This window comes from Streptococcus sp. A25 (genome assembly GCF_043674095.1).
In the GTDB taxonomy this organism is placed as follows: domain Bacteria; phylum Bacillota; class Bacilli; order Lactobacillales; family Streptococcaceae; genus Streptococcus; species Streptococcus suis_V.
This window is the reverse complement of sequence record NZ_JBIMJO010000009.1, coordinates 1-56,493: the sequence shown is the minus strand read 5'-3', so window position 1 is coordinate 56,493 and position 56,493 is coordinate 1. Positions and strand designations below refer to the sequence as shown.

General features: G+C 43.2%; 60 protein-coding genes and 2 pseudogenes (1 of these 62 only partly in view). 19 read left to right on the top strand and 43 right to left on the bottom strand.

Features of this window, described 5'->3' with window-relative positions:
* The 3 genes in view from ACHBID_RS05360 to ACHBID_RS05350 are tightly spaced (each overlapping or abutting the next) and all read right to left on the bottom strand, a layout consistent with a single transcriptional unit that may run on beyond the window.
* Window positions 1-602 carry the 5' portion of a DNA alkylation repair protein gene (locus ACHBID_RS05360; protein WP_172058900.1) on the bottom strand. The gene continues 52 nt to the left of window position 1, outside the view, so 602 of the gene's 654 nt are visible here — the first part of the coding sequence; its start codon is at window positions 600-602; the stop codon falls past the left edge of the window.
* Window positions 592-1,101 carry a GNAT family N-acetyltransferase gene (locus tag ACHBID_RS05355; RefSeq protein ID WP_394731764.1) on the bottom strand — a complete coding sequence of 170 codons (510 nt, stop codon included), beginning with the start codon at window positions 1,099-1,101 and terminating at the stop codon, window positions 592-594. Before ACHBID_RS05355 ends, ACHBID_RS05360 begins: the two co-directional genes overlap by 11 nt.
* Window positions 1,102-1,719, bottom strand: a complete 618-nt coding sequence (locus ACHBID_RS05350) for a DUF5052 family protein (protein ID WP_105108009.1) — start codon at window positions 1,717-1,719, stop codon at window positions 1,102-1,104. It abuts the gene before it with no gap.
* Between the two features lie 510 nt (window positions 1,720-2,229).
* Here ACHBID_RS05350 and ACHBID_RS05345 point away from each other — a divergent pair.
* The 6 genes from ACHBID_RS05345 (at window position 2,230) to ACHBID_RS05320 (ending at window position 5,855) form a co-directional block, all read left to right on the top strand.
* Window positions 2,230-3,006 carry a DUF6261 family protein gene (locus ACHBID_RS05345; protein ID WP_394731766.1) on the top strand — a complete coding sequence of 259 codons (777 nt, stop codon included), beginning with the start codon at window positions 2,230-2,232 and terminating at the stop codon, window positions 3,004-3,006.
* Between the two features lie 427 nt (window positions 3,007-3,433).
* Window positions 3,434-3,808 carry a helix-turn-helix transcriptional regulator gene (locus ACHBID_RS05340; protein WP_394731767.1) on the top strand — a complete coding sequence of 125 codons (375 nt, stop codon included), beginning with the start codon at window positions 3,434-3,436 and terminating at the stop codon, window positions 3,806-3,808.
* The gene (locus tag ACHBID_RS05335) at window positions 3,798-4,331 is read left to right on the top strand and encodes an ImmA/IrrE family metallo-endopeptidase (protein WP_394731768.1); all 534 of its coding nucleotides are present in this window, start codon (window positions 3,798-3,800) and stop codon (window positions 4,329-4,331) included. The genes ACHBID_RS05340 and ACHBID_RS05335 overlap by 11 nt, the downstream gene beginning before the upstream one ends.
* A 117-nt stretch (window positions 4,332-4,448) precedes the next feature.
* Window positions 4,449-5,111: a DUF4417 domain-containing protein gene (locus ACHBID_RS05330; protein WP_394731770.1), complete on the top strand. Its 663-nt coding sequence runs from the start codon at window positions 4,449-4,451 to the stop codon at window positions 5,109-5,111.
* A gap of 1 nt (window position 5,112) precedes the next feature.
* On the top strand, window positions 5,113-5,526 hold the full coding sequence (locus ACHBID_RS05325; protein ID WP_394731772.1) for a toxin: 414 nt from the start codon (window positions 5,113-5,115) through the stop codon (window positions 5,524-5,526).
* The gene (locus ACHBID_RS05320; protein WP_394731773.1) at window positions 5,523-5,855 is read left to right on the top strand and encodes an RNA helicase; all 333 of its coding nucleotides are present in this window, start codon (window positions 5,523-5,525) and stop codon (window positions 5,853-5,855) included. Before ACHBID_RS05325 ends, ACHBID_RS05320 begins: the two co-directional genes overlap by 4 nt.
* A gap of 126 nt (window positions 5,856-5,981) precedes the next feature.
* Here ACHBID_RS05320 and ACHBID_RS05315 read toward each other — a convergent pair whose 3' ends face one another.
* The 6 genes from ACHBID_RS05315 to ACHBID_RS05290 form a co-directional block, all read right to left on the bottom strand.
* Complete coding sequence (locus ACHBID_RS05315; RefSeq protein WP_394731775.1) at window positions 5,982-7,205, bottom strand: restriction endonuclease subunit S; 1,224 nt, start codon at window positions 7,203-7,205, stop codon at window positions 5,982-5,984.
* The gene (locus ACHBID_RS05310; RefSeq protein ID WP_394731777.1) at window positions 7,195-8,811 is read right to left on the bottom strand and encodes an N-6 DNA methylase; all 1,617 of its coding nucleotides are present in this window, start codon (window positions 8,809-8,811) and stop codon (window positions 7,195-7,197) included. Before ACHBID_RS05310 ends, ACHBID_RS05315 begins: the two co-directional genes overlap by 11 nt.
* A 4-nt stretch (window positions 8,812-8,815) precedes the next feature.
* Window positions 8,816-11,863 carry a type I restriction endonuclease gene (locus ACHBID_RS05305; protein ID WP_394731779.1) on the bottom strand — a complete coding sequence of 1,016 codons (3,048 nt, stop codon included), beginning with the start codon at window positions 11,861-11,863 and terminating at the stop codon, window positions 8,816-8,818.
* 193 nt (window positions 11,864-12,056) lie between these two features.
* Window positions 12,057-13,382, bottom strand: a complete 1,326-nt coding sequence (locus ACHBID_RS05300) for an FAD-containing oxidoreductase (protein ID WP_394731781.1) — start codon at window positions 13,380-13,382, stop codon at window positions 12,057-12,059.
* Between the two features lie 109 nt (window positions 13,383-13,491).
* Window positions 13,492-14,841 (bottom strand): ATP-binding protein, encoded by a 1,350-nt coding sequence (locus tag ACHBID_RS05295; RefSeq protein ID WP_394731783.1) that lies wholly within the window; start codon window positions 14,839-14,841, stop codon window positions 13,492-13,494.
* Between the two features lies 1 nt (window position 14,842).
* Window positions 14,843-15,490 (bottom strand): response regulator, encoded by a 648-nt coding sequence (locus ACHBID_RS05290; RefSeq protein WP_172029658.1) that lies wholly within the window; start codon window positions 15,488-15,490, stop codon window positions 14,843-14,845.
* Between the two features lie 165 nt (window positions 15,491-15,655).
* On the opposite strand from ACHBID_RS05290, the gene ACHBID_RS05285 reads away from it, so the two are divergent.
* The gene (locus ACHBID_RS05285; RefSeq protein WP_394731786.1) at window positions 15,656-16,354 is read left to right on the top strand and encodes a type II CAAX prenyl endopeptidase Rce1 family protein; all 699 of its coding nucleotides are present in this window, start codon (window positions 15,656-15,658) and stop codon (window positions 16,352-16,354) included.
* A gap of 18 nt (window positions 16,355-16,372) precedes the next feature.
* Entirely contained in the window at window positions 16,373-17,182 is an 810-nt protein-coding gene (locus tag ACHBID_RS05280) for a PrsW family glutamic-type intramembrane protease (protein ID WP_167785020.1), read from the top strand.
* Window positions 17,183-17,258: 76 nt separating this feature from the next.
* Here ACHBID_RS05280 and ACHBID_RS05275 read toward each other — a convergent pair.
* From ACHBID_RS05275 to ACHBID_RS05265, 3 genes and pseudogenes are all read right to left on the bottom strand, one after another.
* Window positions 17,259-17,735: pseudogene (locus tag ACHBID_RS05275) on the bottom strand (FAD-dependent oxidoreductase); the annotation flags it as partial.
* A 111-nt stretch (window positions 17,736-17,846) separates the two neighbouring features.
* On the bottom strand, window positions 17,847-19,130 hold the full coding sequence (locus ACHBID_RS05270; protein ID WP_167785019.1) for an O-acetylhomoserine aminocarboxypropyltransferase/cysteine synthase family protein: 1,284 nt from the start codon (window positions 19,128-19,130) through the stop codon (window positions 17,847-17,849).
* Between the two features lie 162 nt (window positions 19,131-19,292).
* Window positions 19,293-19,679 carry a hypothetical protein gene (locus ACHBID_RS05265; protein WP_125265615.1) on the bottom strand — a complete coding sequence of 129 codons (387 nt, stop codon included), beginning with the start codon at window positions 19,677-19,679 and terminating at the stop codon, window positions 19,293-19,295.
* A gap of 827 nt (window positions 19,680-20,506) precedes the next feature.
* Between ACHBID_RS05265 and ACHBID_RS05260 the strand changes: the two genes are divergently transcribed.
* A complete protein-coding gene (locus tag ACHBID_RS05260) occupies window positions 20,507-20,833 on the top strand; it encodes a hypothetical protein (protein WP_105110578.1) in 327 nt (108 codons plus the stop codon).
* Between the two features lie 53 nt (window positions 20,834-20,886).
* On the opposite strand, the gene ACHBID_RS05255 is transcribed toward ACHBID_RS05260, so the two are convergent.
* Both ACHBID_RS05255 and ACHBID_RS05250 read right to left on the bottom strand, forming a co-directional pair.
* Window positions 20,887-21,159, bottom strand: coding sequence for a hypothetical protein (locus tag ACHBID_RS05255; protein ID WP_105110579.1), 273 nt, complete (start codon window positions 21,157-21,159; stop codon window positions 20,887-20,889).
* 11 nt (window positions 21,160-21,170) lie between these two features.
* On the bottom strand, window positions 21,171-21,644 hold the full coding sequence (locus ACHBID_RS05250; protein WP_394731788.1) for a hypothetical protein: 474 nt from the start codon (window positions 21,642-21,644) through the stop codon (window positions 21,171-21,173).
* A 133-nt stretch (window positions 21,645-21,777) separates the two neighbouring features.
* On the opposite strand from ACHBID_RS05250, the gene ACHBID_RS05245 reads away from it, so the two are divergent.
* Window positions 21,778-22,575: a helix-turn-helix domain-containing protein gene (locus tag ACHBID_RS05245; RefSeq protein WP_394717921.1), complete on the top strand. Its 798-nt coding sequence runs from the start codon at window positions 21,778-21,780 to the stop codon at window positions 22,573-22,575.
* Window positions 22,576-22,708: 133 nt separating this feature from the next.
* Here ACHBID_RS05245 and topA read toward each other — a convergent pair whose 3' ends face one another.
* The 3 genes from topA to ACHBID_RS05230 all read right to left on the bottom strand — a co-directional run bounded on the left by topA (window position 22,709) and on the right by ACHBID_RS05230 (window position 26,139).
* A complete protein-coding gene (gene topA, locus ACHBID_RS05240) occupies window positions 22,709-24,802 on the bottom strand; it encodes a type I DNA topoisomerase (protein WP_394731789.1) in 2,094 nt (697 codons plus the stop codon).
* A gap of 91 nt (window positions 24,803-24,893) precedes the next feature.
* Window positions 24,894-25,736, bottom strand: coding sequence for a DNA-processing protein DprA (gene dprA, locus ACHBID_RS05235; RefSeq protein WP_172095214.1), 843 nt, complete (start codon window positions 25,734-25,736; stop codon window positions 24,894-24,896).
* A 142-nt stretch (window positions 25,737-25,878) separates the two neighbouring features.
* A complete protein-coding gene (locus ACHBID_RS05230; protein ID WP_105110583.1) occupies window positions 25,879-26,139 on the bottom strand; it encodes a metal-sensitive transcriptional regulator in 261 nt (86 codons plus the stop codon).
* 110 nt (window positions 26,140-26,249) lie between these two features.
* Between ACHBID_RS05230 and ACHBID_RS05225 the strand changes: the two genes are divergently transcribed.
* The 6 genes from ACHBID_RS05225 (at window position 26,250) to ACHBID_RS05200 (ending at window position 32,283) form a co-directional block, all read left to right on the top strand.
* Complete coding sequence (locus ACHBID_RS05225; protein WP_394731790.1) at window positions 26,250-26,582, top strand: rhodanese-like domain-containing protein; 333 nt, start codon at window positions 26,250-26,252, stop codon at window positions 26,580-26,582.
* Entirely contained in the window at window positions 26,583-28,232 is a 1,650-nt protein-coding gene (locus ACHBID_RS05220; protein WP_394731791.1) for an FAD-dependent oxidoreductase, read from the top strand.
* Window positions 28,233-28,315: 83 nt separating this feature from the next.
* Window positions 28,316-28,777, top strand: a complete 462-nt coding sequence (locus tag ACHBID_RS05215) for a DUF1836 domain-containing protein (protein WP_394731792.1) — start codon at window positions 28,316-28,318, stop codon at window positions 28,775-28,777.
* A 2-nt stretch (window positions 28,778-28,779) separates the two neighbouring features.
* Complete coding sequence (locus ACHBID_RS05210; protein ID WP_172058886.1) at window positions 28,780-29,433, top strand: hemolysin III family protein; 654 nt, start codon at window positions 28,780-28,782, stop codon at window positions 29,431-29,433.
* A gap of 148 nt (window positions 29,434-29,581) precedes the next feature.
* On the top strand, window positions 29,582-30,955 hold the full coding sequence (gene mnmE / locus ACHBID_RS05205; protein ID WP_394731793.1) for a tRNA uridine-5-carboxymethylaminomethyl(34) synthesis GTPase MnmE: 1,374 nt from the start codon (window positions 29,582-29,584) through the stop codon (window positions 30,953-30,955).
* 260 nt (window positions 30,956-31,215) lie between these two features.
* The gene (locus tag ACHBID_RS05200) at window positions 31,216-32,283 is read left to right on the top strand and encodes a hypothetical protein (protein WP_394731794.1); all 1,068 of its coding nucleotides are present in this window, start codon (window positions 31,216-31,218) and stop codon (window positions 32,281-32,283) included.
* A 33-nt stretch (window positions 32,284-32,316) separates the two neighbouring features.
* On the opposite strand, the gene ACHBID_RS05195 is transcribed toward ACHBID_RS05200, so the two are convergent.
* The 14 genes and pseudogenes from ACHBID_RS05195 to miaA all read right to left on the bottom strand — a co-directional run bounded on the left by ACHBID_RS05195 (window position 32,317) and on the right by miaA (window position 45,109).
* On the bottom strand, window positions 32,317-32,898 hold the full coding sequence (locus tag ACHBID_RS05195; RefSeq protein WP_105122781.1) for a LemA family protein: 582 nt from the start codon (window positions 32,896-32,898) through the stop codon (window positions 32,317-32,319).
* A 19-nt stretch (window positions 32,899-32,917) separates the two neighbouring features.
* Window positions 32,918-33,709, bottom strand: a complete 792-nt coding sequence (locus ACHBID_RS05190) for a TPM domain-containing protein (RefSeq protein WP_394731795.1) — start codon at window positions 33,707-33,709, stop codon at window positions 32,918-32,920.
* A 60-nt stretch (window positions 33,710-33,769) separates the two neighbouring features.
* Window positions 33,770-34,357 (bottom strand): uracil-DNA glycosylase family protein, encoded by a 588-nt coding sequence (locus ACHBID_RS05185; protein ID WP_105110596.1) that lies wholly within the window; start codon window positions 34,355-34,357, stop codon window positions 33,770-33,772.
* Between the two features lie 43 nt (window positions 34,358-34,400).
* Window positions 34,401-35,801: a dipeptidase PepV gene (gene pepV / locus ACHBID_RS05180; protein WP_394731796.1), complete on the bottom strand. Its 1,401-nt coding sequence runs from the start codon at window positions 35,799-35,801 to the stop codon at window positions 34,401-34,403.
* A 94-nt stretch (window positions 35,802-35,895) separates the two neighbouring features.
* Window positions 35,896-36,660 carry an ABC transporter permease gene (locus ACHBID_RS05175; protein ID WP_105161195.1) on the bottom strand — a complete coding sequence of 255 codons (765 nt, stop codon included), beginning with the start codon at window positions 36,658-36,660 and terminating at the stop codon, window positions 35,896-35,898.
* Window positions 36,657-37,295 (bottom strand): ATP-binding cassette domain-containing protein, encoded by a 639-nt coding sequence (locus ACHBID_RS05170; protein ID WP_105161194.1) that lies wholly within the window; start codon window positions 37,293-37,295, stop codon window positions 36,657-36,659. Before ACHBID_RS05170 ends, ACHBID_RS05175 begins: the two co-directional genes overlap by 4 nt.
* The gene (locus ACHBID_RS05165; RefSeq protein ID WP_394731797.1) at window positions 37,295-37,723 is read right to left on the bottom strand and encodes a cupin domain-containing protein; all 429 of its coding nucleotides are present in this window, start codon (window positions 37,721-37,723) and stop codon (window positions 37,295-37,297) included. Before ACHBID_RS05165 ends, ACHBID_RS05170 begins: the two co-directional genes overlap by 1 nt.
* A gap of 129 nt (window positions 37,724-37,852) precedes the next feature.
* Window positions 37,853-38,227 carry a DUF4825 domain-containing protein gene (locus tag ACHBID_RS05160; RefSeq protein WP_394731798.1) on the bottom strand — a complete coding sequence of 125 codons (375 nt, stop codon included), beginning with the start codon at window positions 38,225-38,227 and terminating at the stop codon, window positions 37,853-37,855.
* Window positions 38,228-38,333: 106 nt separating this feature from the next.
* Complete coding sequence (locus tag ACHBID_RS05155) at window positions 38,334-40,532, bottom strand: copper-translocating P-type ATPase (protein WP_394731800.1); 2,199 nt, start codon at window positions 40,530-40,532, stop codon at window positions 38,334-38,336.
* 144 nt (window positions 40,533-40,676) lie between these two features.
* Window positions 40,677-41,432, bottom strand: coding sequence for an SDR family oxidoreductase (locus ACHBID_RS05150; protein WP_105138108.1), 756 nt, complete (start codon window positions 41,430-41,432; stop codon window positions 40,677-40,679).
* Complete coding sequence (rnz, locus tag ACHBID_RS05145; protein ID WP_394731801.1) at window positions 41,429-42,358, bottom strand: ribonuclease Z; 930 nt, start codon at window positions 42,356-42,358, stop codon at window positions 41,429-41,431. The genes ACHBID_RS05150 and rnz overlap by 4 nt, the downstream gene beginning before the upstream one ends.
* Window positions 42,359-42,368: 10 nt before the next feature.
* Window positions 42,369-42,998 (bottom strand): cystathionine beta-lyase, encoded by a 630-nt coding sequence (locus tag ACHBID_RS05140; protein WP_394731802.1) that lies wholly within the window; start codon window positions 42,996-42,998, stop codon window positions 42,369-42,371.
* Between the two features lie 204 nt (window positions 42,999-43,202).
* Window positions 43,203-44,232 (bottom strand): annotated as a pseudogene (gene hflX / locus ACHBID_RS05135) (GTPase HflX); the annotation flags it as partial.
* Window positions 44,225-45,109 carry a tRNA (adenosine(37)-N6)-dimethylallyltransferase MiaA gene (miaA, locus tag ACHBID_RS05130; protein WP_394731803.1) on the bottom strand — a complete coding sequence of 295 codons (885 nt, stop codon included), beginning with the start codon at window positions 45,107-45,109 and terminating at the stop codon, window positions 44,225-44,227. The gene miaA and the pseudogene hflX, both read right to left, overlap by 8 nt.
* Before the next feature lie 68 nt (window positions 45,110-45,177).
* On the opposite strand from miaA, the gene ACHBID_RS05125 reads away from it, so the two are divergent.
* On the top strand, window positions 45,178-45,348 hold the full coding sequence (locus ACHBID_RS05125; RefSeq protein WP_105122767.1) for a DUF3042 family protein: 171 nt from the start codon (window positions 45,178-45,180) through the stop codon (window positions 45,346-45,348).
* An 85-nt stretch (window positions 45,349-45,433) separates the two neighbouring features.
* Here ACHBID_RS05125 and ACHBID_RS05120 read toward each other — a convergent pair whose 3' ends face one another.
* Entirely contained in the window at window positions 45,434-46,600 is a 1,167-nt protein-coding gene (locus ACHBID_RS05120; RefSeq protein WP_394731804.1) for an MFS transporter, read from the bottom strand.
* Between the two features lie 200 nt (window positions 46,601-46,800).
* Here ACHBID_RS05120 and ACHBID_RS05115 point away from each other — a divergent pair, with 200 nt between their 5' ends.
* Complete coding sequence (locus ACHBID_RS05115; RefSeq protein ID WP_105122765.1) at window positions 46,801-47,952, top strand: cobalamin-independent methionine synthase II family protein; 1,152 nt, start codon at window positions 46,801-46,803, stop codon at window positions 47,950-47,952.
* Between the two features lie 107 nt (window positions 47,953-48,059).
* On the opposite strand, the gene ACHBID_RS05110 is transcribed toward ACHBID_RS05115, so the two are convergent.
* From ACHBID_RS05110 to folE, 5 genes are read right to left on the bottom strand one after another with little or no spacing between them, the layout of a single operon-like run.
* A complete protein-coding gene (locus ACHBID_RS05110; protein ID WP_394731805.1) occupies window positions 48,060-49,370 on the bottom strand; it encodes a GntP family permease in 1,311 nt (436 codons plus the stop codon).
* A 42-nt stretch (window positions 49,371-49,412) separates the two neighbouring features.
* Window positions 49,413-49,901: a 2-amino-4-hydroxy-6-hydroxymethyldihydropteridine diphosphokinase gene (gene folK / locus ACHBID_RS05105; RefSeq protein WP_394731806.1), complete on the bottom strand. Its 489-nt coding sequence runs from the start codon at window positions 49,899-49,901 to the stop codon at window positions 49,413-49,415.
* Window positions 49,898-50,260, bottom strand: a complete 363-nt coding sequence (folB, locus tag ACHBID_RS05100; protein ID WP_105122762.1) for a dihydroneopterin aldolase — start codon at window positions 50,258-50,260, stop codon at window positions 49,898-49,900. The genes folK and folB overlap by 4 nt, the downstream gene beginning before the upstream one ends.
* Entirely contained in the window at window positions 50,253-51,065 is an 813-nt protein-coding gene (folP, locus tag ACHBID_RS05095; RefSeq protein ID WP_105110476.1) for a dihydropteroate synthase, read from the bottom strand. Before folP ends, folB begins: the two co-directional genes overlap by 8 nt.
* A gap of 8 nt (window positions 51,066-51,073) precedes the next feature.
* Window positions 51,074-51,634 carry a GTP cyclohydrolase I FolE gene (gene folE, locus ACHBID_RS05090; RefSeq protein WP_105110477.1) on the bottom strand — a complete coding sequence of 187 codons (561 nt, stop codon included), beginning with the start codon at window positions 51,632-51,634 and terminating at the stop codon, window positions 51,074-51,076.
* Between the two features lie 109 nt (window positions 51,635-51,743).
* On the opposite strand from folE, the gene ACHBID_RS05085 reads away from it, so the two are divergent.
* Complete coding sequence (locus tag ACHBID_RS05085) at window positions 51,744-52,223, top strand: 8-oxo-dGTP diphosphatase (protein ID WP_105110478.1); 480 nt, start codon at window positions 51,744-51,746, stop codon at window positions 52,221-52,223.
* Window positions 52,224-52,268: 45 nt separating this feature from the next.
* Here ACHBID_RS05085 and ACHBID_RS05080 read toward each other — a convergent pair whose 3' ends face one another.
* The 6 genes from ACHBID_RS05080 to ACHBID_RS05055 all read right to left on the bottom strand — a co-directional run.
* The gene (locus ACHBID_RS05080) at window positions 52,269-53,534 is read right to left on the bottom strand and encodes a toxic anion resistance protein (protein ID WP_394731807.1); all 1,266 of its coding nucleotides are present in this window, start codon (window positions 53,532-53,534) and stop codon (window positions 52,269-52,271) included.
* Window position 53,535: 1 nt separating this feature from the next.
* Window positions 53,536-54,357: a hypothetical protein gene (locus tag ACHBID_RS05075; RefSeq protein ID WP_394731808.1), complete on the bottom strand. Its 822-nt coding sequence runs from the start codon at window positions 54,355-54,357 to the stop codon at window positions 53,536-53,538.
* A gap of 92 nt (window positions 54,358-54,449) precedes the next feature.
* Entirely contained in the window at window positions 54,450-55,106 is a 657-nt protein-coding gene (locus tag ACHBID_RS05070; RefSeq protein ID WP_172023053.1) for a CBS domain-containing protein, read from the bottom strand.
* A gap of 231 nt (window positions 55,107-55,337) precedes the next feature.
* Window positions 55,338-55,706, bottom strand: a complete 369-nt coding sequence (locus ACHBID_RS05065) for a glyoxalase (RefSeq protein WP_105110482.1) — start codon at window positions 55,704-55,706, stop codon at window positions 55,338-55,340.
* Window positions 55,707-55,776: 70 nt separating this feature from the next.
* Window positions 55,777-56,076, bottom strand: a complete 300-nt coding sequence (locus ACHBID_RS05060; protein WP_105110483.1) for a lipopolysaccharide assembly LapA domain-containing protein — start codon at window positions 56,074-56,076, stop codon at window positions 55,777-55,779.
* Between the two features lie 218 nt (window positions 56,077-56,294).
* Window positions 56,295-56,493: hypothetical protein (locus ACHBID_RS05055; RefSeq protein ID WP_394731809.1), on the bottom strand; the 199-nt coding region annotated here is incomplete at its 5' end.

Here is a 56,493-nt window from a genome sequence, read left to right as displayed (position 1 = left end):
TACTTTTTTAGAAAAGCCCGTACCCAGTCAGGATTGGTCTTGGAATAATCTCGCAAACTCCAGCCAATCGCCTTGTTAATGAAAAATTCAATCTGATTGAGATTATTGATTAGGATTTGTTCCAACAACTCTGTATCTGTCTTTTCTTTCTGCAAGAGTTGGTGGTCAATGGCAATCCGTCTCAACCAGAAATCATCATCCAAACTCCATTCCAAGATTGTCTGCTTGGCCTCTGGATTGTCCAAAACAATCTTACCGACTAGTTTATCTAATCCATCAATACTATCCCACCAAGACTTACTTTGAGCCAGTTTTTTCAAACGGGGTAAATCAGCTAGAACCAAGTCTTTTTTCTTGGTAACCAGATAATCAATGGCGATATATTGAAATTCACGGTAGGGCTTAGACCAGCAAGCCTCAACAAATTCCCAGTCAATTCCCTGAGCCTTAGATTCTTTGAAAAATTGCCTAGCAACTTTTCGGCGGTCAGGAGTTCGCACACCCAGAAAGTCAAAATTGTTTTTCATATAAGCCTTCATAGGCTGGGCCTGACTGGCATCCGCCACAGCCAACAAACGTTTTTCTAATTCGTCAATCTTCATTTTGCTTACCTACAAGAGATTTTTGAAGCCAGACAATATCATGCCAGGTATCAAATTTATAACCAACATTTTTGAAATGTGCTACCTGTTCATACCCTCTCTTCTTATGAAGAGCAAGCGAGGCTGGATTAGGAAGAGCAATACAGGCTAAAAAGTTCTTAAAGCCACGCGCTTTCAAATCTTCTTCTATGGCATCATATAAAAGACTTCCGATTCCTTTTCCACGTGCCAAATTACTGACATAAACAGACAATTCAACTGTCCAATCGTAAGCAGCACGGGCATAGTAGGTCGATGCATACGCATATCCCACAATCCGCCCTTCTTCTTCTGCGACAAGATAGGGAAATTTCTCCAAGGTCTTTTTAATCCGACTAGCAAAGTCTGCCACAGTCGGCACTTCTGTCTCAAAAGTAATGGCTGTAGTTTCAACATAAGGAGCGTAGATAGCCACCAAATCTGCAGCATCCTCTATCTGAGCTGACCGAATGTTTATCATCTAGTTCTCCAACAATTCTCTGTCATAAATAGTATAGTCACAACGGTAGATAATCAAACGCTTACCATCAATCAAGAGCTCAGATGTTTTTGGCGCATCCGAAGCATAAAGGGATACCTTATCACCAACATAGGTCGCTAATGGTGTTCCATTTTGCGAACGAATCAAAACCACCTTTGCCTTACCTGTAAAATCATTTTTGAGACTAGATACCATACGGTTAACAAGCGGAATTGCACGATCGTAATTTGCAATATCTACTGTTGTCTGATACTTCGCATACAAGTCTTCCAAACCTTCTTCTGCTGCAATCAAAGATGAGCCTACGTGGTCAATTTCATAATTACCTAGTGTCACCTTCAAAACAGACGAATCCGCATTAGAAAAGCCTTCAGCATCCACTGAGTCGAATTCTTCATTCCGCGAAATCGATAAGGACTTACCAGACATTTCATCTATTAGCTGAGAATTCTCATCAAATGTCCGAACTGTCATTTCCAAGCCAATCCATTCTTCCTTGGTATTTTTCCACCAATTTGAAATCGACTGACAGGCTGATAAAGTAAACAAACTTGCGACTAAGACGGCACTGAGTGCTATTTTTTTATTCCATTTCATATAAAACCTCCAATGGTTGATACCTTATTGTACCATGAAAATCAGTAATGTAATATCTGAGAAACCTTTTCAAGCACAGCTTACTCTTTTTCGCTTAATAATTCGCTCACTCAAAATGAGCGAATTATCTTCTAATGTTTCTGATTAGTTCATTTCAAAGTAAGACTTCCAAATTATCTTTCCTTATCTTACCAGCAAATAGCTAAACCAAAAAAGTGCAAAACATTATCATTCACAACAAATTGAAATCATATCATTTCAATTTGAAAACATATCAAAACAATAATTTCATTGTAAAAACGATTTTTAAATAAGCAAAACAAACTGAATTGTTACTTTTAAACATTTATATCTTTACATTTCAATGTAATTTCTTAAAAATAAAATTTTATTATAGGTAACTGTGCTGTTTTGAGAAGTTTTAAAAACTTTTTTTGAAATAATTCTATTTTTTTCTACTTATTTACGAATAGATAAGATGACCGGAAAAAAAGATAGTGAGGTACACAAATGAAAATCCGAATTCCTTTATATGCACAACATCTGAATCAAGCAGAATTTACACAATTGATCACAAGTAGTGTTGATACCTTGAAACAATATAGTTCAGCCACCAATGACCCCATGGTAACGGACTTAATCAAACAGCTTGAAGAATCCTTGCCCTTACTGAAAAAAAGTCTCAAACAAAAACGTGGCTCAGACATGACTAATGACTTAAACAAGGCCATAAAGAATCGAAAGGCTGACTACTCTGCCTTCGTCAACGGACTCAAACTCTTTAAAAATACTCGGACACCAGAGAAATTGCAAGCCTATCACCGACTACAAGAACTCATCAAACTATACAAAAATACAAGGTCTACCAATATGCAAGAATCATCGGCTTTGATTGATTCTTTGCTAGCCCGACTGGCGAAGCCACCTTACTCAGAAGATATTAGCCTACTTATGTTAGATGAAGCTGTTGCCAATCTCCGTGAAAGCCATGAAAGTACTTATCGTCTCTATCTGAAAAGAAGTCAGGACACCAGCACTCGCGAAAAGATAAACAGCTTGGAAGTCCGTAAAACAGCCTTCAATCTGTACACCCTCCTGTATAGTCACTTGGTCAATAAAATAAGCTATGACCCAACGGCACCAGAGAAAGTTATCCTACAAGTCTTAAATGACATTCGTCAAGATTTTTCAGAACGGACACGACAGAAAAATCAAACAGGAACAAGTACTGCTTCCATAAACATTGTGACAAGTCTACCACAAGGAAAAGAAATGGAGACAAGATAGAAAAAATTCCCCCTAGTCGACATGATTAGGGGGTATTTTTATCAAAAATCTAATTATTAAAATATTTCAAACTTACTTATCAAATGATTGGATTATAAAATTTTAAAATAATACAAATGGGCACCTCTATAAACTCCCAAAATTGCGAATTTGGAGTTACGAAAGCCTTGTTAAATCAACATTTTAAATTTTAGAAAATTAGTTTTTAGAGATTCCCAAATGAAGTAATTACTAAAAATAAATAGCAATCTCTGAATACAATAAAATCAAAGAACAAATAGTATATTTAAATATATGAGTGATACTCCATAATTATAGATATCTTAGTAGAATTTTATTTTACAATCAATCGTTAACCAAAAAGGTTGATTTTTTCTTCGGATTGGTTTATAATTCATTTGTAACTAATGAATTAAGGAGAAATATTATGGTAACTGACTATGGAAAATTTCTAAGGAAATTGAGAATAGATAACGGAGAAATATTGAAAACAATGGCTCAAAAACTTGATGTTAGTTCTGCATTTTTATCTGCTGTCGAAAATGGTAAAAAGAAAATCCCAAGAGACTGGGATGAAAAAATCAATTCCATATACTTATTGGAGAATGATGACTTCGAAAAATTACTTCAATCACGACATCTGACAGAAAGTAGAATTGAAATAGAACTTGAATCTCTGACAGAAAATCAAAGAGAAACCGTTTTTGCATTTTCAAGATCTATAGAAAGATTTAATACACAAGATTTAACTACTTTAATGGCATTTTTTAATAAAGAAAGTGAGGATTTAGATGCTGAATAACTTTAAAGTTTCTCCATGCTCTAGAAAAGACTTAAGAAATTATGCACTTTTGATAAGGCAAAAAACAAAACTTGAATTTCAATTAGAATTTCCAATTGTTGAAGTACTGGAAATACTTGTAGCTGATGAAAAATTAAATCTTGAAATTTTACCAGATGAAGATATGCCAGATTCATATGGTGAAACATTATATACTACAAACGTTATCCGACTCAGAGAGTCTACATATAATGGTGCATGTGAAGGTAATCCATTTTGTAGATCAACTATTGCTCACGAACTCCTCCATTGCTTTAAACATAGATATGAAGAAATAAAATTCTGCAAAACAGTCGAAGAAATACAATCAATAAAGTCTTACGAGGATGCGGAATGGCAAGCAAATTGTTTTGCAGGAGAGCTATTAGTTCCCATGCACCTTGTTAAAGGACTGACCGTAGAGGAGGTAGTTGAAAAATGTAAGGTTTCTCATAGTATGGCGAGCTATCAATTGCAGCAATATGAAAAAGATGATTGGAAATAAAAAAAATGCCTTTGAGTGGGGACTCAAGGCTGGGGAGGTGGCTAGGTAAACCACTTATCTATACAATCCTAGTTTACCATAGTCACCTCGTAAAAACAAGATGTTCGAGGAGATAAAATGACAATAATTCAACAAAACAGAAAAAGTAACCAAGATGTTTATCACGCTAATATATTAAAAAATAATAATTATGCTGGTGAGGAAGAAATCCCTGTAATTCGTCCTTATACTGGAGAGCTTCCTAAGCAAATTATTCCTTTTTCAAAACGCAAATCATATCCTAAAGAAAGTTGGATTGGTTTTTATGAAGATGATATTAAGTTTCAAAGTATTTGGAATAAACCTAAAAAATACTTAAAAGAACTAAAAAAATATGGTGGTGTAATCACTCCGGATTTTTCTATTTTCCGTGATATGCCATTGACGCAACAAAAATGGAATATCTTTCGTAATAGAGCTATAGGAGCATGGCTTCAAAGAAATGGAATCAATGTTATTCCAAATATAAGATGGGGGGACGAAAGAACATTTGAAACAGCATGTTTAGGTATTTCAGAAGGTTCTACTATTTGCGTTGGATCGCATGGATTTATGCGTGACAAAGAAGAGAAAAAACATTTTACAAAAGGACTCGATGCAGTTATTGATAAGTTGGGTCCAAAAAAAGTCCTTGTTTACGGCACATTACCTGACGATGTTTTTAAACTACATCAACTATTTGGTATTGAGTTTCTTGCATATCCAAGTGAAATCAAACTCTATCATAAAGGAGGTATATGATATGGGGACTGGATTTTATGGTGGCTTTGGAAATACCAAAGGAAAATTAATTCCAGACCATCTACTGACAAAACTTGAACTAAGTGGAGTAAAATTCTCAAAAGAAAATATCGTAATGATTACTGAGACACAAGAGGGAGAACTGGTCTGGTTGGAAAAAGGCAATCGATTTGCTGGCCTAGAACATATAATCCTTCGCCATGAAACAGATATATTTCAAAAATTTGGAGTTACAAAAGATGAAATCCCTGCCTTTATAAAAGAAATCATCGAAAAAGGAGAATTAATTCATAGGCGACCAAACAAAAATGGAATCGAACGTATTTACCTTTACAATGGAAAACATTATATTTTAAATGGTGTAGGCAATAATGGCTTTATTGTTACAATCTATCCGATAGGAGATATAAAATGAAGAAAGTCAAAATTATGCTAGATTTTCTAGCTGGACCAATTTGGAAAGATAAATTAGATGAAGAAACATTTGAATCAATAACAGGTATTTATTGTATTGATAACGACAAAATTTTACAGGATATCAACACTGAAATACAAAATATGTACTCTTCTTACTACCATTTTAATGACAATATGCAATCATTTTGGTTTGATGAGGAACAAGAAAAAAAAGACAAGGAAAAAATTCTTCAACTCCTCAATAAATTAAAAATGCGACTTAGCGATATCAATGATGGTACTTATTTTGTTGAAGATTATGAAACCGAACGAATTTCCAATCTTTAGCAATTTACTACCTATGAAAAAACCTCCTTACAGTTCGAATTTCTTTCAAACTGTAAGGAGGTTTTCTTGCTATTTAATCTCCTTCAAATGCAAACAAGATAAACAATCCATCTACACTCCACCTCGTTACTCCTCCACCTTCACCTGCCCATTCATCAGCATTGGCAAGAGCCAATCACGAAGTTGGGTCAGTTCTTGGTTTTGTTTATAAATTAAATGTTTTTGACTAATAAAATTTGAGACTAATTTAGAAAATTTTAAAGCATGTTTTTCTGAAAAAAGGACACTATATTTTTGAATATGAGCCTTATCACCTCTAGGCATTTTAGAACCCTTTGATCCTGCAACATTATAATTAAAAAAATCATCTCTCGCCAAGGAATAGAATAGATAATTACAGATTTCCTTATCATTTGCTCGGAGGCATAAAACGTCACTACTACAACCACCTGTGCGGTCTGATATCCAAATTTTCTTAAAATATGGGCGAATATTAGCAATTAGAATATCGTTAGGGATAAAACTATTTACCAAAGTGCTGTTAGGTAAATAAGTTGCTTGCTCAATACCTTTCATATTTGATAGCATATTATCTGTGCCAATATAATTTTTTGAATTTAAATCATTAGAACTAATTTTATCGGTAACATAAGTTGATAATTCCCCCAACTGCTTCACTCCCCACCCTTCTGGGATTTCGCGTTTGAGTTGGTCGTTATAGACCATTTTTCCACCAGAGGACTTGTAGGGCTTTCCATTTTCATTAGGGAAATCAAACTGCACAAACCAATAATCATAAAGCGTCTTGGCCATCGCCTCCAACTCTTCGTTGATTTGGTTGTTCAGAGAGATTTTTTGGTCAATAAGCTTTATTATCTTGACTGTTCTTTTTTGCTCTTCAATACTATCAGGTATGACGAAATTCAAATCAGCAATATCATTTGAAGTGATTGACGGATATGATGACACACTATTCTCGGCAATCATTTGTAGATAATTAATAGTAGAGTCTTGAGTCAATAAATAGTATAGGAAATACTCATCTATTACTGAGTCATCAGGATTTAGTGTAGTAAAACCAGTAGAAACAATAAGATTATTTGGAGTTTCTTCTAACAATCCGTAGTGACGCTGAATTGGACGTACGTTTGAAAAAAGTATAGTATTTTTTCTAACTTTTCTCTTGGCACGACTTGGTAATTTATCAATACTTAAATCAATTTTTTGTAGTGTATCAACCTTATTCTCGGTCAAATTACTAGTATCTAGATACAAAATAGTATCAAAAGAATCATTTTTTAAGAGTGACAACTCATTAATTTTTGAAATATCTCCAACCCTAATTCTCATACCTCACCCTCCTCATCTGCTCTGCTATTTCCTTTTCCAATTCATGGGATTGGGCAAAGAGGTCGGCTAAGCGGTCTTGGTAGCCCTGCATTTTTTCTTCAAATTCTTCTTGGCTAATATCGACGTAGTCAATCTTGATGTCAAAGTACTGACCAGCACTGAGGGAGTAGTTCTTATCCTTAATCTCCTCATAGCTGACCTTGACTGAGAAGTCTTCGACAACTTCTTTGTTAATAAAGGTATCAATGATTTGGCTTTCTTCATCAGGGCTAAGGACTGTCTTTTGGTTCTTGCCTTCCTTGACCTTGGTCCCAAGATTAGAAGCGTCAATCAAGACTACATCGTCCTTATTTTTCTTATCAATAAAGAGAATGGACACGTTGGTACCTGTGGTCGCAAAGATATTAGACGGCATGGACACAACGCCTGCCAACATCTTCTCATCGACCAGGTACTGACGGATTTTCTTGTCAATACCAGACTGGGCAGTGATAAATCCTGTCGGCAAGACAATGGCCGCCTGACCATCTTCCTTCAAACTATAGATAATATGCTGGATAAAGAGTTGGTAAATGGCCATACTATCTTTTTTCTTGTTGGGAATCTTTGGCACACCAGCAAAAAATCGTTCACTGCTATTTGGTAGGCTTTCTACCTGATCTCGCCACTCAGAAAAATCAAGTTTGAAAGGAGGATTGGACACGATATAGTCCATCTTCTCCACATGACGATTGTTGAGAATAGTATTTCCTTGTACAATATTGTGAATGGAATGCTGCAAGCCATTGAGAATCAAGTTCAGACGCAAGAGATTTGAAGACTTTTGTGAAATATCTTGACTGTACACACTGGTACGGTCAGTTCCAATCTGACTGGCCAGGTTCATCAAGAGAGTCCCCGAACCAGCAGAAGGATCATAGATTTTGACATTACTAGGTTGGTCATTGCCCACCAAAATGGCCGCGATGATTTTGGCAACAGAGTGAGGTGTGTAGTATTCCGCATACTTTCCACTATCCTTGTTGTAGTCCTTAATTATGTACTCAAACAAGGTAGAGAAGAAGTCAAAGCCCTGTGAAAAGATCTGCTGGTCAAATTTAACACGCGCCAAGAGATTGATAATAGAAGCCGCCACTTCATTTCGCTTGCTGGCATCAGAAATGGTATCCGTAATCAAGCGTTGATCAAAGAGGCGAATATCTGTTCCACCATCCGTATGAACTGAGAAAATAGCATTGTTGTCAATGGCAATCTGATTGAGCGTTTGTTCAAAAATCTCAGAAAAATCTGCTTGGTTCTGTTGACGGTGTAAGCTTTCAATCAATTGTTCAGGTTTTAGATGAGCAGTTTTAGTCCCAATATCGTCTAAAAACCAGTCATAATCCTCTTCAGAAAGGTCCAAAAGACCTTGATAATCATAGTTATTGTCAACGACTAAGGCTTCGTAGAGAAACTTATCATTTAAAAACTTATATAGGAAGGACTGGGTCAAGAGTTTATACCCTCCTGCTTCACCCCATAATCCTGCATTGGTTAATACTGCATTGAGTTCATCTACCAAGCCTTTTACTTGGCTTTGTACCTGTACGATATAATTGTCTTCCATTTGGTTAGTATTCTCCTTCATAGACTTCCATCAGGGAACGAATCAACTTATCATAATCGACTCGTTTGAGTTGCTTCCCTACTTCTGTTTTCTTCATTTCTTCACGGGCTAGGCGCTTGATCTCCCCTTCCAAATAGGCTTCGTTGTCAAGGATTCCTTGGTTGAGTCCGATTTGATAGTCAATCAACGGCTTGGCACCTTTTAATACTTGATAAATAGCTGGATAATCACTCACTACCGTGGATTGAGTAACTCGTTTAAAAGTACGGGCTGACATGCTATCTCCACCAAAGTTCATAGCCAAACGATTCATCCGTGATTTGTAATCCTCTACAGAATCGAACAAGCTTTGGTAGGCCTGTTTGGTCTCCTTGATACGTTCCAAGCTGTATCCTTCAACTTCCTGTGTCATGTGTTTGTTTAGAACGCGTTGGAACTCTTCAAATAGGCTCACCCACTCTGGATCTTTCTCGTCCCTACGTAGATTGATGCCACTGGCCACACGACGACGGATGTCATCTAGATCATTGGCCGCAAGGCGCAACTCCTCTTCTTTGATCTTTGTAAAGCTAAAGCTAGTTTCAGACATGGCAAGATTTAAGAGTTGTTGGCTTGAAAAACTATCTGGTTTATCAATCAAACTCAAGGTCAATAGTCGGCGAGATAACATATTTAATAGGCTGGCTATTTCTCCCATATTGACCTGCTCGATGACTTCGTGATAGCCATGGAGGCGCGCCATGTTGTAGTACTGCCGAATGGTCTCAAGCGACTTCCTCAGTTGGATTAATTCCTTCCTATCCTTCACTTGGTCAATTGCTTTTTCAAAATATTCCAAGTTATCTGTTGGATAGTTCATCAAAACCCCTTGCGATTTTTCTAACTGGTCTTTGACTTCTTCTGGTGTGACAAATATAGCTCCAAACAGATTTTCCCCATCCTCATCAGTTAAAGCTGATTGGTATTCGCGATTGAGTTCTTCCAAGTAGGCTTTATTGGTCTTGTCGAATTCTTTAGAAATATCCGCAAAATCAACCACATAACCAAAAGTATAGTCCCTGTATGGACGATTGACACGGGTCAGGGTCTGCAAGAGGTTATGAGCCTTGATTTTCCGTCCAAGATAGAGTCGTTTCAAACGTGGCGCATCAAAACCTGTCAAGAGCATAGAGTAGACGATAACAAAGTCAGTTTGACCTTTCTTAAACTTTTCTACTTCTTCTTTCTTGTAATCCTTATCTCCTGCATCATGCAAAATCAAGGTAGAGGTGAAGCTCGTATGACCTGCTAGTCGCCGTTCTTCTAATTGCTTATGCAATTCCCGAGCTTGTTCGGAAGAATCACAAACAATCATTCCTCCAATGGATTGATCATCAAACAGTATATTTCGAGCTCTTGTAAAATCTTCTAAAATGAAATCCAACATAGGACTGACATAACGAGGATGAGCAAAAATTTCTTTTTTATCAATCGAACCTTTTTGAATCTCTTCATGTATGGTTTTCAGGTTCTCTTTATAGGATGTTTCGATATCCTCACGCATTAGTCTCAGCGTAAAACCATCCGCAATGGATTGATTATAGTAGTATTTATGGATATAGTCTCCAAAAATATCACGAGTGGTTATAGCCGTTTCCTTGGATTTACCATCTGCTTTCGGAGCAATCAATGGAGTACCTGTCAGCGCAATCTTGATAGCTTGCTTATCAGCATTATACAGATTTGGTAGATAGGACCCTTTTTCGTTGTAAGAACGATGGGCTTCATCGATAAAATAGATATTCTGCCGATTTAAGTTATAACCAGAATGGTCCGTCAAGTCGGATGTATCCTTAAATTTTTGAATATTAACCACCGAAACATGACACTTGGCTGGTACTTGATTTAACTCACTGGGCTTGTTTATTCGATTAACTGTTAGGCCACGCTTGCTAAATTCTTTAAAGGCCTGATCAGCCAAATCCAACCTATCTACCACAAAATAAAAACTTGGCACCATACCCTTATCAGCATAATAGTCACGCAAATAGCGGATATTGAAGAAAGCAAGAGCTGTTTTACCGGAGCCTTGTGTGTGCCAAATGACACCTTTTTTAATTCCAACATCCAAGCTTCTCTCGATCGCTTTAGTTGCAAAGTATTGTGGATAACGCATGGCGTGTTTTTGTAGTTGAATCTGATCAAGCTCATCTCGTTCTTCCACATAGACGAGACCATATCGGAGCATGAAAAAGAGCCGTTCTTTCTGATAAAGGGAAGATAAAAAGGAATTGCAAGGACTTGCAGGATCCAAGTTGGTTCGGAATTCAACTTGCGACTTGAGGGCAAAACGATTAACATCTGTAAGAACCAAATCAATCATTTTTTCTTCCAATGGAGATAGAACTAATTGCTCTGGTTCTTCTTCCTTGAATGAGTTAAATTTGGTACCAGATGAAGCATTGGTGCAGTAATAAGAGCCTTGTAACTGTTGTCCTTGGCTATCATCATAGGGAAGATTGTCTGAAAAAGCTATCAACTGTGTGATATTGTTAAACCGTCTGAACTTTTTATTTTCAAATCGAAACTTGGTCCGATCCTTTTCAGACTGAATACCTGTCTTCCCATCTCGAATGGCATTTGGTTGTTTGACTTCTATATAACTAAGTGGCAAACCATTTATAAATATCGTAATATCTGGTCGGAACTCGTCCTCACCATTTTGACAAGTGACTTCCAAAGCTATATGAAATGTATTTGCCTCAAGATTCTTCCAATTGATATAGGTATAGCCAGAATCAGCATGAATACGTTTGAAGAAACTTCGTCCTAAATCATCTTGTTCTAATTCCAGGCGAATATTTTCAAATTCTTGTTCAAAATCAGCTTCACTTGCATAATTGTTCAATTTAAGGAACTGTTGTTTAAACATGGATAGTAAGATATTTGTATCCGGATCTCGTTCTTTAACTTCTTTACTAGTAGCCGAAAGATAGTCATAACCGAGTCTGGTCAAATGTAAAGCAGCAGGTATTTGCACCCTCGTAAACTCATTGTGTTCCTTTCTTATCATACATGTTCTCCTAGTCTATTCTTACCATTCATTATACCATATTTGCAAGTGCTTACCGACAAAAAACCGCCCATTACGGACGGTCACGGTTCATCAAATAAAAATGGTCACTCGATGAAAATTGACACTAGTCTAGGAAACGAAGCCGCAGATTATACTTGAGTATATCAAGGCAAGTTGACGCCGAATAGTGTTAATTTTCGATGAGTGAAAATACATCATTCAAATTCTCAGCCATAGTCGGATGGGTGAAAATCTGCGTTTTGAAGTAGGTATAAGGAATCTTATTGTCAATCGCCATGGCAATCAAGTTAATCAGCTCCTCTGAATTGCGACCAAAGAGAGTTGCACCCAGAACAAGCTTCGTTTCCTTATCCACGATAACCTTGAAAATACCTTTGAGATCATTATTGACATGAGCACGCGGCATATTGGCAACAGGCAGTTCATTGGCAATGTAGTCGTAACCTGCTGCCTTGGCTTCCTTCTCGGTCAGACCGACACGAGACAGTACAGGCGTGATAAAGACACTGATTGGAATAGACTTACGTTGGCTCAAGCTATAAGTTCCAGTCCCAGTCAATTTGCCGAAGACGATACGGAAGTCGTCTAGGGATGTGTAAGTGAATTGTGGACCGCCATTGACATCGCCCACTGCATAGACACCTGGAACGGTCGTTTCACAGTAGTCATCCACCTTAATAGCACCATTTTCCAAAAGCTCAATCGCCGTATTTTCCAAGCCCAAGTCAGCAGTGTTTGGCACACGACCTGTCGCATAGAGGACAGCGTCAAAGACTGCCGTTTCGCCATTGACAGTCACGGCAACTTGCTCGCCCGCAGCTGCTACTTGCTCGATTTTCGCACCCAAGACGAAGATCACGCCAGCTTCTTCCATATACTCCTTGGCTAACTTAGCAACCACTTCCTCTTCTCTTGGTAAAATAGCAGAGCCAGCTTCATATACCGTCACCTGACTGCCGAGTTTGCTGTAAAGTCCAGCAAATTCAAGTCCAATGTTACCACCACCGATAATTGCCAACTTGTCAGGACGAACCTCCAAATTCTGAATGCCTGTACTATCATACACATGAGCTGTATCCAACAAACCTGGAATTGGAAGCACGCGCGACTTGGCACCTGTGTTGATGACAATGGTTTCCGCAGTTAACTGAAGGCGTTCTTCTCCAGCAACTACCTCTACAACCTTGTCAGCCACAAACCGTGCGTGACCTTGATAAAGATTGACACCGCTGCCTTTCAAGACCGCTTCATTTTTGTTCCGCAAACGAGTGGTCACAGTTTCCTTCTGCTCCATCACCTGCTCGAAAGTCCAGTTTTTATCTGCTGCTACCAAGAGGGTTTTGGTGGGAATACAACCGATATTGATACAAGTCCCGCCAAACATAGCGGGATTTTCCTCAACCAAGGCAACCTTTTTTCCAGCTGCAGAAAGCTTTCCTGCTAAGGTCTTTCCAGCCTTACCAAAACCGATAACTAACAAATCAAATTGTTCCATAAGATTCTCCTTTTATTTTTTCAACATTAGTCTATCAAAAAAGAATATTTTTGACACAATTCTGCTACGGATAACAAAAAATCCCTTGAAAAATAAGGGATTTCATGTCTTAAAACCGAATGACGAACCGCATGGTATGATGATCAAGCGGGAAAAATTCATAAGAAAACTGGTGACTGTCCAAAATCTGCTTGACCAGGTAGAGTCCAATACCTGTCCCTCCGTCCTCCTTGCTACGACTGTAATCTGGTCGGTAGAAAGGCTGGAAGACTTGGTCAAGTTCTTCCTGGCTGAGCAAATGAGAAACCTGATTGTCTATCAAAAGCTGATTGGCCTGGAGTCTGAGTTTGATGCTTGCCTGCGGGCTAGTATAACGAAAGGCATTGTCCAGGATATTTTTTAGAGCCTTGGTTAGATAGATCGGATTCCCATGAATAAAGACTTCTTCCAAGTCAGTTTGAAACGGATAGCCTTCTAACAATGCCCAGTCAACATAGGAAGGTAGGATTTCTTCAAGCAGGCTGTGAAGGGCTATTTCTTCTCCCTTGTTTTTTATAGCCATATCCACTGTGGTAGCTTCTAAGATAGACTGAACGAGGGCTGCTTGCTCAGCTAGGATATCACGACACTTGGCTAGGTAGGTCTGATGGTCCTTGAACTCCCCGACATTATAAAGCATCCCCTCGACCAGACCGGTCATGCTGGCAATGGGCGTTTTGAGTTCATGTGAGGTCATACGGAGAAAGTCAGATTTCTCCTTCTCACGCACCAGGCTGCGCTCGTTTTCTTCCCGCAACTCTTCTATGCTGCTCTGCAATTTTCCATAAAGATGGTTAATGTCCTGAGCCAAGGTTGCAATCTCATCACGCCCCGTCACTTGACAGGCCAGACCTGCTTGTAAGCTCTGCATTTGCCGTGTCGTCGCAGAGAGGTGGGCAATCCTACGAGTTGAGAAGCGGCTGTAGATAAAGGCCGAGGTCACGGCTAGGGCAATAATCAAGAGGAGCACAAAGGGATAGAAGGTCAAGAGGGTTTGACTGACTCCTGATAGGGTATAAAAACCATATTCGGCTGTGAGAACCAACTCCTTACCTTCTTTTGTGGTAATAAGAGCCGACCAAGAACCAATCTCATCGTACTGGCCTTGCTCCAGATAACTGCTTCCCCGCTCCTGACTGCTCTCTTCCTGCGAAGGATAGATAATCTCCTGATTGGCAGAATAGAGGGTCAAAAGTAGGTCGGGGGAATCTTGGTCGTAGGCGGTCAAACTGGCAATAATCCTTGTCTGGTCCTGACCTTCTAGAGATGTAAGAACTTGGTTATATTCCTGTCTGAGCTGGTCCTTCTTGGCCTGATTGTAATAGATAGGCATGGCATAGTAGAGCAGGCCAAGCAAGATAAGTGAGGTAAGACTGACCATTAGGGTTACGATGAGGAATTCCTTTTTGGCTAGTTTCATCTTAGGTCTCCAACTGATAACCACGGCCAATGACCGTTTTTAGGGGAAGGTCTGGTAATTTCTTGCGTAGATTTTTGATGTGGTTGTCTAGGACACGACTATCCAACTCTGTATAGCCCCAGATACCTAACATCAGGCCGTCTCGACTGACAATCTGGTCCTTGTGCTTGATCAGATAGTGTAGAATGGCATACTCCTTCTGGGTCAAGGAAACCAGCTTGCCCTGATCATAAATCATACCTGTTTTTTCAGATAGGCTGATGTTCCCCACCACCAGTTGATCCGTCTGACATTCCTGACGGAGAATATTCTCAACCCGTTTCATCAGAATAAGGGGAGAAAAGGGTTTGGTAACATAGTCGCTAATCTGCTGATTAAAAGACAGAAGCTGGGTGCACTCATCTCCCAAGGCTGTCAGCATGAGAATGGGAATTGTCGATTTTTTCCGAACTTCCTGCAAGACTTCCAAGCCTGTCATCTCGGGAACCATGATGTCTAGAATAAGGAGGTCAAACTGGCTCTCTTGGCTAGCTTGATAAGCTGCTCTACCATTGACAAAACTCTCAACCTCGTGTCCCTCTTCCTTCAAAAATTCACAGACAACCTGATTGATAACAGGGTCATCTTCCAGTACCAAAATGCGTGCCATACTTGCTCCCTTTTCTTTCTCTTCTCTCTCCATTATAGGCTTATTTGTCTGAGGGCTCAACTGATTTTTGACAATCGCTGCAAAAAACAGATAAAAAACAGATGAGGGGTAGGGTGAGAATAGTTGGTTCTGCTAAACTGGGGATAGAAACTAGAAAGGATACTTATGTTAAAAGAAAAGAAGAAGTATATTTCTCCGGTGGATTTACTAGTTGTGGCTGTGATTTTATTCGGAGAGGGAATCATCAACTCAACATTACAGTGTATCGGCCTCTTCACTCAGCAAACCAGCCTAGCGGAAAATTTGACCTTTACGGCTTTAGACAATATCAAGGCCTTGCTGATCCAGTTGGTCTGGCTCAGCTTAGCTCTCGCCTATCTTATCTGGCGGAAGGTGGATATTTTTCAGTTGGCAAAACGAATATTCTGGACACCTTGGGTTCCCTTACAAGCTCTGCTGATTTTCGGATTGACGGCCTTCTGTATGGATATTTTTCACTTGTTGACCTATCAGTTGACAAGTCCAGTCATGCCCTCCATGTTCAACCTTCTGCCACACATTGACATCACCCTGCTAGCCTACTCCCTCCTCAATGGCTTTTACGAGGAAATCTTTTTTCTGGGGCTATGTTTTATGATCAAACCCGAGGAGAGTAAGTGGATTCTTCCCTTCTCGCTCCTGGTTCGGGCTAGTTTTCACACCTATCAAGGTCTGGTGGCTGGAATTGGTCTTGGCTTGGTTGTGGGGCTTCTCTTTCATTTTCTCTATCAAAAACGCCAGCCCCGTAATCTACTGCCCTTCTTTTTTGCTCATAGTCTGGCTGATGTCATCGGTCTGACAGTCTTGTCTTATCTTCTTTACTAAGCATACGAAAGGAATCTTATGAAACACCTATGGAATACCTATAAAAGTCAGTTTGCCCTTATTCTCGCCAGCTTTGGCTTTGTAAAAGGCTGTCAGATTATCTTTGAAGAATTGGCCAAACCAAATGGCATGGAAGCCAAGTATCCCTTGTTTTTACTAACTATCTCTGTTGCTGCCCTTTATATCATTCCCCTGGTCTATTTAATCCGCTACTTGGAAAACAGCTATGCTATTTCCAAAAAAGTCAGTCATTTAAGTTGGATTTTGGGCCTGACTGCCGGAGTAGCTTTTTCAGACTATGGACACACAGCTATTGGCTACTTTTTGCTGGAGATTGTCAAGGTCAGCGATGATTTTCGTTATGACTGGGGGGCTGCTGTTTCTGGCCCGTTTGCAGAAGAATTTGGCAAGGCTCTGGTTGTTGTCTTAGTTTTACTAATTGCAAGAAAAATGACTCTCAAACATGCCTTGGTCAGTGGTATCATAGCTGGTCTTAGTTTCCAAATCGTTGAAGATATCATGTTCACCTTCCGTGATATGTTTATTGGTAAACTAGATGGGTTTGAGACCATTATCGGTCGTGTTGGACAGGCTGGTTGGACCCACTGGGTATTTACCATGCTCTTTGCTATTGGCATGGTGGCACTTTTTACCAAACAAGCAGCTATATCAAAAGTTCAAGGTCTATTTTGGATTGCAGCGAGTATCGGTCTGCACTTCTTCTTCAACTCCCCATTGCATACGGGTATTTTGACAACCCTGCTTCCGATGGCTAGTGTCTTGCTGGGACTTCTTGCCTATCGAACAGTTGATCAGTTAACAGAGTAACAGAAAAAATCCGCCCAAGCGAGCGGATTTTTTCTGTTCAATCTGATTAGAATAAACCAACGCCGTTAATTGCCTACTTGCCAGGACGAACCTCCAAGTTCGGAATGCCTGTACTGTTATAAACGTTTGGCGTATCCAACAAACCTGGAATTGGAAGAATACGTGACTTGGCACCTGTGTTAATGATAATGATTTCCGCAGTTAACTGGAGGCTTTCTTCTCCAGCAACTACCTCCACAACCTTGTCAGCTACAAAACGTGCGTGACCTTGATAAAGATTGGCACCGCTGCCTTTCAATACTGCCTCGTTTTTGTTCCTCAAGCGAGTTGTTACAGCTTCTTTTTGCTCCATAACCTGCTCAAAAGTCCAGTTTTTATCCACTGCTACCAAGAGGTTTATGGTTGGAATACAACCGATATTGATACAGGTTCTACCAAACATAGCAGGATTTTCCTCAACCAAGGCAACCTACTTCCCAGCTGCTGACAGCTTACCTGCCAAGGTCTTACCCGCCTTACCAAATCCGATAACCAACAAATCAAATTGTTCCACGAGATTACTCCTAAACATTATTTACTTATCTTCATTCTAGCAAAAAGAAAGCATTTTGGCTGAATTTTGCTACGAAAAAAGACTTGAACCATTGTCCAAGTCGATTCTATTTTATGATAAGCTGTCTAGGGCTATCTTCAAGTCTTCAATCAAGTCGTTTACATTCTCGAGACCAATTGAAAGACGGATTTGATTTGGCGTGACACCTGCTGCGAGCTGAGCTTCTTCTGGCAATTGAGCATGTGTGGTAGTAGCTGGGTGGACCACCAAAGATTTAGCATCAGCAACGTTCGCCAAATTAGAGAAGATTTCCAAACTATCAATGACTTTACGCGCTTCTTCGGCTCCGCCTTTTACCTGGAAGGAGAAGATGGACCCCACTCCTTTTGGCAAATACTTATCCGCCAGTGCCTTGTAAGGGCTATTGTCCAGCGAAGGATAATTGACGGAATCTACCTTAGGATGATTGAGCAAGAAATCAACTACTTTTTCTGCATTGGACACATGACGCTCAACGCGAAGAGAAAGAGTTTCTAACCCTTGCAACAACAAGAAGGCGTTGAATGGAGCTAGGGCTGCACCCGTGTCACGGAGCAATTGAACACGAACCGCCACAATGAAGGCTGCTGCACCCAAATCACGGGTATAGCTGATATTGTGATAGCTAGGATCTTCCTCAACAAATTGCGGGAACTTCCCAGATGCTGCCCAGTCAAATTTACCAGAGTCAACAATGACACCACCAATTGTTGTACCATGTCCACCGATAAATTTAGTCGCTGAATGTACTGCAATATCTACACCATGTGAGAAGACATTGATGAGATAAGGCGTTGCAAACGTATTATCCGATACCAATGGAATCTGATTTCTATGTGCAATGTCCGCCAATTTTTCAAGGTCAGGAACATTGATAACCGGATTACCCAAGGTCTCAATAAAAACTAGTTTGGTGTTATCTTGAATCGCTGCTTCTACTGCCTCGAAGTCATCAATATCAACAAAGGTGGTTGTGATTCCATAGCGTGGCAAAGTTTCTTTGAAAAGATTAAAGGTACCACCATAGAGAGTTGTTGCTGCTACGATATGATCACCAGCATGAGCCAAAGCTAAGATAGTATAGGTGATAGCCGCCATACCAGATGAAGTAGCCAGAGCTCCAACACCACCTTCTAGCGCTGCAATCCGATTCTCAAAGGTTGCTACTGTAGGGTTAGTAATTCGAGTATAGATATTTCCCAATTTGCGAAGAGCAAATAAGTCTTCCGCCTCCTGGGCATCATCAAATACATAAGAGGTTGTTTGATAGATTGGTACAGCACGAGATTTTGAAGCTGCATCTACTTCCTGTCCCGCATGCAATTGCAAGGTCTCAAACGAAAATTCTCTAGTCATAAGGGATCTCCTTTGTTCTTTTTGAACATTGTACTCTATTTTCACAGGCTTGACCAATAGAAATTTTTAATCCAAGGCTATAGTTATAGACTATATCATTCTAAGAAACAAGAAAAAATACCCAATAATCATGGATTATCGGGTAATACCTATTTCAGTCAACTAATCATCAAGGGTAATTGTTTCAACTACGTTGTCTTTTATGACAAGTTTAAATCCCCTACCCTTGACTGGGAAAATCCCATTTCCAAGGGTTTTTACAACGCTCTGTAATTCCTCATCTTCAGCTATTATTCGATTCAAGATAGCGACATCAAGCTGCTCAACTCGCTCCAAATAACGCAGCATTGCATGTTCCGAAACAATCAAATCGCTTCGGCCTTTCAATGCCTGGATCCTCTGATTGACTGAATTAAGTTTGGAAGAGACCAGAGAAATTTCTTTACCCACCTGACCTTTACGGTCACGAAGGTTCTCTAGCTGGGCCTCTAATAGAACTTTCTTAGATTCGAGGTACTTGAGTTCCTCTTGTTCTTTACGATTGCTCATATTTTGCCCCCTTTCTATATTTTGCAAAAGAATATCATCTTTGCATAACATCCTCTTCCAAATCTATATTAACATAAATCTAAAAAAATGTCTGGTAAACGACATATAATCCTATAACAATTTCTTATGGTTTTATACTAAATCCTCAAAGGAGATTCGACCAGATTTCCCTTGAAAAACAAGCAAATTTTTGCTATACTTATCTTAGTGAAACCCACATTTTCATGCCTCCAAAAAGGCAAATAACTAATAATTCTGGAGAATGATATAGTCAATTTCAAGACTGGATAACCTATCAGCCTTGTTTATACTTGAACCCTCTTAAACAATGTCACTATCATAGAAAACTATGACATATTTCTACGCAAAATGTGATGGTCAATCATTGTGGAAGGACGGGTAACTATGAAAAAATTATTGCTAACCATACCTATTTGGAGTCAGCTCCTATTCCTTTTTCTAGTGCACAGTTTCATAGCCATCTACTTAATGCCCTACTCATTGTATATTTCCATTTCAATGAGTTTAGGAATCTTAATTGGTTACAGTGGCCGTTTCTCTAAGAAAGATACTCCTCAATCTCCAACATTCTTTCAACTAAAGCCTTGGCGAAAACTCCTCTCCCTTCTTCTGCTATTGTTAGCTGCATTGGTCACTGTTTGGCTGTCCAAAGGCAACCAGTAGCAACTGCTTCGTGGAATCTTAATTGGAACACTCTGCCTCTTAGGTGTAGTGCCTCTAGAAAAGTATGACCAATATTTAAGTCAGTTGCGCACTTAGAATGACCACCCAGCCAAATCTAATCCTGGAAAGACATTTTAAGATACATGAAAAATCTCCTAGAATACATTGGTCCTATTGGACTTATTACCCTAATCATTGCCTACAGTATATACAGGAGGCTCCACCCGACGACAGAAGATGATAAGCACCACCTGCCCAGCCGATGTCCAGAATGTTCGTCCACATCTATTCAAGCCTACAAGCCGGCTAGAAAGCGCTACTCTCGAACTGCAGCTATGATGGGCCACCTATTGAATGGTAGTCGAGGAGCTTGGTTTGCTACCCTCTACGAAGCTGACCGAACCTACTACTACTGTCGGTACTGCGGGCACAAATTTGACAGAAAAGAAAATAGATTCCTGGCAGAATAGGATTCACCTACAAGGCACTTGAGGACGCACTCTCAGGTGCTTTTTATATCCAACTAGCTTGCCAATCTTTCCTCCTGCCCAAGATTGGTCTGATAAAGATAGCGCATCCGTTCAATCTGCAAGCGAAATTGCCCGACCAGGGCTGATACATCCAAAACCATTTCCTTAGTTCGAGTTGCTTCCATGACACCATCTACCAAACGACTGACTTCCTCACCATCTCGAACTCCCATAGACCACAGCTCCTGCAAGATAGTAATACCATAGCGCCTCTCATACTCAACCATGCTTTTCAATACCCACTGGTACTCAGTCTGATGTTTCATTTGATTTCTCCTTATACACGACTCAACAGGGAACGATTGTAAAATTGATTGGTTAAACTGGCCTGCAACATGGCCAACTCCACAATAGACTGGTAGTTTGTCAAATCAAGCCCTTCTAATATCCGATAAGATATAAATAATTTTGGCTGCAAGCGACTCAGATGACTGCTCCAGGCAAGCCCATCCTCTTTGAATAAATCAAAGGCAAGAAAATATATCTGATTGACTAACTGATAGGCTCTGCTATTTAACAAATAGGAATAATCCTGCATTACATCTCGGCAAAAAGAAGCCAACCAAATCGCAGCCCTCACCTCTGGATTCCCCTGGTATTTAGCCAGCAAGCGCATGGTCATGAGACCAGCTGTACCCTCAGACAAGCTGTCAACACACACATCACCCGTATCTAGTCCAAAATGCCCAGCATAATTCTCCCACTCCCGATACAAGGTTTCCCACTGAATCTCAGTCCTCCGAACTTCCATTTGTCTATCCTCCAATCCTTCTGTTTTCATTATCTTACCATCATTTTTGAAATTTGTCAAACGTGTTAAACATAGAATTTGATATTTTTTTCAAGATATGGTAAAATAAGTTAAACAATCAAGGAGGAAAGCCATGATTCTAGGTGACATTTTAAAAAAATACCGGACAAACGAAAAACTATCAATGGATAAATTTGCGGAAAAATCCGGCCTAACAAAGGGTTACATTTCTATGCTGGAAAAAAATCAGCATCCAAAGACTAAGAAGCCCCTTCTACCAACCATGGAAACTCTGGAAAAGATTGCGATTGGGATGGGCATCCCAGTGCATGAACTGATTGCCCAATTGGACCAGGACCAGGATATTGCCCTGACCCTGACACCTGGACAATTTGCCCAATTCCATTACAAAATGTCAAATCAGGTGCAAGAACTAGACCAAATATTGGTAGGTGACTACCGTGATAAATGGATTCACTTTGGCTTTGAGCAGGTAGCTACCATGGCAGATTCAGATGCACCGTCAGGTGAGGTTGTCAAGCTGTCTGACTACTTAGAAACCGTCCAACTTCCTGTCCAAGGCAAGGTGTCTGCTGGTAGCGGTTATTGGCAGGACAGCGACTTTGATAACCTAGTCACTTTTTCTGCTGATACTATTCCTGCTCCACAGGAATACGATGCTATTGCTGAGGTGGTCGGAGATTCAATGGCGCCCTACATTGCCAGCGGTGACTATCTCTTTATCCGTCTCTCTCACCAAGTCGAGCTCAACACTGTAGGAATTTTTTCGGTCAACGGCGAAAATTTTGTCAAAAAAAATAAGGGAACCTATCTCGAATCCCTTAATCCCGACTATGATGATATTCCCTTGTCTGAGGACGACGACATCAGACCAATTGGTCAACTCGTCCAAATTTATTCTCCTGAATAAAATGAAAAATCCTGTGGTTCTCAAAACTACAGGATTTTTGCTTTATCTTTGAATAGACGACCAAAATGCAGACTTGGCTTGAGGCTTTTCACCACCAAATCGACAGGCTCATCCATTTGATTCCTACAAAAGTTTACTTAATCTTTTCTTCTTCATAATCACCGTTCGGGCAGACGACTTGCTTGCCACCACCACGAACCTTCTTCTCAACCAGATAATGGTCACATTTTGGACAGGCACGACCGACCGGCTTATCCCAAGATGTAAATTCACATTCTGGATAACGGTCACATCCGTAGAAAAGACGATTGCGTTTGCTCTTGCGCTCAATGACCTGACCCTGATGACAGACTGGACAGGTCACGCCGATTTCCTTGGTGATTTGCTTGGTATTGCGGCAATCTGGGAAATTGCTACATGCGTAGAATTTACCAAATCGCCCCAGTTTGATGACCATGGGATGACCACAAACGTCACAGTCAAATCCGGCAGGCTCATCCTTGATTTGGATTTTCTCCATTTGCTCCTCAGCCTTGGTCAACTCAATCTTGAAAGGCTGGTAGAAGCTATCGATAATCTTCTGCCACTGCTCTTTTCCAACCTCAACGTCGTCCAATTTCTGCTCCATTTCGGCTGTAAATTTGACGTTGACGATGTCTGGGAAAAATTCAACAATCAATTTATTGACAATCTCGCCCAGCTCTGTCGGCTCAAATCGCTTGGCAGCCAGTTTAACATAATAGCGTTTTTGGATGGTCTCAATGGTCGGTGCATAGGTAGATGGACGACCAACACCATTTTCTTCCAAGGTCTTGATTAGTGTCGCCTCAGAATAGCGAGCTGGCGGCTGCGTAAAGTGCTGCTCAGGATTGGTAGCGGTCCGAGTAACCGTATCACCTTGCTCCATATCCGGCAACATTTTATTCTTGTCTGAGTCGTTGTAAACCGCCATATAACCGTCAAACTTGACTTGGCTACCATTAGCCGCAAAGAGAACACCATTTTTCCCTAGACGAACGCTCATGGTGTCAAATACAGCCGCAGCCATTTGGCTGGCTACAAAACGATTCCAAATCAGTGTATAAAGACGGAGCTGGTCCTTATCCAGATATTTGGCAATGGATTCTGGGGTCAGATTGACATTGGACGGACGAATAGCCTCGTGGGCATCTTGGGCACCACTGGCATTTTTGAACTTGCTGCCATGCTTAGAATAGTTTTGACCAAACCGCTCTGTGATAAAGGCAGCAGCCTGCTCCTGAGCCACTGGACTAATCCGCGTCGAATCGGTACGCATGTAGGTAATAAGACCCTGCGTGCCGCCTGTTCCAAGACTGACCCCTTCATAAAGCTGCTGGGCAATCATCATGGTCTTCCGCGTACGGAAATTGATTTTATTGGCCGCATCCATTTGCATGGTGGAAGTGGTGTACGGTAATGGCGCATTGCGTCTCCGCTCCTTGCATTCGACTTGCTCCACCAAGAAATCATCACCCTTTAGCCTATCCAAGACTTCCTTGACTTGGTCATTGTTTTCGATTTTGACTTTCTTGCCGTCCACTCCATAAAATGATGCCTGGAATTTTTTCGTTCCTTTTTTGAAGGTAGCGTCAATGGTCCAGTATTCTTCCGGCTTGAAATTGTTGATTTCATTTTCTCGGTCAATGATGAGCTTGAGGGCAACGGATTGCACGCGCCCTGCCGACAAGCCTTTCTTGACCTTTTTCCATAAGATTGGCGAAATCGAATACCCTACGATACGGTCCAAGACCCTACGGGCCTGCTGGGCATCGACCAAGTCATGGTTGATAGCACGCGGCTCCTTGAAGGCATTTTTTACCGCATCCTTGGTGATTTCATTAAATACCACACGGTTTTTGTCCTGCTCATCCAAGCCCAAAATGTGGGCCAAATGCCAGGAAATCGCCTCTCCTTCCCGGTCCGGGTCACTCGCCAGATAGACTTGTTTGGCATTCTTGGCCTCTTTTTTCAAAGAATTGATGAGCGGCCCTTTACCACGAATATTGATGTATTCTGGTGCGTAGTTATTGTCAAAGTCAATGGACATGCTGGATTTTTTCAAATCACGGATATGTCCGACCGAGGCAACTACCTTGTAATTTTTACCAAGATATTTCTCAATGGTCTTGGCCTTGGCAGGCGACTCTACGATAACCAGATTTTTCTTGTTCGCTGTTTTTTTCTTACTAACTGTTTTTGTAGCCATTCTCATTCCTTACAAATATTTTTAACTCACAAAGAATATACTATTTTTCAGCTAGTGTCAAGATTTTTATTTTCCTATAGGAAAACTTATTTTAAAATTGATAGTCAGAAATGATGTCCAAGCCCGATGTGACGCACTTTGCGCCCTCTTGAATCAAATGATGACATCCGTCAGATTTTCCGTCTAAAATGGAGCCTGGAATGGCAAATATTTCCCGCCCTTCTTCCAGGGCACGCTCACAAGTAATCAGGCTACCCGACCGCATTTTTGCCTCGCAGACCACCAGTCCGCCGACCAAACCAGCGATAATCCTATTACGCTCTGGGAAATGAAACTTGAGCGGCTGTTCACCAGGCCCGTACTCTGTTAAGACCAGATGATGCTTGCCTATATAGGACTGCAAATCTTTATTTTCCTTGGGATACGACACATCCAAGCCTGTACCGATGACCGCAATGGTCTGTCCACCATTTTTTAGGCTGGCGATATGGGCCGCAGTGTCAATTCCACGCGCCAGGCCGCTGACAATGACATAGCGATTCTGAAGTTCCTTAATAATCTTCTGGACTGACTGGATGCCGTTTTTACTGGCATTTCGCGTACCAACCACGCCCAACTTTGGTTTATCTAGCAAGTCAAGGTCTCCTTGGTAAAAGAGCAAGACTGGTGGATTGTAAATTTCCTTGAGGGCCAAGGGATAAATGTCATCCAAAATCGAAAAGGATGGAAAGCGATTAAACTCCTCACGGCAGGCCTTGATGTCCAAATTTTTATAATTTTCCATAAAGAGAATGGGATTTTTGCATTCAGAGACGACAGCCATGTTGCGCAAGGATAGCTTTTTATCGTACTTCTCTTGGTAAACCAATATTTTGTGAATATTGAGATTGGTCAGACCAGCCTTTTTCAACTTAAAAATATCAAAATTATTCATATTAATTACCTCTCTACCTGATTTGTTCGTAAAAAAAATAAATCTCCGAAGAAATTCATAGAAAATTTTGAAACTTTTTTATTCTAAGACTAACAAATTCTTAAGAAATTCTCTGAAATATTGTTAGATTATTCTATTGTTCCTATTTTTTAATAATTAATTTGATTGACTCTTGCAATCGTCTCTCTTGCTCCTCTGGGTCATCAGAAGGATGTTCAATACAGGATTGAACTTTTTGTGCAATGGCAATTCCCATCATGCTATTAATACTGGATCGGACTGCACTAAGCTGCGTTACAATATCTATACATTCTTGTTCTTCTTCAACCATTTTTTGAATACCGCGAAGTTGACCTTCTGCGCGTTTTAATCGGTTCATCATATCTTTTTTATCTGTCTTCATATTTTATATGGTACCGATTGTTTGTAAAAAAGTCAATTCAAAAACTTGACAAGTTATCCTCATCTTTGTTATATTTAAAATACCCTATAGGGTATCTAAGAGGAGGACACATGCTTAAACAAATCTTATCAGGAATCTTTTCATCTTCTGAGAGTCTTACTGTGGCAGAACTGCCACAAGCCTTACAAGAACCCAATACTATATTATTGGATGTCAGAGAAGTCAATGAATTTAATTCTGGACATATTGCACAAGCAATCAATAGCCCACTGAGTCAACTTGAAAACTTCAAAGGCGATAAAACGAAACAGTATCTCGTCATTTGTCAATCAGGCATGCGCAGTCAACGGGCTACTGAGTATTTGACTAGTCTTGGATACCATGCACTGAATGTTCGTGGCGGAATGAATGCCTGGAACGGTCCTATCAAAGGAGATCAATAAATGAAAATTCTAATTATTGGTGGTGTTGCGGGAGGAATGTCCGCTGCTACTCGTCTCCGTCGTCTGATGGAGGATGCCGAAATTATCGTATTTGAAAAAGGTCCATACGTCTCCTTCGCTAATTGCGGACTTCCCTATCACATTTCTGGAGAAATTGCAGATCAAAGCAGTCTATTACTCCAAACACCAGAAAGTTTACAAGAGCGATTTAATCTGGATGTTCGGCCTTTTCACGAAGTCATTAACATCCACCCTGACAAACAAACGGTCACTGTCCAAACTCCAAATGGGCAGGTCGAAGAAACTTATGATAAATTGATTGTATCGCCAGGGGCAAAGCCCTTTATTCCTACCCTAGAGGGTATAGAAAATGCAACCAATTTGTTTACTTTGCGAAATGTACCTGATTTGGAAAAAATCATGACACAACTGAAGAAAGTAGAAAATGGGAAAGCAGTTGTCATCGGTGCTGGTTTTATTGGTTTGGAAATGGCTGAAAATTTGGCACTCAAGGGACTGGACGTCACACTGATTGAACAAGCTCCTCATGTCTTGCCGCCTTTGGATGAAGAAATGGCTAGCTTTATTGAGGCTGAACTAATATCGAAAGGAATTCGTGTCCTCACGGGTCAGTCTGTGACAGGTTTCAGCCACAATGGACAAGTATTATTTTTAGCAAATGGGGAAACAATTTCTTCTGACTTGACAATCTTATCTGTCGGGGTACAGCCAGATTCAACATTAGCTGCTGATGCAGGAATCGCAGTGGGACTTCGCGGTGGTATTTTGGTTGATGAAAATTATCAGACCAATCTACCAAATATTTATGCGGTAGGTGATGCTATCGTGGTTAAGCAAGAGATAACCGGGCAAGACGCTTTGATTTCTCTAGCCTCTCCTGCCAATCGACAAGGTAGACAGGTTGCTGATGTCATTGCTGGTTTAAAACGTATCAATAAAGGGTCTATCGGGACAGCCATCGTTAAAGTATTTGACCTAGTCGCAGCCACCACCGGTCTAAACGAACGGACGGTTCAGACGCTTGGATTTAACCATGCGGTCGTACATACAACAGGCAAGGATCATGCCGGTTACTATCCGGGTGCAACCGATATTGTCCTCAAGTTGATTTTTTCACCAGTTGATGGCAAAATTTATGGGGCGCAGGCTGTTGGCCAAAAAGGGGTTGATAAACGCATTGATGTAATTGCGACAGCTATTAAGGCTGGTTTGACAATTTTTGATTTACCAGAACTTGAGTTGACCTACGCACCTCCATTTGGCTCGGCTAAAGATCCGGTCAACATGATTGGCTACGCAGCCCTCAATATCGCAGAAGGATTGAGTGAGAATATCCAGTGGCATCAATTGGAGCTAGAGTTGGAAAATGGTGCTATTTTATTGGATGTCCGGAATCATAATGAAGTGCGAAAAGGTCATTTTAAAGATTATATACATATTCCACTCGATCAACTCCGTGACCGAATGAATGAATTAGATAAAAATGAGCGCTACATCGTCAGCTGTCATAGCGGTCTCCGTTCTTATATTGCTGAACGTTTGTTAAAACAACATGGTTTCGATGTAAAGAACTTAGACGGTGCCTATTCTCTCTATAAAATGGTGCGACCTAACGCTATCTTAAACTAGATTATCCCTCCAGACTAGGTGGTTCTGGAGGAATTTTTATATTTTCAATTGACAAATTATTTTTATGATTATATAATCTAGTTATGAATACTAGATTATATAAAAACGAAAGCGATCATCAATTGCCCTATTGGGAAGACTTACCAGAGATTGATTTGTATCTAGATCAGGTCTTGCTCTATGTCCATCAGGCTACGCAGTTTTCACCGTCTAAGGAGGACAAGGGGCTGACTGCATCTATGGTGAACAATTATGTCAAACACAAGCATTTGGAAAAGCCTATCAAAAAGAAATACCAGAAACACCATTTGGCTCGACTGATTGCGCTGACTTGTTTGAAGAATGTATTTTCCATCCAAGAAATTAGCCAGACCCTGAATATCTTACAGTCCCACTACTCTTCAGATAGGCTCTACAATTATTTTGTGGATTGTATGAATGAAAATGAGATGGAGACAGCTCCTGAAATCATTCGTTATGCTTGCCAGACCTTGAAACTATACCACAAGACGCATCAGCTGGCTTTAGAATTAGAAAGAGGCTAGTCATGGATTACAAAATGAAACTCAGTATTCCCTTAACATTCGGCGAAGAAGTCGCTAACAGCGTCACGCATGCTATTGGTGCCCTTCTGATGCTGGCTCTACTGCCCGTTACCGCTGTGCATGCCTTTAAGGATTACAATATCACTGCTGTAGTTGGAATGTCCATTTTTGTCAGCAGTCTGTTCCTGATGTTCCTCTCTTCTTCTATCTATCATTCCATGCCCTATACTTCGGTCCATAAGTATGTTTTGCGGATGATTGACCATAGTATGATTTACATCGCCATTGCGGGCAGCTATACACCTGTTGCTCTCTCCTTAGTCGGTGGTTGGTTGGGCTATCTGATTATCAGCTTGCAGTGGGGCATTACGATTTTCGGCATTCTCTACAAAATATTCGCCAAAGAAATCAATGAAAAATTTAGTTTGGCACTCTATCTGATTATGGGCTGGCTCATCATTTTTATCCTGCCGGCCATTTTCCAACAGACCAATCTGACTTTCGGGCTCCTCATGTTGGCTGGGGGATTGTCTTATTCAATCGGTGCTCTCTTTTATGCTAAGAAACGACCCTATTTTCACATGATTTGGCACTTGTTTATCCTCCTAGCCTCAGCCCTGCAGTATATCGCCATTGTCTATTTTATGTTATACTAGAAATCCGATAGACGTTCCAATCTCATGCGATTTTTTGCTTTCCATGATAAACTGATACATAGGAAATGTTAGAAGCTGCATTCAGAGCTTGGCACTTTTATATAAGTTTACCTTACTTGTGAATACAGTTTCTTAGAAAGTAAAAATTATGATTACCAAAGAATTTGACACCATTACTGCCATATCGACTCCCTTGGGTGAGGGCGCTATCGGCATTGTCCGCCTATCAGGAACCGAAGCTTTTGCCATTGCCAGCAAGGTTTTCAAGGGCAAGGATTTGGCGACTGTTCCCAGCCACAGCCTCAACTACGGCCACATTATTGACCCTGCGACGGGGCAAGTGCTTGATGAGGTCATGATTGGGGCCATGCGTTCCCCAAAGACCTTCACGCGCGAAGATGTCATCGAGATTAATACCCACGGAGGCATCGCCGTTACCAACGAAATCCTCCAGCTCCTGATTCGCCAAGGGGCTCGAATGGCTGAGCCAGGCGAGTTTACCAAGCGGGCCTTTCTCAACGGCCGTGTGGATTTGACCCAGGCCGAAGCTGTCATGGATGTCATCCGTGCCAAGACCGACAAGGCCATGCACAATGCCGTCCGCCAGCTTGACGGCTCCCTCTCCCAGCTCATCAACGACACGCGCCAAGAGATTCTCAACACACTGGCACAGATCGAGGTCAACATCGACTACCCTGAGTACGACGACGTTGAGGAGGCGACGACAGAGCTGGTCCGCGAGAAAACCCTCCAGTTCCAAGCTCTTCTAGAAAATCTCCTCCGCACTGCCCGCCGTGGAAAAATCCTGCGTGAAGGCATCGCAACTGCCATTATCGGTCGTCCCAATGTGGGAAAATCCAGCCTGCTCAATAACCTCCTCCGTGAGGAAAAAGCCATCGTTACAGACATCGCAGGAACAACCCGCGACGTTATCGAAGAATACGTAAACATCAAAGGCGTCCCCCTCAAGCTGATTGATACAGCAGGTATCCGTGAAACAGACGACATCGTTGAAAAAATCGGCGTGGAACGGTCTAAAAAAGCCCTTGAGGAGGCCGACCTCATCCTTCTAGTCCTCAACGCATCTGAACCCCTGACCGAGCAAGACCGCAATCTCCTAGCCATTTCAGACATGGCCAACCGCATTCTCCTGCTCAACAAGACCGACCTGGAAGAGCAGATTGAAGCAGACCAACTGCCTGAGGAGGTCATCCGCATTTCCGTCTTAAAAAACCAGAACATCGACCAGATTGAAGAAAAAATCAACCAGCTCTTCTTTGAAAATGCTGGTCTGGTAGAGCAAGATGCCACCTACCTCTCCAATTCTCGCCACATTTCCCTGATTGAACAAGCCGTCCAAAGCCTGCAAGCTGTCAATGACGGACTGGAAATGGGCATGCCTGTCGACTTGTTACAGGTTGACCTGACCCGCTGTTGGCAGATTTTGGGAGAAATCACAGGCGATGCCGCTCCAGACGAACTCATCACCCAGCTCTTTAGCCAATTCTGTCTTGGAAAGTAAGGAAATTTAGGTGTGGAGATCGTGCTTACTGAAGAGCTGCAAGGCTTCCATGGGCACTTTCACAACGCTCATCCTAGAAAAATGCTTGACTAAACAGCAGTCTAGTGGCATTTATTCAGGCAAATAAGCAAGTAATCCCTATTCATGTAATGCAAGTTATTTACATGGATTTTTCTTTTTTATTCTTGCTTTTTCATTTTTGTTTTGATTGTTTTTTTACAAAATATTTGTTATAATAACGTCATAAAGGAGGGATGGTCATGAAAAAAATTATCATTCTGCTATCTACCGTTTTTCTCCTTGTGCTAGGTGTCATCAGCTGGAAACTATTAACCTCTGGTCATACCAAGTTTGAACTCCAAGATTCAGCTTCAATGTATATTATTTATCCTAATCAGATTGAGACCTATCAACTAGAAGGAAATGACCTCAAGCTCTTGAATCGACAAGAGATGGGAGGCATTGATTTCCCTCTCGGAAATAGCCACAAGCTCCAAAATCGTTATCTGATGCTCTCAAGCAGCGCCCCAAAATCCTACGCAGAAAATGTCACTTCGCTGGATTTTGAAACAGGTACGATTTCCCAGAAAGCCACCAAGTTTCATGATTACATTGCAGGGAGCGACGAGCACCATCTCTATATGGCTGGTAGGCACCTGACTTGGTTTGATACGAGTGGCAAAGAGGCTGGACAGCTTACTCTGCCTGAAGATTTTTCTACCCTGCCTAGCATCATGACCGATTCTGGCGATTTGCTTGTTCTGTACGGTCACAGGTATGTAATTGATAAACCTGAAGAAACCCGTGCTTACTATCTGATTTTTGACAAGAAATCTGAGAAAATTGTAGACGAGATTGAGGTACCACTTAGTCATCAAGTCCACCAAGGCATCCTGAAAAATGGTCTAGTCTATCACCCGATTTTGACCTATTATCATGGTGATGGGCAACAGGAAACCTCTTATGATGTGCAGACCTTCAATCCTAAAACAAAAGAAATCGGGAAAATCCAGCTCTCTCATCCGCATCCCTCTACCATTCACAATCTGGGAGACAAGCATCTCCTATTGATTGAACATGATAGTTATATTAGCAAATATCCTCATTTCACCCTCTATAACTTAGAAACTCAAGAAGAGAGCTACCATTCCTTTCCTAACTTATCTGATAGCGACAGCCCAATCAAACATATTCAACTGTTGGATCAAGAACGATTACTGTTCACAAAGGATAATCAAGTCATCATTTATAATTTCAAACATTCTGAAATTCTCAAGCAGACAAGCCTGTCATCTGAATATGTAGCTGGTGTCTGGCTTACCCCCTAAGAAAAAGGAACTCGCTCGAGTTCCTTTTCACTTCTATTCTTTATCTTGTAAATCAACGCTTGGTACTGTTGTTGCGGCATCGTTAGTCGCTTGGAAGAGGTTAACTTTCTCATAGCCAAAAAGATTGGCGTAGATAGAGGTCGGGAACTTCCTGATTTTTTTATTGTAGGCTGTTGCCACCGTATTATAATCCTTGCGGGCCACTAAAATCCGATTTTCTGTGCCTTCAAGCTCGGTAATTAAGTCCGATACCTGCTGGTTGGCTGTGATTTGTGGATAATTTTCCGCCACTACTAAAAGGCGAGAAACTGCTGAATCTAGCTGAGTCTGAGCCTGATTGTACTCTGCTGAACCTTGCTGGCTGGAACCAATCTTGGCACGCGCATCCGCGATAGCTGTAAAAATATCTTTCTCATGCTCCATGGCCCCCTTGACGGCCGATACAACGTTGGGAATCAGATCATAACGTCGCTGGAGCTGGGTCTGGACATTGGCCTGGGCGTTCTCCACTTCGGCGTGGCTGTCCACCAGACCATTGTACTGACCGATTGCTCCTATTCCCAAAAATAGCAAAGCTACTAAGGGGATGAGGAAGGTTAACCATTTTTTATTCATACTATTTCCTTTCTTTTTCTTACCAACCAGAGGAGGCGCCGCCTCCGCCGCCTCCACCACCGGACCAGCCACCTCCGCCGCCAAAGCTAGATGAGGAATGGTCAGAATGATTGTGATGATGATAATGATAATCGTCGACCCACATCCAAAGTAGGCTACCTGGACCGCCTCCGCGGCCACCACGACTGGACTTATCAATAATGATAAAAATAATAACCAGAACAATAATGAGGAAGAAAAATGAACCGACATCATCGTCACTATAAGTTTCTTGACTTTCTAAGCTAGCCAGCTGCTGGGCTCCCAGGTCTGTCCCGTAAAAGCGGTCGCCGATGGAATTGACAATGTAGGTGACACCAGCATCATAGTCCTCCTGGCGGAAAAACTCCCTGGAGGAATCTAAAATATCTTTGGCCTCTATATCCCTGATGACGGTGGCTGCATTGTCCGAGGTCTCTATCCGAAACTGCCTGTCATCTATGGCAATGACCAGCAAAATCCCGTTATCCGTCCCAGAAAATCCCACCTGCCAGTGACGAAAGAGCTCATTGGAAAAACTTTCTAAGTCATCATTCAGATGGTCCGTCACATAGACCCCCACCTGCAATTTTTGACCGGTACGCTCCCATTCTTGATTCTTTTGGTCAATACTGGCGATTGTATCAGCTGATAGGTAGCCTTGTTGGTCTACTACCGTCGTATCCAGCGGCCGATCTGGCAACTGGTCCGCTCTAACAATTGGCGGAAATAAGGCCAGCAAAACTAGGAGACTGACCAAGATTCCGCCTAGCCATACCACATACTTTCTCATCTCAACACCTCCTTCGGCACAAAAAGACAAGAAATCATCTATTTTCTATATACAATTATATCATATTGTGCACTGTTGAACAATATTTTTTATGTCCCTCTGTAATCTGGGTAAGACACGTTCCTTGAACCAGGGATGCTTGGCCTTCCAGATATTATTTCTAGGAGAAGGATGAGGCAGAGGAAAATAACTGGGCAAATAATCCTCAAAATGTCGGACCCTTTCGGTCAAGTTCCTCTGGGATTTCCCAAAAATAGCTTCCTGAGCATAGCTCCCAATTAAAAGCGTCAGATCAATATGAGGCAAATGTTGCAAGATGAGCGGATGCCACTTGTCAGCGAAGTCCTTGCGCGGTGGCAAGTCACCTGTCTTACCCTTACCAGGATAATAAAAATCCATAGGAAGAATAGCAAACAGACCTGAGTCATAAAAGGTTTCTCGGTCCACCCCCAACCAATTCCGAAGATTATCGCCACTAGCATCATCAAAAAGTCGACCTTTTTCTTGTGTTTTCAAACCCGGCGCCTGCCCGATAATCAGAATGCGAGCAGTCTCAGGCGCCTGAAAGAGCGGTTCAATCCCTTGACGTGTAAAAACTTGATTGGCAGGGTCAGACATAATAGCCCGACGAATGGAGGATAGCTGCATATTGTGTCTCCTAAAAAAGACGGAAATCCCGTCTTTCCATCTCTTATTTAATCAACTCATAAATGGCCTCTGCGTAAATTGCCGCGGCACGATAGAGGTCTTCTATATCCGCAAATTCATTGGCCTGGTGCATGGTATCTGTGTATCCTGGGAACATGGCTCCATAGGCAACGCCACGCTCTAGCAGGCGACCAAAGGTTCCGCCACCGATGACTTGCTCGTGACCTTTCAGTCCTGTGTGTTTCTCATAAACAGACAGGAGAATGGCTACCATTGGGTCGTCAATCGGGCAATAATGCGGTGTGTGACCGTGGGCTGACAGGCTGACACTTTCTACCTCAAATTTCTCCAAGCCAGCCTTGATGACTTCAGGACTGGTGTTTTTTGGATAGCGGAAATTGAGGGCAATGGTGTTGTCTACTGCGCCTGCATCAAACTTGAAGACACCAGCGTTCATGGACAGGGCACCCATTTGCTGGTCGTAGATAGCTACGCCTAATTTTTTCGCATCGTGGTCCTCAAATAGAGTTTCTCCGGCAAGTTCCAAATAAGCCTTGGCTGCACCTTCAAAGGCAAACTGGTTGAGGAATTTAGCCAAGTAGGTCGCCCCATTGACCCCATTTTCTGGGTGGGCACCGTGGGCTGATTTTCCGATGACGGTCACTTGGACACGACCGTCAGACAGATTATCCGCGCTAGCTGACACGCCGTATTCCGCTGAGAAGGCTGCCAATTTATCCTCAAGACTATCTAACTGACCAGAGATGACTGCTGTCGCGGACTCAGGCACCATGTTCTCACGAAGACCGCCTGTAAAGCTATGCAACTGAGCAGCTCCGCTATTTTCCCCAGCAAAATGCAAATAAGCTGTGATGTTGCCCTTTTCACCGTTGATAATCGGGAACTCGGCATCAGGAGAAAATCCGAAATCTGGCAGAGGGAGACCAACGTTTGCGAAGTAATAATCCATGTCCGCCCAGCCCGACTCTTCGTCGGTACCTACGATGAAGCGGACTTTCTTAGAGATTGGCAAGCCCAATTCTTTGATGATTTTCAAACCGTAGTAGCAAGCCATAGTCGGCCCCTTGTCGTCGGACGAACCGCGCGCAAAGAGCTTCCCATCGATGATTTGTGGATCGTAGGGGTCTGTATTCCAGCCACTACCAGCAGGAACTACATCCAAATGCCCGAAGATACCAAGCACCTCATCGCCTTCACCGAACTCAAAATGTCCAGCATAATTGTCAACATTTTTGGTCGGATAGCCGTCACGCTCAGCAATTTCTAGAAATTTATCCAAGGCACGGACAGGACCCGGTCCGAATGGGTGTTGGGCATCCGCTTGGCTATCGTCGCGCTCCGAATTGATGCGCAAGAGGTCGAATAAATCCGCCATGAATTCATCCTTGCGTTTGTCTACTTCTGCTCTAAAATTGATTGTCATACTGTCTCCTTTGCAATGTAAATGTAAGTCTATTTTATCATAATTTATCATGCAGATATAGAAAAAACTGACCTTTTTCAAGATCAGTTTATTCTTATTCAAATTCCAATTGCGCCTTGTCCGTAAAATAAGACTTGTAGGCTGCGTATGATGCTATAACGGAGGCCAGACTGGTAGCCGACAGGAGCATGAACATGACCATAATCTGGTAACGAATGGCAGCTACAGGGTCAACACCTGCAAAAATCAGACCAGACATCATGCCGGGCAGGCTGACCAGACCGACTGTCTTGGCTGAGTCAATGGTCGGCTGCATTCCCGTTTTGATACTTTCGCGCAAAATGTCCTGCGAAGCCAATTTGGCAGACGCGCCCAAACTCAATTTCTCCAAGACCTGCTGGCGATTATCCGTAAAGAGACGATACATAGCCCGATAGGACAGACCGATGGCTGACATGGCATTGCTAGCTAGCATACCAGAAATAGGAATGACCTGCGAGGGAATGAACTTAATAGCCCCCGACCAAATCAAAATGCTCAAGGTCAATCCAGTAGAAATCAGAAGCGCAAAGAAGGGATGCCAGAAGGACTTGTTGACGACAGGGTTACGCTTATTGGCCTGACGACTAGCATTGTAGAGAATGACTAGGACCATGACCAAGCTCAACCAGCCATTGGACACTTGAAAGACAAACTTCAAGACATAGCCGACCAGAAAGAGTTGGACCACCGTCCGCAAGACGGCCATTACAATGTCTTTGGTAATTCCCAGCTTTTCCTTTTGGCTGATGATAAGTGCAATCAAGACCAGACCAAAGACCAAGGCCAAAGAAAGATTGCTTACATTTACTTGGTTCATTGGACAATCCTCCCCTTCTCTACCTGGATAATGGTGCTGGCTGCTGCTATTTCCTCCGCATCATGCGTGACTTCGACAATGGTGTGTCCTGCCTTGTGGTAATCGGCAATCAAGTCATGCACCAAGGCTTTGCTTATCGCGTCTAATCCAGCCGTCACTTCGTCCAGTAAGAGCACCTGGGGCTCAAAGAGAAGATTGCGGACCAAGGCCACGCGCTGTTTTTCACCGCCCGACAATTCGGAGATTTTCTTGTCTAAAAATGTCGCTGGCAAATCTACCTTGGCAAGAGCTTGAACCGTGCTTTCTTCATCAACATCCAGCTGACGAATGTCAAAAGGAAAGGCAAGGTTATCCCGCACCGTTTGCCCAAAGAGAACTGGCTGCTGGAAACAATAGGAAACCTCTCTGCGGTAGAGAGGCATATCCATTTGTGCCAAATCCTGAGACTGGTAGAGGACTTGTCCTTGACTAGGAGAAGTCAACCCTGCCAGCAGTTTTAAAATCGAACTCTTACCAGACCCGGACGGACCAACCAAGGTCAGGCGCTGACCAGCATCTATACTGAGCGTCATATCCGCCAAAATGGTCGTGTCTGCATGAACTAAGCCGACGTGATTTAGCTGAAAAATCGGCATTAGCGACCTGCCTCCTCTGCCTCTTCCGCAGCCATTGCAATAGCCTGAGTCTCGTGAATAGTGCCATGCGCATGGTGAGCAGGACCATAGATAGAATAGAGTTTCAAGTCCTCATCGCCAATGTTGATAACATTGTGGTAGGTATCTTTTGGAATGAAAATGGCAAATTCTGGAACTACTTCTGTATCAAGGGTAATGTTGTCCGCATCTGTTCCCATGATAACCCGTCCCTTCCCTTGCTCCACGCGCAAGAATTGATCATTTTCAGCATGCACTTCCGCGCCAATATCCCCACCAACTGGAATCGACATGAGGGTCGCCTGCAAGAGTTCCCCAGTCCAAAGGGCTGTCCGGTAGTTTGTATTTTCCAAGGTTGCGTCTTCAATATTTGTTACAAATGGTGCTTTACCAAAATCTTTCGTTGTCATCTTATATACTCCTCAAATTGTAATCATTCTAAAGTTTATTTAGAATTGTTATAATTATAGAACTTTATCTACAACTTGTCAAGAAAGAAATTGAAAAAAATTCATAAAAAAATTGACCAGCTTAACTGATCAATCTTTCCTAGTAAAATGAGCAATTTCTCCTTGGCTGGTCGCATCTACAAAAGCCACCTGCTCTAGATTGCCAATCAGGTCAAATAGGGACTGACTGTTTGACTGGAGCTCCTCTGCCACTTTATCAGAGGCTTTATCTACCTTCAAAAATACTGTCAATTGATAGGGTTCCTTGTCTGATTTGATTTCGATATGATCATAAGTATAACCTTCAGGATAATCCTGTAAAGCAGCTAACTGAATGACCTTGCTATTGTCACCAACATAGTCTGTTTTGTACTGTTCCAGATTCACCTCTTGGCTTTTCTCTGCCTGACAGGCTGCTAAAAAGACGAGGAACAAACAGGAAACAAGAAATAAATATTTTCGCATGACTTTTCCTCCTGAAGCTTATATACTTTAAATTATAAACCCTTACACAAAGCCTGTCAAGAAAATTGACTTCATGTAATGTATACCAAGAACAGGCTGTATCAAGCTACTCTCTGTCACCTTTGTAACGTAAGCCCATAGCATTGATAGCGACAATAACCGTCGATAGACTCATGAGCACGGCCGCCAATAAAGGATCCACCATAATGCCCATGCTTGGATAAAGGATTCCAGCAGCTAAAGGAATGGCAATGATGTTGTATCCTGCCCCAAACCAGAGATTTTGCCTCATTTTGCGGATGGTTGTCTTGGCAATGCTCAACATATCCAAGACTGCTGATGGATTGGATTGAACCAAGACCACGTCTGCAGAGTGGATGGCAACAGAAGTTCCTGCGCCAATGGCAAAGCCTAAATCTGCCGTCGCTAGAGCAGGCGAATCATTGACCCCATCGCCGATGAAAAGAACTGCCCCACGCGCCTGATAGTCCTTGACCAGTTTTGCCTTATCCTCTGGTTTAAGTTCAGCTCGGTAATCCTCTATGCCCAACTGAATGGCTACTTTTTGTGCAGTAGCTGGGTTATCTCCCGTCAACATCACAGGACTAATGCCCTGCGCTTTCAAGCCTTCTACAAAATCTTTAGCATCTTCTTTTATCTGGTCTCCCAAGGCTACAAATCCCAAGACTACACGATCAGCCACCAAAAAACTCAAAGTAAGGCCCAAATCAAGATAAGGTGCAATCACGTCCTGATCCACTGACAAACCTATTTCCTGCATACCTTTGTAGGACATAATTTCATAAACCCTTCCATCCAAGACTCCTCGAATCCCACTACCAGGGATATTCTCAACCTGCTCTACTTGATAGGAATGTTGACCTGCCGCCTCCACTATGGAAAGGGCAATTGGGTGGGTTGAATGAACTTCTAACGCTGCCATTTTGGCCAGCGTATCTGCTCCCTGAACCAAATCTTGACTGTGGCGAACTTGAAATTTTCCGTCGGTCAAGGTTCCGGTCTTATCCATCAAGGCAAACCGAATCTGGTTAACCTGTTCAAGAGCTGTTCGGTTCTGAACCAAAAGACCATTTTTTGAAGAAATCGTGGTCAATCGCGCCACAACAAGGGGAATGGCTAGACCAAGGGCATGCGGACAGGCAATGACAAAAACAGAAACTGCCATCATCAAGGCAAAGGCAAGATTAGCCGTCATGGTCCAATAAATAAAGGCCAAAATCCCCACAATTAAAGCTGCATAGAAGAGCCAAGAGGCTACGCGGTCAGCCATATTTTCAAGCTTGGATTTCTGATTTTGCGCTTGACGGACCATTTCGGTCACCTGCGCCAAAAAGCTGTCCCTACCAAGACTGGTCACTTCCATTTCAAAGGGCATGTTTTGATTGAGCGAACCACCGAATACCCTATCTCCCGCCTCTTTTTTGACAGCTCGAGATTCCCCAGTAATCATGGATTCATCAATATGAGCAACACTCAAAATCTTACCATCGGCCGGAATTTTTTCATTTTCCTTGACTAAGAGGAAATCCCCAATCTGCAAGTCCTCTACCGCAACATCTGTCCCATCCTTGAGATGGGCTTTTTTCGGAATGAGAGTGGCCAAGTCTTTCAGGGCATCGCCTGCTCCCATAACTGCCTTCATCTCAATGATATGCCCAATCAGCATAATGACAATCAGCGTAGACAACTCAAACCAAAAGTTCATGCTTTCTTGTCCCAATAGCGCTAAAATTGTTGCATAAACGGAGTAAAGATAGGAAACAATAATCCCCATGGAAATCAGGGTCATCATTGCAGGTTTTTTAGCTTGCAACTCCCCTCTAGCTCCGTTAAAGAAAGGTGTTCCTGAGTAGAAGAAGATAATAGAACCTAGTATCAGCTGGACAAGTTCAACACCCGGAAAACGTAAGAGAGTGAAACCTGCAATTGGAGAAATGGCCAGTAGGGGAATCATGACTGCCACTGCCACCTTGAGCTTTGTATTCATATCCCCCATGTGCATCATGTGCCCACCATGCTCCATCATGTCATGGTCATGCCCTTGGTGATGCTGATGAGCATCATGAGAATCATGAGAATCATGAGTATGATGAGAATGATGACTGACGTCAGAGCCCCCTACATGATGATGGTCATGATGGCCGTGATGGTCAGAATGATGATTGGCGTGAACCCCCTCTTCATGGGAATGCTCCTGCTGGTGGGAATCATGATAGGTCTGACCAACTTCCTCAGAATGCATCGCATGCTGGTGTTCCTGCTTATTTTCTTTTGAATGGTTCATAAGATAACTCCTATTTCTGTCTACATTTGTAATCGATTTACAATTATAGTTTACACTTGTAGTCAAAAAATGTCAACCGATTAGATCAAAAAAACCTAGAATGGGAGTGATCCCAACTAGGTTATACAGTTTATCAAAATCTGCTCATTTCAAATTAAAAACAGTACTAGCTAAGTAATCCGACAGGCATGGAAAAAGGGTATAAAGTTTATGAGCGAGAGCTAGTGACCAAGGCAGGTTGACCTCACGTTTCTTGGTTCCCATAGCCGCGACAATTTTCTTGGCAACGTAATCGGGTTGTAGGAGAAAGGCCTTGACACTCTCTTGATAGGATCCATCTGGATCCGCTTGGTCAAAAAAGCCTGTCGCAATAGGACCTGGATTGACTGTCGTCACCGCAACGCCATACTTAGCTAACTCTAGCCGTATCGTATTTGAAAAACCAATAGCGGCAAACTTGGTTGCTGAATAAACGGATGATTTGGCCGTTGCTACTAGACCAGACATGGAGACGATATTGATGATCTGACCAGACTTTCTAGCCTTCATCCGCTTGCCAACCAGCCGACATAGAGTCATGAGGGCAAAGGTATTGATGTCAAACATAGCTTGGACCTGCTGGCTAGAGAAATTCTCAAAATCATCGTAAATCGCATAGCCAGCATTATTAACCAGAATATCAATCTGCCCATACTGGCTATCTAGCTCCTCAAAGAAAGCCGTCAGAGTCGCCTCGTCACGAATATCCACATCAAACACAGCCTTTTTCTCATGATAGGCGTAGAGTTGTTCGATTTTGTCCACGTCGCGACCCAGCAGAATCAGAAAATCATCTGCCAAGAGGGGAACCATTTCCTGCACCAAACCACCTGATGCGCCTGTTATCAAAATGGTTCTCATAGTTCAATTTCCTCCAAGTCCTTGACCACATGAACTTCTTCAAAAATGGTCTTAGCATCGCGTCGTAGCTGACTAATATCCTTGGCCAAGAAACGCGGACTGATATGATTGAGCAAAAGTCGCTTGGCTCCAGCTTCCTTGGCAACCTGAGCAGCTTCCATATTGGTCGAGTGTCCGTGTTTTCGAGCGATTTGCTCATCTCCCTTGCCGTAGGTTGCCTCATGAACCAAGACATCCGCATTGACCGCAAGTCGCACACTGGTATGGCATTTGCGTGTGTCTCCCAAGATTGTCACAACCTTACCCGGACGTGGTGGCGATAGATAATCACTGGCAATGATTTCACGACCGTCCTCTAGGGTAACATTCTCGCCATTTTTGATTTTTCCAAAGAGGGGACCAAAGGGTACACCGGCCGCACGGAGAGCATCCGCATCCAGCGTTCCCTCCAAATCTTTTTGCATGACGCGGTAGCCGACACATGGCACCGTGTGATCCAGCTTGTCTGCGAATACCGTAAATTTGTCCGTCTCAAGAACCTTGCCAACTGTCTCTACGTCAAACTCATGAAAATGAATGCGGTAAGGCAAGCGGGAACCTGACACTTTCAGACTGGCCAAGACAAAGGAACGAATGCCCGTCGGACCATAAATTTCAATATCCGTTTGCTCCTCACTAGACTGGAAAGAACGGCTGGACAAGAACCCGGGCAAACCAAAAATATGATCGCCATGCAGATGAGTAATGAAAATCTTGGCCACCTTGCGCGGACGAATGGTTGTTTCAAGGATTTGATTTTGCGTTCCTTCGCCACAATCAAAGAGCCAGACCTCATTGATTTCGTCCAAGAGTTTCAAGGCCAAGCTGGACACGTTTCTTGCCTTGGAGGGCTGACCCGCCCCCGTACCTAAAAATTGAATTTGCATTGTTTACTTTCTAATGTTTTATATATAAAATTGCAGAGCGACCCGACCAAGCAACATACCGTTGACCGTCATACTTTTCTGCCGCTTGCAGGACTTCTTCTTGATTGAGACCACTTATTTTGACAAATTGGTCGCTAACAGACACATCCGTCAGAAGAAATTCTGTCTCTTCTGCCACCAAGATAGTCTCATCAAAATCATTGCCTTTCATCCACACCTTGCCTGCTTGCTCAAAGACTACATAGTGAGGGAAAATTTGCGCAATCTCAAACAGCAAATTCTCTGCAACCTCAACGTCCTGCTCGGCAAAGACCTGCGCCAGTCCAGTCCCATCAACATAGGCAAAACCGAAAGCCTTGCCTGATAAATTCAAGCGGACAAAGGGCTTTTCTTCCGCAAAGCTAGGTTCTTTTGGAAAAAGGCTCAGCTGCTGAGATAAAGTCAGATAGTAGTCCGTCGCCTCTTCTGCTCCTTGTTTCTGGTAGATTTCTGCAAAATAGGCATTGATAACCGAAGGCGGTGGTGTGATAAAATCCAGCTTCTGCTGGTCGGTCAAACCAGCTAATTTATTCGCCAGATAGACCTTGTCCAGACTGGTAAAGCCACCGTATTTGGTTGCCAAATCAAGATAATCCGTCATAAAATTCTTCCAACTTCCATTTATTGCTGGAAGCGATATAGCCTGATACCACTTCCACATCCTCTTCGTAGATCCGATGTTCAATCAGGGCAAGAGTTGCTAAATCATGCAATTTATAAGATTCAGCAAGTGGTACCCTGACCTCAAATCGTTCAAACATGGTCTTAATCTTAGCCAAGACCATCATCTGTATATGGCCTTTGGCATTTTCATCCTTTGCGGACAGCATGACATGAGGAAACTGACTGGGGGTAAAGCTGTCATCGGTCTTGTCCAGCTTGTTGTAGAGAGCTAGACGTGGAATGTCCAGCATATCCAGGTCTTTTAGAATGTCCAAGACCACCTGTTCCTGCTCACTGTGGTTGGGGTCAGAGGCGTCGATGACATGGAGCAAGAGATCCACGTTCATAGACTCCTCCAAGGTGGACTTGAAGGCAGAAATCAACTCAGTCGGCAGATCCTGAATGAAACCAACCGTATCAGTCAAGGTCACATTAAATTTGTCAGCCAAGTTAATTTGCTTGGTCGTGGCATCCAGTGTGGCAAAGAGTTCGTCCGCCTCGTACTGACGCTTGTCGGTCATGGCATTCATGATAGTGGACTTACCAGCATTGGTATAGCCAATCAAGCCGATTTTGAAGACGCCTGATTGCAGGCGGCGTTCACGGACAGTCGCCCGATTTTTCTCCACTGTTTTGAGTTGGCGCTCAATGTCATGAATCTGATTGCGGATGCTTCGACGGTTGAGCTCCAACTGGCTTTCACCTGGTCCACGAGAGCCGATACCACCTGCCTGACGGCTGAGCATAATCCCCTGACCAACCAAACGAGGCAACATATACTTGAGCTGGGCCAAGTGGACCTGCAGTTTTCCCTCGTGGCTTCGTGCCCGCATGGCAAAAATATCCAAAATCAACTGCATGCGGTCAATGACCTTGACACCTAAAATCTCTTCCAAATTGACATTCTGGCGGGGCGTCAGTCGGTTATTGACAATGACGGTATCAATCTCGTCAGCTTCGACCATCTGGGCAATTTCATCCAATTTCCCTGAGCCAACAAAGGTCTTGCTGTCGTATTTTTCACGTTTTTGAGTGTAGACTCCCTTGACCTGAGCGCCAGCCGTCTTAGCAAGACTTGCCAACTCCTCCATGGACATGTCAAAATTCTCTGTCTGTTGCAATTCCACTCCAACTAGGAGGGCACGTTCTTGTTCTTTCTGGGTTTCAATCATTTAAAAATTCCTCCACGGCGGTGAAAATCTGCGACTTGTAATCTGGCTCGCCTACTGAATAAAAGGGAACCTGCATCCGATTTCTGAACCAGGTCAATTGGCGTTTGGCAAAGCGGCGACTATTTTGCTTGACCTTATCAACTGCTTCTTCTAGGCTGATTTGGCCTGCTAAGTATGGGAAAAATTCCTTGTAGCCAATCCCCATGGCAGCTTGGGCTTGAGGGTGTTCTTGGTAGAGCCAGCTGACTTCATCCAACAAGCCCGCCGCCATCATCTTATCCACTCGCTGATTGATGCGGTCGTAAAGGACCTGTCTGTCATCCGTCAGGCAGATGTAAAGAGGCTCATATTCTGACTCTGTATTTTCTAAGTTTTTGCCAAATTTTTTCAACTCTAACCCACGAATCATTCTCCGTCGGCTGTTTCCCTCGACCGTCAAACCTGCCTGCTCTGCCATTGTTTCCAAATCCTCGTCAGACAAGCAGTCGAGTTCCGCCCGATAAGTAAGAACTTGCTCCTGGTCAACCTGCCCGCCCAGATGGTAGCCTTCTAACAGACTTTGGATGTAAAGTCCCGTACCACCCACAATGAGGGGCACTTTGCCACGGCTGGCTATATCCACTATCAAACCGGTCGCTTCCTGAGCAAAATCATAGGCTGAATACCCCTCCGTCACATCACGGACATCAATCAAATGATGAACTGCTGCCGCCTGCTCCTCTGGACTGGCCTTGGCTGTCCCAATATCCAGCTTGCGGTAGACCTGTTGGCTGTCTCCGCTGATAATTTCGCCCTTATAGCGCTTGGCCAGTTCAATTCCCAGCGCTGTTTTTCCCACCGCTGTCGGTCCCAAGACCACAATTACCTTAGTTTTCATCTTTTTCCTTGAAAATTTTTTGTTTTTTCGCTAAAATCTATTATAACACAAGTAAAGGAGAATTCACTATGGCTAAAGGTTTTGGCAAAGGTTTCTTGACAGGCGTTCTTTCTACCGTTGCTGTGGCAGCAGGTGCTATCTTCACCGTTCATAAAACAATTATCGAACCAGAAGAAAAGAAAGAAGCTTTCATTGAAGAAAATCGTAAAAAAGCAGCACGCCGTCGCGTGTCACGTTAAGGAAAAGTTGGATGAACGTCCAGCTTTTTTCTTTTGGCAGCAACAGAAAAACAGCCCAAAACGGACTGTTGACTTCAGCATTTTCCTACAAAATAATATCTTCCTTCTCAATCAAGACAATGGTCCACATCATGACCAGGGTCACCACTGCTAGTGCCAAAATCAGCGGTAGCCATGACCCAAATACTGGAAAACTATAGCCCAAGAGACCTGGACCAAAGGCAGCAATCAGATAGCCGCCCGTCTGCACCATACCGGATAATTGGGCAGTCGCCTGTGGGTTGCTGGTTTTCAAGGTAAAGCCCAGCATCATATAAGGGAACAATGCACCATTGGTAAAGCTCAAAATCAAATGAATGGCAGTCCAAATGGCAAGATTTACAGGCGCTAAGGCCATGAGAGCGAGACCAACTAGAGAAACAGCTGAGATGATTAACATTATCCTCCTACGCCCAACCTTGGTCTGATGAGAAAGAATAGCCGGTGTCACCATAGACATGGGAATGGCCATGAGATTGTACATGCCGGACATGAAACCAGCCTCAGCCTTGCTAAAGCCAATGGACTGAGCAATGGTTGGGAGCCAGGTAATCTCTGTATAGAAGAGCACCGACTGGAGACCACCGAAAATCAGAAAGGCAAGTGCAGCCTTATTTTTCCAAAGAGATTGACCAGATGACTTTTCCTGATTACTTTCAAAACGATGATTATGGCGGACATTTGGCAGCCAAATCAAAAGGGCCAAAAAGATTACGGCCGTGACCAGATAGATAAAAGTCTGCCATGAAGTCGCCGTAACCACAGGTACTGCCGCCATAGAGGCCGTAGTGCCAGCCACCCCCATCAGGGTCACATAAATAGTGGTATAAAGCCCGATTTTCTTAGGAAAATTGGCTGTCACAATACTTGGCAGCAGGACATTGATAAAGGCAATGGTCCCGCCCAGCAAAACAGTTCCTGCAAACAAGCCCACTAGACCGCTGGCCCGAATTCCTGAGCCAATAGTCATGATGAAGAGCACCAGCGCCATCAACTTTTCCAAGCCTAGCTTGCCAGCCAAGCGCGGTGCCAAGGATGAGCAGAGGGCAAACATAATCAGCGGAATAGAGGTCAGAACCCCCAGCGAGCTGACTTGTACCCCCAAGCCAGCTGCGATGTCCGTCAAAATGGCAGGCAGAGCTGTAAAGGGAGCCCGCATAACCACACCCAGCATAATAATGCCAGCTACCATAAATAGCGATTGTTTTTTCATATCGTGATAGTTGTCCTTTCTCTAACGTTCGGATTTCAGCAAGTATGATTATACCATACTTGACAAATGATAGAAAGTTATTCTGTTTTATTTCTGGTTATAGTTTTAAGCTATATCATTTCCCATTAAATAACTATTTTTCAAATGGGAAAATTTGCGTTAGAATACAAACATACCAAACGAAAGCGAGAAAATATAACATGACACAATCAAGATTCCTACTAGTTGGCTCCCTCCTCCGCCCTTCAGCCCTTGGAGAATACAAGCGCCAAATCGAAGCGCGTGATGACATCAAGTACCCATTTTACGATGCCTTCGACGGCTACAAGGAGACTGAAACTGAACTCATCGAGAAAATCGTTGCGGAACAAAAAGAAAATGGTCTCGACATCGTGACTGATGGCGAATTTGGTCGCTCTATGTGGCACCTGGACTTCCTCTGGGGCTTTGAGGGTATCGAGCGTTACATTGCTGATCACGGCTATCCATTTAAAGACCACGATGGCCAGCCTTATGAAACTCGAAAGGACATCGGTCTTCGCATTACCGCTCCACTTTCTTCTAAAAATCACCACTTCATCGATATTTACAAGCAAGTACAGGAATTGGCTGGGGACACGACAACCAAGCAGACTATCTATGGACCAGCTCATGCCTTCAATGAATTGATTATTTTCAACGGTCAGGTTGGACCAGATCAAGTCTACAAGACCCGTGAAGACTTGAAAGAAGGCCTCATTGCTGCCTACAAGGAATTCTTGGACCAGTATAAGGCTGCTGGTGGTCAGATTGTTCAATTTGACGACTGTCTCTGGGAACTCTTCGATCCATCAAATCCTGTTCCATTCTTTCCGCAAGATGACCCAGAAGCTTTGGCTGCTCTTGCAGATGAATTTATCGCTATCAACAATGCCGTGGCTGACTACGGTCATGAAATTGGCTTGACAGTCTGGACCCACAACTGCCGTGGTAACTATGAAAGCCGCTCTGCAGCTGGTGGTACTTACGAGGCTATAGCTGAGAAATTCTTGAAAAACCAGCGTTACAGCCGTTTCTTCCTAGAATGGGATGATGAGCGTGCCGGTGATTTGAAAGCTTTGGAAAGCTTGAAAGATTCGGATGTCGAAATTGTTCTGGGTCTGCTTTCAAGTAAGACTTCTGAACTCGACGATGAAGAGCGTGTTTACAAACTCCTCGAAGAGGCCAGCAAAATCATTCCAAAAGAACGCCTCTACCTGTCACATCAGTGCGGTTTTGCATCATGTGACTCTGGCAATGAGCTTGCTATCCCACAACAATGGGCGAAAATCAAACAAGGTCAAGACATTGCAGCCAAATTCTGGGCTGAATAAAGAAGTAAATCAAGGAGCCATCAGCATTGCTGGTGGTTTTCTCATGTTCAAAATCGCCTGATGCACAAAAAGACCCTGAAACTCAAGCTACAGGGTTGTTTGTCTATCTAATAAAGTAATTGTGCCAAAATCAAAACCGCAATCAGGGCCAGCAGATGACCGATATTGACAACGATAAAGGAATGCTTCAAGCCCCGCTTCATGCTCAATTTGGCCAGATTATGGAAGGTAAGCATAACTCCCGATTGGGGAACAGCTGTCAGCACCGCCGAGGCAATAACCGTCACCCTGTGCAAGACCTGGGGATCGATACCCGAATCAAGGTAGGCAGGCAAGAAATTGCTGGCAGCAATCCCTACCGCACCAGACGAAGAGCCAATGATACCACCGATTAGGGCAGTCGACACCGAAAGACTAATCAGGGGCGAACCAGAAATCTGTCCAATCCAGTCTTGGATAAGCAAGAAGCCTGAGGACATGGCCAAGACCGTTCCGAAAGCCACTGTGCTAGAAGTCGCAAATGCAGGTAGAACAGATGCCGTTGTCCCTTCATTTAAGAGAGTTTGCTGATTGACCAGATTCTTACGGAAGAGAAGACCTGACACCAGTATGGCTACCGTTAGCCCCACAACCAAGATATAAGGAGTTTTCTGAAAGATGTAAATAGTTGCAACCAAGCTCAACATGGGCAGGCTTGCCAAAACTAGATTAGGAAGAATTGCGTTATCTGTAGACACAATTTCCTCATCACGCTCAGTATACCCCTCATTTCTCGCCATACTTTTCTTCAAGGCAAACCACATATAGGTCAAACCAAAAACGACTAAAATTAAGCTTGAAACCAGGCTCAAGAGCGGTGCGGCGGTCAAAGTCGTCCCCAAAACCTTGGTTGGAACCGCATTATGAATGGACGGCGTCCCTGGCAAACTGGACATGGTCAGGGTGCTGACACCTAAAAAAACTGGAATTGGAAATAGTTCCCAATTGATATTCAGCTCCTTAAAGAGCGGTCTCGACAAGGGCAAGAGGGTGAAAATAACCACAAAAAGGCTGACACCCCCATAGGTCAACAAGGAGGCAATCAGGGCAATAGCCAGCAATACCTTATAAGGACTTTCCTTACCAACCACTCGCAAAATACTGTTGGCAATGGTCTGGGTCGCACCACTTGCTTCCATATACTTGGCCAATATGGAGCCCAGCATAAAAATCGCAAAGTTATTGATTAAAAAACCAGCCAGGCCAGTCATATAAGACTGCTCCTTGCCCAACATGGTCTCTAAAATAGGCATTTGATTGGTCAAAGCCACGATCAAGCTCGCCAAGGGGGCCGCAACCATCACGTTTAGATTCTTTGTGGTCCAATAAATAATGGTCACAATCGCCAAAAATACCCCTACTACTCCTAAAATTGTCATAGTTCTCCTTTAATGAAAAGAGGGATTGCTCCCTCTGAATTTTTACATATACTGCCGAATGTCCTCTTTCCCTTGAACCTTTGCCAGCAGCTGGACCACTGTCTGCCCTAGAATTGGATGGACATAATCAGACGCAATATCAGCCAGAGGCTGTAGGACAAAGGCCCGCTCATGGGCATAGGGATGGGGCACCGTCAGCCGTTCGGACTGGATGATTTCCTGGTCCCAGAAAATAATATCCAGGTCAATGGTCCTCTGTCCCCATTTTTCAATACGCACACGGTCCAAGTCCAGTTCGATTTTTTGACAGATTTCCAAAAATGCCAGAGGCTCCAAATCCGTAAAGACCCGACAGGCTAGATTGAGAAAGTCAGCCTGGTCCGTCTTGCCCCAAGCTGGTGTCTCATAAAGAGCCGATACGGCTCCCAGCTGACAGGCAGGATGATTATCCAAACTCTCTAAGGCAGCCTGCAAATAGGCCCCACGGTCCCCCATATTGCCACCAATGCTCAGATAAGCTGTGTGTTTCATGGGCGTTCACGCTCCAACTCAATACCAACTGAATCATAGTGGCCAGCGATAGGCGGATTTTCCTTGTGGATGGCCAGCCTGATCTTCTCTACTTTGGGAAATTGGTCAAAAATCTCCTGACAAATCAGCCCTGCAACTTTTTCAATCAGAATATAGGGTTTACCTTCGACCACTTTTTTCATAGCCTCGAAAACAAGGCCATAATGAACTGTATCTTCCAAATTATCCGACAAAGAGGCAGCGGTTAAATCCAGAAACAAATCGCAGTCCACCGTAAAAATTTGCCCCAGGGTCTGCTCTTCCTTGAAGGCGCCGTGGTAGCCGTAAAATTTGCATTGTTTGAGTGAAATCTTATCCATTCTTGCTCCCATTCACTAATTGGTCCCAGACAGTAACCAGATCTCGATTGGCTTGGACATTGTGGACTCGGACCATTTTACAGCCCTTGGAAATAGCCCAAGCAGACAGGGCTGCCGTTGCCTGATCCCGGTCAGCTGCCAAGGTATTGCCACCCAAAAGATGGTCAACCACCCGCTTACGGGAAATCCCAAAAAGAACTGGATAACCAATCCCAGTAATCTGCTCCAAACCTTGGAGAAGATCCAGATTGTGCTGGGCATTTTTGGCAAATCCAAACCCAGGATCCAGCCAAATCTTGTCAGCCGAAATACCAGCTGCTAGGGCTGCCTGAGCCCGCTCCGCTAGAAAATCTCGCACTTCTTGCACAATATCCTCGTAGACTTCCTCTGTTTGATTGTGCATGAGGATAATGGGGACCTGATACTCCGCTGCCAGGGCCAGCATTTCTCCGTCATAGAGACCTGCCCAGACATCATTGAGAATGTCTGCACCAGCCTCCAGAGCCGCACGCGCTGTCCCAGTCTTATAGGTGTCGATAGAAACCAGGCAGTCAAAATGCTCCTTTATAGCACGAATAATCGGTACCACACGGGCTATTTCCTCCTCTTGGGAAACAAATTCCGCCCCCAGTCGGGTAGACTCGCCACCGACATCGATGACCTGGGCACCTGCTGCCAAAAGCTCTTCAGCCTGCGCTAGGGCAGCCTCTACTTCATTAAATTTTCCACCGTCAGAAAAAGAATCCGGCGTGACATTGAGAATGCCCATTATGGATACTTGCTGGTGTAAGTTGTCAATCGACATAGCTCCTCCTATCTGTGAATCATGGACAGCAATTCACGACGCAAAACAGCATCTTCCTTGTATTTTCCAAGAGCAACTGTGGTCACAGTCTTGCTGCCTGGCTTGCGAACACCACGCATACCCATACACATGTGTTCCGCCTCCACCATAACGTAGACGCCTTCTGGCTCCAAGGCGTCCTGAAGGGCATGGGCTACCTGGTGAGTCAAGCGCTCCTGCAATTGTGGACGGCGACTAGCCACTTCCACCGCACGCGCCAATTTGCTGAGGCCTGTCACACGACCCTTGCTAGGTAGATAGGCCACATGTGCCACCCCATAAAAAGGCACCAAATGATGCTCACACATGGAGTGAAAGGGAATATCCTTGACCAAGACCACTTCCTCATGCCCCTCCGAAAAGACCGCCGTAAACTGATCCTTAGGGGCTTCATTGAGACCAGAAAACATCTCCTGGTACATCTTGGCCACACGCTTAGGCGTATCCAGTAGTCCCTCACGGTTAGGGTCCTCGCCCAATAATTCCAACAATTGGTAAATGGTTTGTTCAATTTTCTCTTGCTTTGACATAATACATCCCCTTGTTTAATGTTCTTATTATACCCTAAAAAGGCTCCTAGGAAAAGTCTTACTCCCCTTTGTGATATAATAAAACAAAGAATTGTAAGGAGAGCGTCACATGACCAAGAAACCCGTCCAGTTAGCGACGATTTGCTATATTGACAATGGCAAGGAATTTTTATTACTTCACCGCAACAAGAAAGAAAATGATGTGCATCGCGGCAAGTGGATTGGCGTCGGTGGAAAATTAGAAGCCGGTGAGACCCCTCAAGCCTGCGCAGCCCGTGAAGTCTTGGAAGAGACAGGCCTTACGGCCACCAAATTGGCCCTGAAAGGCATTATTACCTTTCCTGACTTCACCCCCAATATGGATTGGTACACCTATGTCTTCAAGATTACCGAGTTTGAAGGTAACCTAATCGACTGTAACGAAGGAGATTTGGAGTGGGTTCCCTATGACCAGGTCCTATCCAAGCCCACCTGGGAAGGCGATCGGCATTTCCAAGAATGGCTCTTAGAAAACAAGCCCTTCTTCTCCGCCTGTTTCCGCTATGACGGAGATAACTTACTAGACTACTCAGTGGATTTTTATGAGTGATAAACAGCTTAAAACCTGCAGGTCAGCTGACCTGCAGGTTTTAAGTTATTCTGATACTGGTTGCTCTGCTTGAGATTGAGCCCGCTTGCCTTCATCAAGGAGGGCTGCAATAATCTTCTGGTCACGCAGTTTGACGGAATCGTTGATGGTCTCAGCTGAGTGGATAATAGCCGCCTCCAACTCACGGCGTTTCTGACGCCCTTCATCAATAGCGGCGATGATGCCGTTGTTCTGGGCTACCAGACTTTCAGCCAATTTTGTCACCGACTGAACAGCCAGAGTCGGATTTTGAGCTGTGCGTTCCATCATCGGAATGGCTTCCTTAGACGTATCTGCCAGCATCTGTAGAGCAGCATTATTGGCATTGACGATGGCATCAGCCGTCTGGCTGGACTTTATGGACTGTTGCAAAATACCTAACTGGGCGATGGATAACTTCATGGTCGGAATGGTATTGCGACGGAGCATGCCCAAACGCTGTTTCATATCGGACGATACCTTGACCAGATTCCGCATCTGCGGTGTCGTTGTCCAGGCCACATAGAGACGGCTCAGGTATTCAGAATGCTGTTGCTCCAAAATATTGGCCACTTCTGTGATCCGCGCCAGCTTTTCAGAGGCTACCTGATAGTCAACAGTGGTCGGAACCAGGCTAGCCAGTCTTTCCTGCTCTACTCTTGCTCGCTGAGCGGCCTCTTGACCTGTCGCCTCGATAAAGGCAATGACACCGACCAGATTCTCGATAGACTTGGTATTGTTTTCAATCAAGAGCTCGGCAGAAACGATATTGCGCGAGAGAACTTCTTCCTGCTTGACCACGCTGGCTGCCATAGTATCCATTTTCTTTTCGATGGTCTGAGAATCGAAGTAAAATTCCTGCATGTCGTTCTTGGTCTGCTTGAAAAGACGCTGGAAGAAACCTGGTTTCTTCTCCAATTCAGCCGTGCTTGAAATGTCCTTATACTTGGCCACAAAGCCGTTAAGTTCACGGTTGGTATTGGCCAAAAGCTCATCCACCTGCGGAATTTCAATCTTCTTCTGCTCACTCAAGATGTGGTTGACTGTTGCATTGACCTCCTCAACCGCCTCCTTGCCAAAGTCCAGGAGGGCGTTCTGGTTAGATACAAAATTATCCACCAACTGCGGTGCCTTGGCCTGGATTCCGGCCTGCTGTTCAGGTGTCAATTGGGCAAGGAAGGATACTTTCTGACTGTCACCAATGGGCGTAGCCTGGATGATTTCAGTTGTCTTGTCCTTCTGGTTCAAGCCGTTGCTGGCAATGGCATCTATATCAAAATTAAATCCTGACATCTTATTCCTCTACTTTCTTGTCACGTTTCATCATACGCAGGCTGACTTCAAAATCCTGCATATCGGCTTCGTTAAACTGGCGAATGGTATTATCCAAGTCACTATCAAAGGTCTCCATGGCAGATTTTGCCTGGGCCAAACGTTCTTCCGCATTGAAATAATCCTTGGGAGACTGCTTGATTTTCATATACCCCTGCAAAATATCCTGGAAACGCTGCATATTGGCCTCATGAATGGCCGTCAGCTCTTCCTTCTTATCCGTTGTCGCCTCTAATTTCTCTAAAATAACTAGATGATCCCGTTGGATATTGCAGTAGGTCTCAAGAATTTCCGGCGTCAGGTCCGCAATCCACTCCTGCTCCGTCAGCTCCTGCTTGGCTTGAACGAAAGGCTCTGCCTCCTTGACAGGCTCTGCTGACTTTTCAGGAAGTTTGAGCTGATACTTGAGCTGGAGGGTGTCCACAACTTCCTTACTCTTATAGGCATCTAGGTACTTACCAACCTTTTGATAGACTTGGTCCAGCTCAAAGAGTTCTGCCAGCAAGCGTCCCCGCAATTGCAGAACCGCCTTGTCCTCCCCATTTTCAGCCAAGAGCTGCTGGTGCTTGGAAAATCCCGCACTGATGGACCATACCAGATTTTCCAACCGCCGGATAGATGAACGGTTGAGCATCCGATGAACCGCAGGACGATTCTTTACATAGAGATAAACCAGTCCCAGAGGCAAAATAATATACCAAAAATTTATCAAAATCCCCAAGACAATGAACAGGGCAAGGATAGAGCCCCAACCATCATCTTTTTTATAGCGTTTTTTACCCATACGTTTTCCTCATTTTTCCATTATAATTATATCATATTCCTCCCCATCTATGAAAAATTTACCAAAGAAAAAAGCCGGGTTTCCCCAACTTTTTAGAAGGCCTTGGCCTGGGTTGCATGGATGCTGTCAATGGAAATACCAGAGGTGGCAAACAGGTTCTCCAATTCCTCTACAGCGATGCGGCCTTCGATTTGAACCTCGATGACCACATTGCCTTTTTTAGTTTGTAATTGAACGGTGCTAATGATATTGTAGCCCTTGTCAGAAATAATCTTGATAATCTTCGCAAGCTCACCAGCCTTATTTTCAACTAGGAAACGAGCCCGCACGCCCTCTTCTCCATAGCCTGAAACGTGGAGGAAGGCAGCAAAGATATCGCGGTCTGTGATGACACCGTAGAGCTGACCATTGTCCACAACCGGCAGGATGCCCACCTTGTTTTTATACATGAGGTAGACTGCATCCTCCAAGCTGGCATAGCCTGAAATTGTGATGACGTCCTTAATCATGACATCCTTGACCTTGGTCTTGTTGAGCAGGTAGTTCATCTCGTAGATAGACAGGCTGGTCGCCTTTGACGGACTAGCTTCTGCTATGGTACCTTCTGTCACCAAACCGACCAATTTATCATTTTCAATGACCGGCAAGCGGTGCAAATCCTGCTCACGCATGATGTCTGCAGCATGGGCAATCGTTGTATCTGGTGAAATGTAAACAACCTTACGGGTCATAAAATCTTTAACGGACATGGAACTTCCTCCTCGATATTTTCTACTCCTATTATAGCAAAAAACGAAAACGATTTCAATATCTTATGAAAAGAAATGAAAATCAGTGATCAACGACCACTGATTTGTTAGAAACTAGATTCACAAGTAAGGCACTTTAAGTTTTTTGATGGAATACTGACTGTATTTCGAGAAAAAACGAACGAAACTTGCCTTAGCTCAGGTGCCGAATTGTGAGTACAGGTTCTAAAATTATACACCCTTAACTGCGAAATAGATCCCGCTTGGGCAGGCAAAGTTAAAGTTAGGGAAAGGCTGTTCATTGACTGGGCTGCAGGTATCTGTCAAACCAGCGATGCGCTCCTGAAGGCCTGCAATATCGGATGTTTCAAACAAGACGCTCGGTACATTGTCCAACACCTCTGGCGATACTTGAGCGATAAATTCCTTGTCATAAACCGTAATCGTAGTCGTCGCATCCGCATGAGACTTCATATCAAAGGTCTCAAAGCCCATCATCTCCGCTTCATTTTCAATGACAAAACCTGCCGCTGACCAAAAACTTTTTTCTGCCGCCACATCATCCACATAGAGCATGAGGCCCAATTCTTTATTAAACATCTATTATCCTCTTTCTAAAACGATATTGCTAATCATAGCAAGATATGGTTCAAATTGCAAGAATGAATTCCTAACCTTCTAGCGATTTGTCGGCTGCCTGGGCCAGTCTCCCTTCTTCCAACTCAGCCTGCTCACGCGCCTGCTTTTTCAGACTCTTAATCTCGCTCTTCAAGCCCATATTTTTTGCCATTCCAAGCAAATATTGGATGACCAAGCCAAGAAATACAGAGCCGAGAATGACCAAAATCAAGGGCAGACGGAAATAACCAAAGATATAATTGACCTTGACAACCTGTTGGTTAGCCAAAGACAAGACCACAGTCAGAACGATAATAACCAGTAAGCCGATTAGGGATAGTTTTTTCTTCATATAGCACCTCTTTCATCTGTCAGTCTATCATAAAACAGGAATCGTGACAAGGAAGGGGGATTGGGAATTGTATAGGAATGTTTTCAGAAATTACTGCTTTATTTTTTTTACATATAAATAGGAAGATGAATCAAATGAAATACCTGCCTATTCTCAATTTTTTTCATTTTCCAAAGAAACTATTCCCTGAAAAATAAGGAGGAACCTATGACAAAATATCAGTAAACAATCATTGTTTTATCATCCAACATAAGCAACGCTACCTCTTGATATAAGTACATATCCTCATCATAATTTTTGCAACAAGTTTTTAGTTTGATATTTGTAAATAAGATCCAATCCCGCGTTGTAAAATGAAGTGCAACAAAAAAGACATGTTCGTCTGATATACTAGAATTCCCCAACTCAGTATAGAAA

Coding starts and splice junctions, on each gene's coding strand:
- ACHBID_RS05355 (WP_394731764.1), bottom strand. CDS start 1,101: ATGATAAACATTCGGTCAGCTCAGATAGAGGATGCTGCAGATTTGGTG.
- ACHBID_RS05350 (WP_105108009.1), bottom strand. CDS start 1,719: ATGAAATGGAATAAAAAAATAGCACTCAGTGCCGTCTTAGTCGCAAGT.
- ACHBID_RS05345 (WP_394731766.1), top strand. CDS start 2,230: ATGAAAATCCGAATTCCTTTATATGCACAACATCTGAATCAAGCAGAA.
- ACHBID_RS05340 (WP_394731767.1), top strand. CDS start 3,434: ATGGTAACTGACTATGGAAAATTTCTAAGGAAATTGAGAATAGATAAC.
- ACHBID_RS05335 (WP_394731768.1), top strand. CDS start 3,798: ATGCTGAATAACTTTAAAGTTTCTCCATGCTCTAGAAAAGACTTAAGA.
- ACHBID_RS05330 (WP_394731770.1), top strand. CDS start 4,449: ATGACAATAATTCAACAAAACAGAAAAAGTAACCAAGATGTTTATCAC.
- ACHBID_RS05325 (WP_394731772.1), top strand. CDS start 5,113: ATGGGGACTGGATTTTATGGTGGCTTTGGAAATACCAAAGGAAAATTA.
- ACHBID_RS05320 (WP_394731773.1), top strand. CDS start 5,523: ATGAAGAAAGTCAAAATTATGCTAGATTTTCTAGCTGGACCAATTTGG.
- ACHBID_RS05315 (WP_394731775.1), bottom strand. CDS start 7,205: ATGAGAATTAGGGTTGGAGATATTTCAAAAATTAATGAGTTGTCACTC.
- ACHBID_RS05310 (WP_394731777.1), bottom strand. CDS start 8,811: ATGGAAGACAATTATATCGTACAGGTACAAAGCCAAGTAAAAGGCTTG.
- ACHBID_RS05305 (WP_394731779.1), bottom strand. CDS start 11,863: ATGATAAGAAAGGAACACAATGAGTTTACGAGGGTGCAAATACCTGCT.
- ACHBID_RS05300 (WP_394731781.1), bottom strand. CDS start 13,382: ATGGAACAATTTGATTTGTTAGTTATCGGTTTTGGTAAGGCTGGAAAG.
- ACHBID_RS05295 (WP_394731783.1), bottom strand. CDS start 14,841: ATGAAACTAGCCAAAAAGGAATTCCTCATCGTAACCCTAATGGTCAGT.
- ACHBID_RS05290 (WP_172029658.1), bottom strand. CDS start 15,490: ATGGCACGCATTTTGGTACTGGAAGATGACCCTGTTATCAATCAGGTT.
- ACHBID_RS05285 (WP_394731786.1), top strand. CDS start 15,656: ATGTTAAAAGAAAAGAAGAAGTATATTTCTCCGGTGGATTTACTAGTT.
- ACHBID_RS05280 (WP_167785020.1), top strand. CDS start 16,373: ATGAAACACCTATGGAATACCTATAAAAGTCAGTTTGCCCTTATTCTC.
- ACHBID_RS05270 (WP_167785019.1), bottom strand. CDS start 19,130: ATGACTAGAGAATTTTCGTTTGAGACCTTGCAATTGCATGCGGGACAG.
- ACHBID_RS05265 (WP_125265615.1), bottom strand. CDS start 19,679: ATGAGCAATCGTAAAGAACAAGAGGAACTCAAGTACCTCGAATCTAAG.
- ACHBID_RS05260 (WP_105110578.1), top strand. CDS start 20,507: ATGAAAAATCTCCTAGAATACATTGGTCCTATTGGACTTATTACCCTA.
- ACHBID_RS05255 (WP_105110579.1), bottom strand. CDS start 21,159: ATGAAACATCAGACTGAGTACCAGTGGGTATTGAAAAGCATGGTTGAG.
- ACHBID_RS05250 (WP_394731788.1), bottom strand. CDS start 21,644: ATGGAAGTTCGGAGGACTGAGATTCAGTGGGAAACCTTGTATCGGGAG.
- ACHBID_RS05245 (WP_394717921.1), top strand. CDS start 21,778: ATGATTCTAGGTGACATTTTAAAAAAATACCGGACAAACGAAAAACTA.
- topA (WP_394731789.1), bottom strand. CDS start 24,802: ATGGCTACAAAAACAGTTAGTAAGAAAAAAACAGCGAACAAGAAAAAT.
- dprA (WP_172095214.1), bottom strand. CDS start 25,736: ATGAATAATTTTGATATTTTTAAGTTGAAAAAGGCTGGTCTGACCAAT.
- ACHBID_RS05230 (WP_105110583.1), bottom strand. CDS start 26,139: ATGAAGACAGATAAAAAAGATATGATGAACCGATTAAAACGCGCAGAA.
- ACHBID_RS05225 (WP_394731790.1), top strand. CDS start 26,250: ATGCTTAAACAAATCTTATCAGGAATCTTTTCATCTTCTGAGAGTCTT.
- ACHBID_RS05220 (WP_394731791.1), top strand. CDS start 26,583: ATGAAAATTCTAATTATTGGTGGTGTTGCGGGAGGAATGTCCGCTGCT.
- ACHBID_RS05215 (WP_394731792.1), top strand. CDS start 28,316: ATGAATACTAGATTATATAAAAACGAAAGCGATCATCAATTGCCCTAT.
- ACHBID_RS05210 (WP_172058886.1), top strand. CDS start 28,780: ATGGATTACAAAATGAAACTCAGTATTCCCTTAACATTCGGCGAAGAA.
- mnmE (WP_394731793.1), top strand. CDS start 29,582: ATGATTACCAAAGAATTTGACACCATTACTGCCATATCGACTCCCTTG.
- ACHBID_RS05200 (WP_394731794.1), top strand. CDS start 31,216: ATGAAAAAAATTATCATTCTGCTATCTACCGTTTTTCTCCTTGTGCTA.
- ACHBID_RS05195 (WP_105122781.1), bottom strand. CDS start 32,898: ATGAATAAAAAATGGTTAACCTTCCTCATCCCCTTAGTAGCTTTGCTA.
- ACHBID_RS05190 (WP_394731795.1), bottom strand. CDS start 33,709: ATGAGAAAGTATGTGGTATGGCTAGGCGGAATCTTGGTCAGTCTCCTA.
- ACHBID_RS05185 (WP_105110596.1), bottom strand. CDS start 34,357: ATGCAGCTATCCTCCATTCGTCGGGCTATTATGTCTGACCCTGCCAAT.
- pepV (WP_394731796.1), bottom strand. CDS start 35,801: ATGACAATCAATTTTAGAGCAGAAGTAGACAAACGCAAGGATGAATTC.
- ACHBID_RS05175 (WP_105161195.1), bottom strand. CDS start 36,660: ATGAACCAAGTAAATGTAAGCAATCTTTCTTTGGCCTTGGTCTTTGGT.
- ACHBID_RS05170 (WP_105161194.1), bottom strand. CDS start 37,295: ATGCCGATTTTTCAGCTAAATCACGTCGGCTTAGTTCATGCAGACACG.
- ACHBID_RS05165 (WP_394731797.1), bottom strand. CDS start 37,723: ATGACAACGAAAGATTTTGGTAAAGCACCATTTGTAACAAATATTGAA.
- ACHBID_RS05160 (WP_394731798.1), bottom strand. CDS start 38,227: ATGCGAAAATATTTATTTCTTGTTTCCTGTTTGTTCCTCGTCTTTTTA.
- ACHBID_RS05155 (WP_394731800.1), bottom strand. CDS start 40,532: ATGAACCATTCAAAAGAAAATAAGCAGGAACACCAGCATGCGATGCAT.
- ACHBID_RS05150 (WP_105138108.1), bottom strand. CDS start 41,432: ATGAGAACCATTTTGATAACAGGCGCATCAGGTGGTTTGGTGCAGGAA.
- rnz (WP_394731801.1), bottom strand. CDS start 42,358: ATGCAAATTCAATTTTTAGGTACGGGGGCGGGTCAGCCCTCCAAGGCA.
- ACHBID_RS05140 (WP_394731802.1), bottom strand. CDS start 42,998: ATGACGGATTATCTTGATTTGGCAACCAAATACGGTGGCTTTACCAGT.
- miaA (WP_394731803.1), bottom strand. CDS start 45,109: ATGAAAACTAAGGTAATTGTGGTCTTGGGACCGACAGCGGTGGGAAAA.
- ACHBID_RS05125 (WP_105122767.1), top strand. CDS start 45,178: ATGGCTAAAGGTTTTGGCAAAGGTTTCTTGACAGGCGTTCTTTCTACC.
- ACHBID_RS05120 (WP_394731804.1), bottom strand. CDS start 46,600: ATGAAAAAACAATCGCTATTTATGGTAGCTGGCATTATTATGCTGGGT.
- ACHBID_RS05115 (WP_105122765.1), top strand. CDS start 46,801: ATGACACAATCAAGATTCCTACTAGTTGGCTCCCTCCTCCGCCCTTCA.
- ACHBID_RS05110 (WP_394731805.1), bottom strand. CDS start 49,370: ATGACAATTTTAGGAGTAGTAGGGGTATTTTTGGCGATTGTGACCATT.
- folK (WP_394731806.1), bottom strand. CDS start 49,901: ATGAAACACACAGCTTATCTGAGCATTGGTGGCAATATGGGGGACCGT.
- folB (WP_105122762.1), bottom strand. CDS start 50,260: ATGGATAAGATTTCACTCAAACAATGCAAATTTTACGGCTACCACGGC.
- folP (WP_105110476.1), bottom strand. CDS start 51,065: ATGTCGATTGACAACTTACACCAGCAAGTATCCATAATGGGCATTCTC.
- folE (WP_105110477.1), bottom strand. CDS start 51,634: ATGTCAAAGCAAGAGAAAATTGAACAAACCATTTACCAATTGTTGGAA.
- ACHBID_RS05085 (WP_105110478.1), top strand. CDS start 51,744: ATGACCAAGAAACCCGTCCAGTTAGCGACGATTTGCTATATTGACAAT.
- ACHBID_RS05080 (WP_394731807.1), bottom strand. CDS start 53,534: ATGTCAGGATTTAATTTTGATATAGATGCCATTGCCAGCAACGGCTTG.
- ACHBID_RS05075 (WP_394731808.1), bottom strand. CDS start 54,357: ATGGGTAAAAAACGCTATAAAAAAGATGATGGTTGGGGCTCTATCCTT.
- ACHBID_RS05070 (WP_172023053.1), bottom strand. CDS start 55,106: ATGTCCGTTAAAGATTTTATGACCCGTAAGGTTGTTTACATTTCACCA.
- ACHBID_RS05065 (WP_105110482.1), bottom strand. CDS start 55,706: ATGTTTAATAAAGAATTGGGCCTCATGCTCTATGTGGATGATGTGGCG.
- ACHBID_RS05060 (WP_105110483.1), bottom strand. CDS start 56,076: ATGAAGAAAAAACTATCCCTAATCGGCTTACTGGTTATTATCGTTCTG.